Origin of the sequence: Xanthobacter sp. YC-JY1 (assembly GCF_021730305.1) — a bacterium.
Lineage (GTDB): Bacteria > Pseudomonadota > Alphaproteobacteria > Rhizobiales > Xanthobacteraceae > Xanthobacter > Xanthobacter flavus.
Map to the genome: position 1 here is coordinate 5,205,826 of NZ_CP032674.1, position 55,858 is coordinate 5,261,683.

53 protein-coding genes (2 of these 53 running past the window's edge) are annotated in these 55,858 nt (G+C 68.2%); 25 read left to right on the forward strand and 28 right to left on the reverse strand.

The features are described 5' to 3' along the window. Nucleotides 1-146 carry the 5' end (the start) of a protein-export chaperone SecB gene (gene secB, locus D7006_RS24450; RefSeq protein WP_168458696.1) on the reverse strand. The gene continues 334 nt to the left of window position 1, outside the view, so 146 of the gene's 480 nt are visible here — the first part of the coding sequence; the start codon lies at nt 144-146; its stop codon lies beyond the left edge, outside the window. A 160-nt stretch (nt 147-306) separates the two neighbouring features. On the opposite strand from secB, the gene D7006_RS24455 reads away from it, so the two are divergent. Next, nucleotides 307-501, forward strand: coding sequence for a DUF1674 domain-containing protein (locus D7006_RS24455; protein WP_169123480.1), 195 nt, complete (start codon nt 307-309; stop codon nt 499-501). Nucleotides 502-508: 7 nt separating this feature from the next. Here the strand turns inward: D7006_RS24455 and D7006_RS24460 are convergent, their stop codons facing one another. Further along, nucleotides 509-1,315, reverse strand: a complete 807-nt coding sequence (locus D7006_RS24460; protein WP_237354890.1) for an undecaprenyl-diphosphate phosphatase — start codon at nt 1,313-1,315, stop codon at nt 509-511. 352 nt (nt 1,316-1,667) lie between these two features. On the opposite strand from D7006_RS24460, the gene D7006_RS24465 reads away from it, so the two are divergent. From D7006_RS24465 to D7006_RS24510, 10 genes are all read left to right on the forward strand, one after another. After that, nucleotides 1,668-2,357, forward strand: coding sequence for a glutathione S-transferase family protein (locus D7006_RS24465; RefSeq protein ID WP_237354892.1), 690 nt, complete (start codon nt 1,668-1,670; stop codon nt 2,355-2,357). After that, nucleotides 2,354-3,502, forward strand: a complete 1,149-nt coding sequence (queG, locus tag D7006_RS24470) for a tRNA epoxyqueuosine(34) reductase QueG (RefSeq protein ID WP_237356996.1) — start codon at nt 2,354-2,356, stop codon at nt 3,500-3,502. The genes D7006_RS24465 and queG overlap by 4 nt, the downstream gene beginning before the upstream one ends. A 136-nt stretch (nt 3,503-3,638) precedes the next feature. Further along, nucleotides 3,639-5,027, forward strand: coding sequence for a tRNA (N6-isopentenyl adenosine(37)-C2)-methylthiotransferase MiaB (gene miaB, locus D7006_RS24475; protein ID WP_237354894.1), 1,389 nt, complete (start codon nt 3,639-3,641; stop codon nt 5,025-5,027). 86 nt (nt 5,028-5,113) lie between these two features. Beyond that, on the forward strand, nt 5,114-6,157 hold the full coding sequence (locus tag D7006_RS24480; RefSeq protein ID WP_169123558.1) for a PhoH family protein: 1,044 nt from the start codon (nt 5,114-5,116) through the stop codon (nt 6,155-6,157). Between the two features lie 3 nt (nt 6,158-6,160). After that, complete coding sequence (gene ybeY, locus D7006_RS24485; RefSeq protein ID WP_229645941.1) at nt 6,161-6,682, forward strand: rRNA maturation RNase YbeY; 522 nt, start codon at nt 6,161-6,163, stop codon at nt 6,680-6,682. A 24-nt stretch (nt 6,683-6,706) separates the two neighbouring features. After that, a complete protein-coding gene (locus D7006_RS24490; protein ID WP_237354896.1) occupies nt 6,707-7,675 on the forward strand; it encodes a hemolysin family protein in 969 nt (322 codons plus the stop codon). A gap of 83 nt (nt 7,676-7,758) precedes the next feature. Next, nucleotides 7,759-9,333 (forward strand): apolipoprotein N-acyltransferase, encoded by a 1,575-nt coding sequence (lnt, locus tag D7006_RS24495; RefSeq protein WP_237354898.1) that lies wholly within the window; start codon nt 7,759-7,761, stop codon nt 9,331-9,333. A gap of 99 nt (nt 9,334-9,432) precedes the next feature. After that, nucleotides 9,433-9,840, forward strand: a complete 408-nt coding sequence (locus tag D7006_RS24500; RefSeq protein ID WP_169123473.1) for a helix-turn-helix domain-containing protein — start codon at nt 9,433-9,435, stop codon at nt 9,838-9,840. A gap of 107 nt (nt 9,841-9,947) precedes the next feature. Continuing rightward, on the forward strand, nt 9,948-11,141 hold the full coding sequence (gene metK, locus D7006_RS24505) for a methionine adenosyltransferase (protein ID WP_237354907.1): 1,194 nt from the start codon (nt 9,948-9,950) through the stop codon (nt 11,139-11,141). A gap of 100 nt (nt 11,142-11,241) precedes the next feature. Next, nucleotides 11,242-11,979, forward strand: coding sequence for a tRNA (guanosine(46)-N(7))-methyltransferase TrmB (locus tag D7006_RS24510; protein ID WP_169123471.1), 738 nt, complete (start codon nt 11,242-11,244; stop codon nt 11,977-11,979). A gap of 9 nt (nt 11,980-11,988) precedes the next feature. On the opposite strand, the gene D7006_RS24515 is transcribed toward D7006_RS24510, so the two are convergent. The 9 genes from D7006_RS24515 to hemE form a co-directional block, all read right to left on the reverse strand. Beyond that, complete coding sequence (locus tag D7006_RS24515) at nt 11,989-12,855, reverse strand: NAD-dependent epimerase/dehydratase family protein (RefSeq protein WP_237354908.1); 867 nt, start codon at nt 12,853-12,855, stop codon at nt 11,989-11,991. Then, nucleotides 12,852-13,739: a 1-acyl-sn-glycerol-3-phosphate acyltransferase gene (locus D7006_RS24520; RefSeq protein ID WP_237354909.1), complete on the reverse strand. Its 888-nt coding sequence runs from the start codon at nt 13,737-13,739 to the stop codon at nt 12,852-12,854. The genes D7006_RS24515 and D7006_RS24520 overlap by 4 nt, the downstream gene beginning before the upstream one ends. A 47-nt stretch (nt 13,740-13,786) precedes the next feature. After that, nucleotides 13,787-14,170, reverse strand: a complete 384-nt coding sequence (locus tag D7006_RS24525) for a transcriptional repressor (RefSeq protein WP_229646849.1) — start codon at nt 14,168-14,170, stop codon at nt 13,787-13,789. 140 nt (nt 14,171-14,310) lie between these two features. Next, on the reverse strand, nt 14,311-14,787 hold the full coding sequence (locus D7006_RS24530; protein WP_229645947.1) for a GNAT family N-acetyltransferase: 477 nt from the start codon (nt 14,785-14,787) through the stop codon (nt 14,311-14,313). Next, nucleotides 14,784-15,467, reverse strand: coding sequence for a tRNA (adenosine(37)-N6)-threonylcarbamoyltransferase complex dimerization subunit type 1 TsaB (gene tsaB, locus D7006_RS24535; protein WP_169123556.1), 684 nt, complete (start codon nt 15,465-15,467; stop codon nt 14,784-14,786). The genes D7006_RS24530 and tsaB overlap by 4 nt, the downstream gene beginning before the upstream one ends. Nucleotides 15,468-15,595: 128 nt before the next feature. Further along, on the reverse strand, nt 15,596-16,156 hold the full coding sequence (locus D7006_RS24540; protein WP_169123467.1) for a NifU family protein: 561 nt from the start codon (nt 16,154-16,156) through the stop codon (nt 15,596-15,598). Between the two features lie 254 nt (nt 16,157-16,410). Further along, complete coding sequence (gene rho, locus D7006_RS24545; protein WP_024281427.1) at nt 16,411-17,682, reverse strand: transcription termination factor Rho; 1,272 nt, start codon at nt 17,680-17,682, stop codon at nt 16,411-16,413. A 292-nt stretch (nt 17,683-17,974) separates the two neighbouring features. Continuing rightward, on the reverse strand, nt 17,975-18,400 hold the full coding sequence (gene hemJ, locus D7006_RS24550) for a protoporphyrinogen oxidase HemJ (protein WP_237354911.1): 426 nt from the start codon (nt 18,398-18,400) through the stop codon (nt 17,975-17,977). Nucleotides 18,401-18,426: 26 nt separating this feature from the next. Beyond that, nucleotides 18,427-19,473 (reverse strand): uroporphyrinogen decarboxylase, encoded by a 1,047-nt coding sequence (hemE, locus tag D7006_RS24555; RefSeq protein WP_237354913.1) that lies wholly within the window; start codon nt 19,471-19,473, stop codon nt 18,427-18,429. Between the two features lie 336 nt (nt 19,474-19,809). On the opposite strand from hemE, the gene D7006_RS24560 reads away from it, so the two are divergent. The 5 genes from D7006_RS24560 (at nt 19,810) to dnaQ (ending at nt 23,570) form a co-directional block, all read left to right on the forward strand. Beyond that, nucleotides 19,810-20,664 carry a pyruvate, water dikinase regulatory protein gene (locus D7006_RS24560; protein WP_169123464.1) on the forward strand — a complete coding sequence of 285 codons (855 nt, stop codon included), beginning with the start codon at nt 19,810-19,812 and terminating at the stop codon, nt 20,662-20,664. Between the two features lie 123 nt (nt 20,665-20,787). Next, complete coding sequence (locus D7006_RS24565; protein ID WP_169123463.1) at nt 20,788-21,387, forward strand: Maf family protein; 600 nt, start codon at nt 20,788-20,790, stop codon at nt 21,385-21,387. Continuing rightward, nucleotides 21,384-22,232, forward strand: coding sequence for a shikimate dehydrogenase (locus D7006_RS24570; protein ID WP_237354915.1), 849 nt, complete (start codon nt 21,384-21,386; stop codon nt 22,230-22,232). Before D7006_RS24565 ends, D7006_RS24570 begins: the two co-directional genes overlap by 4 nt. 3 nt (nt 22,233-22,235) lie before the next feature. Next, complete coding sequence (gene coaE / locus D7006_RS24575) at nt 22,236-22,838, forward strand: dephospho-CoA kinase (RefSeq protein WP_237354917.1); 603 nt, start codon at nt 22,236-22,238, stop codon at nt 22,836-22,838. 9 nt (nt 22,839-22,847) lie between these two features. Beyond that, on the forward strand, nt 22,848-23,570 hold the full coding sequence (gene dnaQ / locus D7006_RS24580; protein WP_237354918.1) for a DNA polymerase III subunit epsilon: 723 nt from the start codon (nt 22,848-22,850) through the stop codon (nt 23,568-23,570). 201 nt (nt 23,571-23,771) lie between these two features. On the opposite strand, the gene D7006_RS24585 is transcribed toward dnaQ, so the two are convergent. Continuing rightward, complete coding sequence (locus D7006_RS24585; protein ID WP_237354920.1) at nt 23,772-25,784, reverse strand: thioredoxin domain-containing protein; 2,013 nt, start codon at nt 25,782-25,784, stop codon at nt 23,772-23,774. A gap of 137 nt (nt 25,785-25,921) precedes the next feature. Between D7006_RS24585 and mnmE the strand changes: the two genes are divergently transcribed. The 5 genes from mnmE (at nt 25,922) to D7006_RS24610 (ending at nt 31,793) form a co-directional block, all read left to right on the forward strand. Beyond that, nucleotides 25,922-27,232 (forward strand): tRNA uridine-5-carboxymethylaminomethyl(34) synthesis GTPase MnmE, encoded by a 1,311-nt coding sequence (gene mnmE, locus D7006_RS24590; RefSeq protein WP_237354922.1) that lies wholly within the window; start codon nt 25,922-25,924, stop codon nt 27,230-27,232. Between the two features lie 102 nt (nt 27,233-27,334). Then, nucleotides 27,335-29,212 carry a tRNA uridine-5-carboxymethylaminomethyl(34) synthesis enzyme MnmG gene (gene mnmG, locus D7006_RS24595; RefSeq protein ID WP_237354924.1) on the forward strand — a complete coding sequence of 626 codons (1,878 nt, stop codon included), beginning with the start codon at nt 27,335-27,337 and terminating at the stop codon, nt 29,210-29,212. Nucleotides 29,213-29,255: 43 nt separating this feature from the next. Continuing rightward, on the forward strand, nt 29,256-29,912 hold the full coding sequence (rsmG, locus tag D7006_RS24600; RefSeq protein WP_237354926.1) for a 16S rRNA (guanine(527)-N(7))-methyltransferase RsmG: 657 nt from the start codon (nt 29,256-29,258) through the stop codon (nt 29,910-29,912). Between the two features lie 106 nt (nt 29,913-30,018). Beyond that, a complete protein-coding gene (locus tag D7006_RS24605; protein WP_237354927.1) occupies nt 30,019-30,873 on the forward strand; it encodes a ParA family protein in 855 nt (284 codons plus the stop codon). 26 nt (nt 30,874-30,899) lie between these two features. Continuing rightward, entirely contained in the window at nt 30,900-31,793 is an 894-nt protein-coding gene (locus D7006_RS24610; RefSeq protein WP_229645958.1) for a ParB/RepB/Spo0J family partition protein, read from the forward strand. A 105-nt stretch (nt 31,794-31,898) separates the two neighbouring features. Here D7006_RS24610 and D7006_RS24615 read toward each other — a convergent pair whose 3' ends face one another. Further along, nucleotides 31,899-32,363, reverse strand: coding sequence for a MucR family transcriptional regulator (locus D7006_RS24615; protein WP_169123454.1), 465 nt, complete (start codon nt 32,361-32,363; stop codon nt 31,899-31,901). A gap of 695 nt (nt 32,364-33,058) precedes the next feature. Between D7006_RS24615 and recR the strand changes: the two genes are divergently transcribed. Continuing rightward, nucleotides 33,059-33,664 carry a recombination mediator RecR gene (gene recR, locus D7006_RS24620; protein ID WP_237354929.1) on the forward strand — a complete coding sequence of 202 codons (606 nt, stop codon included), beginning with the start codon at nt 33,059-33,061 and terminating at the stop codon, nt 33,662-33,664. A gap of 28 nt (nt 33,665-33,692) precedes the next feature. Here the strand turns inward: recR and D7006_RS24625 are convergent, their stop codons facing one another. From D7006_RS24625 to murD, 6 genes are all read right to left on the reverse strand, one after another. Beyond that, complete coding sequence (locus D7006_RS24625) at nt 33,693-34,505, reverse strand: outer-membrane lipoprotein carrier protein LolA (RefSeq protein WP_237354931.1); 813 nt, start codon at nt 34,503-34,505, stop codon at nt 33,693-33,695. Between the two features lie 196 nt (nt 34,506-34,701). After that, the gene (locus D7006_RS24630) at nt 34,702-37,179 is read right to left on the reverse strand and encodes a DNA translocase FtsK (RefSeq protein WP_371745140.1); all 2,478 of its coding nucleotides are present in this window, start codon (nt 37,177-37,179) and stop codon (nt 34,702-34,704) included. Nucleotides 37,180-37,199: 20 nt separating this feature from the next. Next, a complete protein-coding gene (locus tag D7006_RS24635; RefSeq protein ID WP_371745005.1) occupies nt 37,200-38,450 on the reverse strand; it encodes an aminotransferase class I/II-fold pyridoxal phosphate-dependent enzyme in 1,251 nt (416 codons plus the stop codon). 56 nt (nt 38,451-38,506) lie between these two features. Next, on the reverse strand, nt 38,507-39,460 hold the full coding sequence (locus D7006_RS24640) for a bifunctional riboflavin kinase/FAD synthetase (protein WP_237354934.1): 954 nt from the start codon (nt 39,458-39,460) through the stop codon (nt 38,507-38,509). Nucleotides 39,461-39,593: 133 nt separating this feature from the next. Further along, nucleotides 39,594-40,487, reverse strand: a complete 894-nt coding sequence (locus D7006_RS24645; protein WP_237354936.1) for a TIGR01459 family HAD-type hydrolase — start codon at nt 40,485-40,487, stop codon at nt 39,594-39,596. A gap of 108 nt (nt 40,488-40,595) precedes the next feature. Further along, on the reverse strand, nt 40,596-42,140 hold the full coding sequence (murD, locus tag D7006_RS24650) for a UDP-N-acetylmuramoyl-L-alanine--D-glutamate ligase (RefSeq protein ID WP_237354938.1): 1,545 nt from the start codon (nt 42,138-42,140) through the stop codon (nt 40,596-40,598). 243 nt (nt 42,141-42,383) lie between these two features. On the opposite strand from murD, the gene D7006_RS24655 reads away from it, so the two are divergent. Further along, the gene (locus D7006_RS24655; protein WP_229645965.1) at nt 42,384-42,602 is read left to right on the forward strand and encodes a DUF2892 domain-containing protein; all 219 of its coding nucleotides are present in this window, start codon (nt 42,384-42,386) and stop codon (nt 42,600-42,602) included. 77 nt (nt 42,603-42,679) lie between these two features. Here the strand turns inward: D7006_RS24655 and mraY are convergent, their stop codons facing one another. The 7 genes from mraY to D7006_RS24690 all read right to left on the reverse strand — a co-directional run bounded on the left by mraY (nt 42,680) and on the right by D7006_RS24690 (nt 50,878). Continuing rightward, nucleotides 42,680-43,765, reverse strand: coding sequence for a phospho-N-acetylmuramoyl-pentapeptide-transferase (mraY, locus tag D7006_RS24660; RefSeq protein ID WP_237354940.1), 1,086 nt, complete (start codon nt 43,763-43,765; stop codon nt 42,680-42,682). Between the two features lie 7 nt (nt 43,766-43,772). Further along, nucleotides 43,773-45,233, reverse strand: coding sequence for a UDP-N-acetylmuramoylalanyl-D-glutamyl-2,6-diaminopimelate--D-alanyl-D-alanine ligase (locus tag D7006_RS24665; protein WP_371745006.1), 1,461 nt, complete (start codon nt 45,231-45,233; stop codon nt 43,773-43,775). Then, on the reverse strand, nt 45,230-46,708 hold the full coding sequence (locus D7006_RS24670) for a UDP-N-acetylmuramoyl-L-alanyl-D-glutamate--2,6-diaminopimelate ligase (RefSeq protein WP_237354942.1): 1,479 nt from the start codon (nt 46,706-46,708) through the stop codon (nt 45,230-45,232). Before D7006_RS24670 ends, D7006_RS24665 begins: the two co-directional genes overlap by 4 nt. Nucleotides 46,709-46,798: 90 nt before the next feature. Further along, nucleotides 46,799-48,745 carry a penicillin-binding protein 2 gene (locus tag D7006_RS24675; protein ID WP_237354943.1) on the reverse strand — a complete coding sequence of 649 codons (1,947 nt, stop codon included), beginning with the start codon at nt 48,743-48,745 and terminating at the stop codon, nt 46,799-46,801. 11 nt (nt 48,746-48,756) lie between these two features. Then, nucleotides 48,757-49,365, reverse strand: coding sequence for a hypothetical protein (locus D7006_RS24680; protein ID WP_169123445.1), 609 nt, complete (start codon nt 49,363-49,365; stop codon nt 48,757-48,759). Between the two features lie 5 nt (nt 49,366-49,370). Further along, entirely contained in the window at nt 49,371-50,408 is a 1,038-nt protein-coding gene (rsmH, locus tag D7006_RS24685) for a 16S rRNA (cytosine(1402)-N(4))-methyltransferase RsmH (RefSeq protein ID WP_169123444.1), read from the reverse strand. After that, nucleotides 50,405-50,878, reverse strand: coding sequence for a division/cell wall cluster transcriptional repressor MraZ (locus D7006_RS24690; protein ID WP_169123443.1), 474 nt, complete (start codon nt 50,876-50,878; stop codon nt 50,405-50,407). The genes rsmH and D7006_RS24690 overlap by 4 nt, the downstream gene beginning before the upstream one ends. 324 nt (nt 50,879-51,202) lie before the next feature. Between D7006_RS24690 and D7006_RS24695 the strand changes: the two genes are divergently transcribed. Together D7006_RS24695 and D7006_RS24700 are read left to right on the forward strand one after the other, a co-directional pair. Then, entirely contained in the window at nt 51,203-52,195 is a 993-nt protein-coding gene (locus D7006_RS24695) for an SPFH domain-containing protein (protein WP_029876507.1), read from the forward strand. A 4-nt stretch (nt 52,196-52,199) separates the two neighbouring features. After that, complete coding sequence (locus D7006_RS24700; RefSeq protein WP_237354945.1) at nt 52,200-52,646, forward strand: NfeD family protein; 447 nt, start codon at nt 52,200-52,202, stop codon at nt 52,644-52,646. A 16-nt stretch (nt 52,647-52,662) separates the two neighbouring features. Here D7006_RS24700 and D7006_RS24705 read toward each other — a convergent pair whose 3' ends face one another. Both D7006_RS24705 and D7006_RS24710 read right to left on the reverse strand, forming a co-directional pair. Then, on the reverse strand, nt 52,663-55,314 hold the full coding sequence (locus tag D7006_RS24705) for a TIGR02302 family protein (RefSeq protein WP_237354946.1): 2,652 nt from the start codon (nt 55,312-55,314) through the stop codon (nt 52,663-52,665). Nucleotides 55,315-55,405: 91 nt separating this feature from the next. Further along, nucleotides 55,406-55,858: the 3' portion of an RluA family pseudouridine synthase gene (locus tag D7006_RS24710; RefSeq protein ID WP_229645974.1), read on the reverse strand. Its footprint extends 342 nt past the window's final position; the window shows 453 of its 795 coding nt (coding positions 343-795); its start codon lies off the right edge, out of view; its stop codon occupies nt 55,406-55,408.

Below are 55,858 nucleotides of genomic sequence, written 5' to 3' on the forward strand. Positions count from 1 at the left end.
TGGATGCTGACGTCGGGCTGGGCCGGGGGAGCGGCGAGGGAGCGCGGCGCGTTCGGATTCTCGAAGGAGAAATCCTTGATATACTGCGCGAGCACGTTCAGCGACGGCGCCGCATTCGGGTTGGGGCCGCCATTCTGCGAGGCCATGCGCATCTCCATCCATGGGGTGTTGGGCCGGCCCCGCGGGCACGACCGGAAAGCGCGGCGCTGCTAGCACGCTTTCCGCCGCGGGTGCAAGGATGCGGGCGGGTGAGGTAGGCCGGTCTTCAACCGGAGGATGCCTCCCGACGAGTTTGGAGACGGGACCATGGACGAGGACAAGACAGAGCCGCGCAAGCCCCTGAGCGAGGCGGCGAAGCGTGCGCTGGCCGAAGCCGAGGCCCGGCGAGCGGCCATGGACGCCGCGCTGAAGGACCGGCCGAAGGAGATCAACGGCCGGGACGGTCCGGAGCCGGTGCGTTACGGCGATTGGGAAGTCGGGGGCATAGCCACCGACTTCTGAAGGGGCCTCAGCCGACCAGTGCGAGGCCGATGAGGCCGGCGATGCCCACCGCGATGCGCCACCAGCCGAACGGCGCATAGCCGTGCTTCGACACGAAATCGAGCAGCGACTTCACCACCACCACCGCCGCGCAGAACGCCGCCACGAAGCCGATGACGATGAGCAGGCCATCGTCCATCGAGAGGTTGTTGCGGTTCTTGTAGAGGTCGTAGGCGAACGCGCCGAACATGGTGGGCAAGGCGAGGAAGAAGGAAAATTCCGCCGCCGCCCGCTTGTCCACACCCATCAGCATGGCGCCCACGATGGTCGAGCCGGAGCGCGACATGCCCGGGATCATGGCGAGGCACTGGAAGAAGCCGATGATGAGCGCGACGTGCCAGGGCAGGCCCATGGCGTTGTTGTAGCGCGGCTGCGGCACCACCTTGTCGATGAACAGCAGGATGATGCCGCCGAAGATGAGTGTGCCGCAGATGAGCGCGGGTGTCTCGAACAGCACGCTCTTGATGAAGCCGTGCGCCGCGGCGCCGATCACCGCCGCCGGCAGGAAGGCGATGAGCACGCCGATGACGAAGCGCCGCGCGCCCGGATTTGTGGGCAGTTGCTGGGCAACGCGCAGGAAGCGCTGGAAATAGACGGTGAGGATGGCGAGCACGGCGCCGAGCTGGATCAGCACCTCGAAGGTGTGGCCGTTGCTCTCGAAGCCGAGGAAGTGCCCGGCAAGCAGGATATGGGCAGTGGACGAGACGGGGATGAATTCCGTCAGCCCTTCCAGCAGGCCGAGGACGAGCGCTTCGAGCATATCGCCGAGAGTCATGGGTGAGAAAATCCGGGAGGCGGGAGCAAGACAGGCGCCATCCTCTCCGCTTGCCTTCGCGGGTGCAACGTGGCGCGCCGCTGCGGCAGGGCCGCCTCTGTGGCCGCCGCGCGTTTCCGGCCACGCTGTGGCCACATCGCAACAACCCGGAAAATACCTCAAGGGCAGGCGGCAAAAGCCCTCGCGGCATCGTTAACCCTTCGATCACCATGATCGAACTGCGAAATGCCAGCGCAAACAATGCCCGGCCCGCGGTGCAGCAGCGAGGAACCAATCGGAAAGGTTCGGCCCCTAATCATATGGGACGCCGGGTGCCTCGCCCCCTCCCTTCGACCCCCGGCGAAATCGGCCCATGTATCTGCATCATCATCCCTTTTGCCCCCATTCCCGATTCGTCCGCCTGCTGCTCGCCGAGTACGGCCTGGAGCCGGAGCTGGTGGAGGAGCGCGTGTGGGAGCGACGGCCGGGCTTCCTGGCGCTCAATCCGTCGGGGGAGACGCCGGTGATCGTGGAGGAGATGGCGGCCTCGGTGCCGGGCGCCTTCATCATTGCCGAATATCTCGATGAGACCCGGGGTCTCGCCCTCGGCACCCACCGGCTTCTTCCGGAGGACCCGGCCGGCCGCGTGGAGGTGCGCCGGCTGACCCAGTGGTTCAACGAGAAGATGTATGTCGAATCGACCGAGCCGCTGGTGCGCGAGCGCATCCACAAGCGCTACATGTCGCGCGAGCAGGGCGGCGGTTCGCCGGATGCCACCTCGCTGCGCATGGCGCGCGCCAATCTGCGCTATCATCTAAAATACATCGGCTGGCTGGCCAAGGCGCGCAAATGGCTCGCCGGCGAGAGGCTGAGCCAGGCCGACCTTGCCGCCGCCGCGCATCTCTCGGTGGTCGATTATCTGGGCGATGTACCGTGGGACGAGGACGAGCACGCGAGGGACTGGTACGCGCGGATCAAGTCGCGCCCGACCTTCCGCGCCCTGCTCACCGAGAGCATCCCGGGAATGCCCCCCTCCAAGACCTACGCGGACCTCGATTTCTGACCGACGCGGGCGGGCTGGAGGAGATCGTCCGCCGCCTCGCCCGTGAGGAAGGGTTCGATGCCGTCGGCATCGCCCGGCCCGAGGCTAGTGTGCCCGCCGGGGAACGGCTCCGCACCTGGGTCGCCGATGGCGCCTATGGCGACATGGGCTGGATGGCCGAGACGCTGGACCGCCGCGCCGATCCACGAACGCTGTGGCCGGACATGCGCAGCGTCGTCCTGCTCGGCCTCAATTACGGACCTTCGGAAGATCCCCGCGCGGTGCTGGCGCAGAAAAGCGCAGGCGCCATCTCGGTCTATGCGCGGGCCGAGGACTATCACGACATCATCAAGCCTAAGCTCAAGCGCGTCGCCCGCGCGCTGCTGGCGGAGGCCGGCCGGCGCGGCGTCACTGCGGATGTGAAGGTGTTCGTGGATACCGCGCCGCTCATGGAGAAGCCGCTCGCCGCCGCGGCGGGGCTGGGCTGGCAAGGGCGGCACACCAATCTCGTCTCGCGGGAGTTCGGCTCCTGGCTGTTCCTCGGCGCCATCGCGACGACATTGGAGCTTAGGCCGGACGCGCCGGAGAAAGACCATTGCGGCTCCTGCCGCGCCTGTCTCGACGCCTGCCCGACCGCGGCGTTTCCCGCGCCCTATGTCATCGATGCGCGGCGCTGCATCTCCTACCTCACCATCGAGCACAAGGGGCCGATCCCGGCCGAGCTGCGCCTGCTCATGGGCAACCGCATCTATGGCTGCGACGACTGCCTCGCCGCCTGCCCCTGGAACAAGTTCGCGCAGATGGGGCAGGAAGCGAAACTCGCCGCGCGGGCGGAGAACGATGCCCCGCCGCTGGCGGAACTGGTGGCATTGGACGACGCCGCCTTCCGCGCCCGATTCCCGAAAAGCCCGATTAAGCGGGTGGGGCGTGACCGGTTCGTGCGCAACGTGCTGATCGCCATTGGCAATTCCGGGGATGCCGCGCTGCTGCCGCTGGTGGAGGCGCGTCTGGCGGATGAATCCGCTGTGGTAAGAGGTGCCGCGGTGTGGGCGCTGGGGCGGCTCGCGGACCCTTCGATGGTCGCTCGTCTGGCGGCCGAGCGGGGCTCGGCGGAGACGGATACCGGGGTATCAAACGAGTGGATCGCAGTTACTTCCGGGGCGTGAGACCCGCCGCTGTTTCCATCGGCCAGGTTTGCCGGTAGGATCAAAGGCTCACGGAACCATGAAGGGGGCGACAAGAGCTGGCGTCACGATCGCGTCGCGCCCACACGCGAAGATCGACGGCGACAGAACAGGCGACATGCACGAGCCCCGCAAGCTTTATGTGAAGTCCTTCGGCTGCCAGATGAACGTCTACGATTCCCATCGTATGGCGGACACGCTGGCACGCGAGGGCTTCGTGGAGACGCAGGACCCGGCCGAGGCCGACCTTGTGATCCTGAACACCTGCCATATCCGCGAGAAGGCCGCCGAGAAGGTCTATTCCGAGCTCGGGCGCCTGAGGAAGCAGAAGCAGGAAGCCGGCTCCGACACCATGATCGCCGTCGCCGGCTGCGTCGCCCAGGCCGAAGGCGCGGAAATCATGCGCCGCGCGCCGGTGGTGGACGTGGTTGTCGGCCCCCAGAGCTACCATCGCCTGCCCGAGCTTCTGGCCGAGGCGAAGGCCGGCAAGCGGGTGGTGGACACCGAGTTTCCCGCCGAGGACAAGTTCGACCACCTGCCCGCACCCACCCGCGCCGCCACCCGTTCGCGCGGGCCGGCAGCCTTCGTGACGGTGCAGGAGGGCTGCGACAAGTTCTGCACCTTCTGTGTGGTGCCCTACACCCGCGGCGCCGAGGTCTCCCGTCCGGTCACGAAGATCCTCGACGAGGCCGCCCGTCTTCTCGACCAGGGCGTGCGCGAGATCACCCTCATCGGCCAGAACGTCAACGCCTTCCATGGCGAGGGACCGGACGGCAAGGTCTGGAGCCTCGCCCGGCTCATGGAGCGCCTCGCCGAGATGAAGGGGCTGGCGCGGCTGCGCTACACCACCTCCCATCCGCGCGACATGGGCGAGGACCTCATCGCCGCCCACCGCGACCTGCCGCAGCTGATGCCCTATCTGCACCTGCCCGTGCAGTCCGGCTCCGACCGCATCCTCGCCGCCATGAACCGCAAGCACGGCCGCGACCTGTTCCTCTCGCTCATCGAGAAGATGCGCGACGCACGGCCGGACCTCGCCCTCTCCTCCGACTTCATCGTCGGCTTCCCGGGCGAGACGGACCGCGACTTCGAGGACACGCTGGATCTGGTGCGCGAAGTGGGCTTCGCCAGCGCCTATTCCTTCAAGTACAGCTCCCGCCCCGGCACGCCCGCAGCCGAGCATGACGCGCAGGTGGCGGAAGAGGTGAAGACCGAACGCCTCGCCGAGCTGCAGAAGCTGCTGGAAGCCTCCAAGTCGGCCTTCGACGCCGCCTGCCGTGGCCGCACCTTCGATATCCTGCTGGAAAAGCCCGGCCGCCAGCCGGGCCAGCTCATCGGCCGCTCGCCTTACCTTCAGAGCGTGGTGGTGAACGATCCGCCCGCCGGCATCGGCGAGCTTCTCACCGTCACCATCACCGATGTCGGCCCGAACAGCCTCGCCGGCGTTCCCGCCGAGACACCCCTTTCCCCCGCTTTGTCCCGGCCGCTTGCGGCCATGGAGGCCTGAGCTTGCGCAGATCCGGCAGCGACAACCGTGATCGTCCCCTGGCGGCCTCCGCGCCGCAGGCTTCCCCCGGTCCCGCCCGTGCGGCGGTGACGGCCCCCTGGGCCGATCCGGACGAGCCTCCGGCCGCCCATGTGGTGCTGGCCTTCGACGACAACCGGCTCGCGACCCAGCTGTTCGGCCATTACGGCCGCAACCTCGCCCTCATCGAGCGCAAGCTGGGGGTGAAGGCGGATTCGCGCGGCAACCACGTGACGCTGGAAGGCGCGCGCGATGCCTGCGAGCAGGCCCGCGCCGTGCTGGAGCACCTGTACGAGGCGCTGCGCAAGGGCCGCGACATCAGCCAGGGCGACGTGGACGGTGCCATCCGCGAGGTCACCTCGCAGGGCTCGCTGTTCGACTTCGATCCGGCCGAGCAGCGCCAGTCCTTCGACGAGATCCACTTGCGCCGCCGCCCGGTGCGCGCCCGCACTGCCGCGCAGGATGCCTATATCCGCGCGCTGAAGCGGCACACCTTGGTGTTCGGCAACGGACCCGCCGGCACCGGCAAGACCTGGCTCGCGGTGGCCTACGCCGTCCATCTGCTGGAGCGGCGGATGGTGGACAAGATCATCCTCTCCCGCCCGGCCGTCGAGGCCGGCGAGCGCCTCGGCTTCCTGCCCGGCGACATGAAGGAGAAGGTGGACCCCTATCTGCGCCCCATCTACGACGCGCTCTATGACCTGATGGACCGCCCCTTCGTGGAGCGGGCGCTGCAGTCCGGCGAGATCGAGATCGCGCCGCTCGCCTTCATGCGCGGCCGCACCCTCTCCAACGCTGCCGTGATCCTGGACGAGGCGCAGAACGCCACCTCCATGCAGATGAAGATGTTCCTCACCCGCCTGGGCGAGAACTCCCACATGATTGTCACCGGCGACCCGAGCCAGACCGACCTGCCCGGCGGGCAGGTGTCCGGCCTTGCGGAAGCCGTGCGGCTGCTGGAGGGCGTCGAGGGCGTCGGCATCTGCCATTTCAAGGCCGAGGACGTGGTGCGCCACGAGTTGGTGCAGCGCATCGTCTCCGCCTACGAGAGGCTCGACGCGGCCAAGATCGAGGCGGCCTCGGCCCGCCTCGCCGGCAAGGCCGGGAGCTGAGCCATGGCCGCGCCCGCCCCTGTTGCGCAGCTTGCCGAGATCGACGCGGACATTGACGTCGCGGTGGAGGCCGAAGGCTGGTCCGTCATCGCGGATGCCGAAGCCGTCGCCATCCGGGCCTGCCGGGCGGCGCTGGCCGCCTGCGCCGAGGATGTGCCGGAGCCGTGCGAGGTAGCCATCACCCTCACCGACGACGCGCGCATCCGCGTGCTCAACCGCGACTGGCGGGACATGGACAAGGCGACCAACGTCCTGTCCTTCCCCCAGCCGGACCTACCCGACGACATCGACGCCCCCCAGCCGCTCGGCGACATCATCGTCGCGCTGGAGACGCTCAGCCGCGAAGCCGAGACTGAGGGCAAGGCGCCGGCCGATCATCTCGCCCATCTGGTGGTGCACGGAACGTTGCACCTCATGGGCTACGACCATCTCGAAGATAACGAAGCAGAGGAAATGGAGGCGCTCGAGCGCGACATCCTCGCGGGCCTGGGGATCGCTGATCCCTATGGCCTGCCCCAGGACTGACGTGCAGGCGGCTTGATAACGAACATGTCCAACATTGACCAACCGACCGAGACCAGCTCTTCGGAGCCCCAAAGTTTTCTCGATCGATTGCGTGCCCTCCTCGGCACGTTCCGCCCGCACGGCTCCCTGCGCACCGACCTCGTGGAGGTGCTCGCCGCGGCGGAGACACCCGAGGAGGAGGGGGAGTTCACCCCATCCGAGCGCAAGATGCTGCGCAACATCCTGCACCTGCGGGAAGTGGGCATCGGCGACATCATGGTGCCCCGCGCCGAGATCGTCGCCGTTCGCAAGGACGCGCCGCTGGGCGAACTGCTGAAGCTGTTCGTCACCGTCGGCCATTCCCGGCTCGTCGTCTATGACGACACGCTGGATGACCCCGTGGGCATGGTCCACATCCGGGATCTCATCGCCTTCCTCGCCGGCGACCTCGCCTCCGCGTCCGGCAAAATCGACCTCGGCAAGGTCAATCTCGACGCGACGCTGGAGACCGCCGGCCTCATCCGCCGCATCCTCTACGTGCCGCCGTCCATGCCGGCGGTGGACCTGCTCGTCTCCATGCAGGCGGCACGGACCCATCTCGCCCTCGTCATCGACGAATATGGCGGCACGGACGGCCTCGTCTCCATCGAGGACGTGGTGGAGGAGATCGTCGGCGAGATCGAGGACGAGCACGACGAGGCGGCCGAGACGCTGCTCACCCGCCAGCCCGACGGCAGCTATCTCGCCGACGCGCGCACGCCGCTTGAAGCGGCGGTCGAGGTGCTCGGCACCGGATTCGCTTCGGAAGAAGCTATGGAGGAAGTCGACAGCGTCGGCGGCCTCGTGGTGCGTATCGCCTCGCGGGTGCCCAAGTCCGGCGAGGTGATTTCCCTGCCGGGCGGCTTCGATGTGGACGTGGTGGAGGCCGATCCGCGCCGGCTGAAGAAGCTGCGCATCATCCCGCCCCGGGATCTCGACGGCAACGCCGCCGGTCACACCCTTCCAGACGCCTGACCTTCCGCGTGGCTTTCCCCTCCAAGGTCGCCCCCCGGCGCGGCGCACCCGTGTCAGGCCTGTCGTGGCGCGGGCGCATCCTGATGCTGCGCTTCCTCACCGGCTGGCGCCGGCGCTTCGTCGCCTGGACGGCGGGGGCGGTCGGCGCCCTCGCCATGCCGCCGTTCGATCTCTGGCCGGTGCTGGCGCTGAGTTTCCCGGTCCTCGTGCTGCTGCTCGACGGCTGCCGGGGCGATCTCAAGACCCGTCTCCTTGGGGCCGCGGGAGTCGGCTGGTGGTTCGGCTTCGGCTATTTCCTCGCGTCCCTCTGGTGGATCGGCGCCGCCTTCCTGGTGGAGGCGGACGTGTTCGGCTGGCTGCTGCCCGTCGCGGTGGTCGCCATGCCCGCCGGGCTGGCCCTGTTCACAGCGTTCGGAACGGCGGTCGCGCGGCTCCTGTGGTCCAAGGGGGGCCTCAGGCTGTTCGCGTTCACCTTCGGCCTGACGCTGGCGGAGTGGCTGCGCGGCCATGTGCTCACCGGCTTTCCCTGGAACACCTACGGTTATGCGGTCTCCGACGATCTGCTGCTGATGCAGGCCGCATCTGTGATCGGCGTGTGGGGCCTCACCTTCTTCTGCGTGCTCCTGCTGTCCACGCCGGTGCTGCTGCTCAACCCCAATCGCCGCAGTTTCGCGGCCGTGGGCGCCGCGGCCGTGGTCATCGCGGGGACGGCGCTATGGGGCGGCTACCGGCTCTCGGTGACGCCGCTCGAGACGGTGCCCGGCGTCGCGCTCCGGGTGATGCAGCCGAACCTCTCGCAGGACAAGAAGTTCGCTTACGACCGGCGCGAGCAGATCCTCAAAGACTATCTCGCGCTGAGTGCGAAGAAGAGCGAGACCTATCCTGGCGGGCTCGCCGACGTCACCGTTCTGATCTGGCCGGAATCGTCCTTTCCTTTCATCTATGAGCGCGAACCTTGGGCGGCCGAGGCCATTGCCGCTGTTCTGCCGCCCAATGTCACGCTGGTGACGGGCGCGGTGCGCTACGACTTCCCCCCGTCCGGCCAAAGATCGCCTTTCTTCAATTCCATCAGGGTGATGGATCATCGCGGACGGGTCCTTGAGAACACCGACAAGGTGCATCTCGTCCCGTTCGGCGAGTACCTGCCGTTCCAGGCGGAGCTGGAGGCGCTGGGCATCGAACAACTTACGCGTGTGCGGGGTGGTTTCTCCTCCGGTGCGGCATTCCGCGCGCTCCAGATCCCCGGACTGCCGCTCGCCTCTCCGCTTGTATGTTACGAAATTATCTTTCCTGGAAAGGTAGTTCCCCAGGGTCCACGCCCGGCCTGGTTGCTCAATCTCACGAACGACGCGTGGTTTGGCCTGACCCCCGGTCCCTACCAGCATTTCGCGCAGGCCCGTATGCGCGCTGTGGAAGAAGGACTTCCGCTGGTGCGCGCAGCGAACACAGGGATCTCTGCCATCGTTGATCCCTTGGGACGTATTGTCGCATCACACGGCCTCGGACTCGAGGGTCTGGTGGACGGCCCCCTTCCAAAGCCGCTGCAAACGGTTTCCGTTGCAGCCAAGCTTGGCGGTACCGTCATCTTCGCGCTTCTGGCGACGGCCCTTGCCCTTGCTTCCGTACCGCTTTGCGGTTGCATTACACGCAAAGGTTGATCGACGCATTCCGATTGTATGCCTATGTTCGCCGGCAATCAGGGCAGCCTTCGCGATGCGAAGTATCGAGTAATCTTTTCCGACATAGCCGGAGAGACCATGGTCAAGAAGGCGCCGAACCCTATTGATAAGCACGTTGGCTCACGTGTCCGCATGCGGCGGATGATGGTGGGAATGAGCCAGGAGAAGCTGGGCGAGCATCTCGGTATCACCTTCCAGCAGATCCAGAAGTACGAAAAGGGCACGAATCGCATCGGAGCGAGCCGGCTCCAGCAGATCTCGACGGTGCTGGGTGTTCCCGTCGCCTTCTTCTTCGAAGGCGCTCCCACCGTTGGCCCCGAAGGCGAAGGCTTCTCCGAGGAACAGTCCCCGGCCTACGTCTCCGACTTCCTCGCCACCTCCGACGGACTGACGCTCACCCGGAACTTCATGCGCATTACCGACGCCCGCGTGCGCCGGCGCATCGTCGATCTGGTGATCGCCATCGCCGGCGAGACCGAGGCGTGAAGCGTTCGTTTTGGCGAACGTTTTCGCACTGACGACCTTGACCGCCCGCCGCTGCGTTGCCACAAAGGGCGGCCGCACCGCGGCGCGGGCGTAACAGGGGCCGTCATATGGCGCGTCAATCGTATCTTTTCACGAGCGAGTCTGTTTCCGAAGGTCATCCGGACAAGGTCTGTGACCGGATTTCTGACGAGGTGGTCGACACCTTCTTCCGCACCTCGGAAGCCGAAGGCTGGGACCCGAGCCAGGTTCGCGTCGCGTGCGAGACGCTCGCCACGACCAACAAGGTGGTGATCGCCGGCGAGACCCGTGGTCCGTCGTCCATCACCAAGGACCTCCTCTCTCACGCTGCGCGTCTCGCCATCCGGGACATCGGCTACGAGCAGGCCGGCTTCCACTGGGAAAACGCCGACATCGACGTGCTGCTGCACGCGCAGTCGGCGGACATCGCCCAGGGCGTGGACATCGCCGGCAACAAGGATGAGGGCGCCGGCGACCAGGGCATCATGTTCGGCTATGCCGTGCGCGAGACCCCGGAGCTGATGCCCGCTCCCATCTATTACGCCCACAAGATTCTGAAGGTGCTGGCGGAAGCCCGTCACTCCGGTGATACCCGCGCGCTCGGCCCCGACGCCAAGAGCCAGGTCACCGTCCAGTACGAGAACGGCAAGCCGGTGGGCGTCACCCAGATCGTGCTGTCCACCCAGCACCTGGACGAGAACCTCACGTCCCACGACGTGAAGTCCATCGTCGAGCCCTATATCAAGAAGACCTTGCCGGACGGCTGGGTGACGGACGCCACGGTGTGGCACGTCAACCCCACCGGCAAGTTCGTCATCGGCGGCCCCGATGGTGACTGCGGCCTCACCGGCCGCAAGATAATCGTGGACACCTACGGCGGTGCCGCGCCCCATGGCGGCGGCGCCTTTTCCGGCAAGGATCCGACCAAGGTGGACCGTTCGGCCGCCTATGCCGCGCGCTACCTCGCGAAGAACGTGGTCGCCGCCGATCTCGCCGACCGTGCCACCATCCAGCTTGCCTACGCCATCGGCGTGTCCGATCCGCTGGCGGTCTATGTGGACCTGCACGGCACCGGCAAGGTGGACGAGGCGAAGCTTGAAAAGGTGCTGCGCGAGGTGATGAACCTGCGTCCCCGCGGCATCCGCGAGCATCTCGGCCTCACCAAGCCCATCTATGCCCGCACCGCCGCCTACGGCCATTTCGGACGCGCGCCGGAAGCGGACGGCGGCTTCTCTTGGGAGAAGACCGACCTCGTGGGCGCGCTCAAGGCTGCGGTGGCCTGAGCCCTCAGGGGCTGCCACCTTCGTACCTTGACCCATCTGTGTTGACCCGCCGGCCGGATTGCCCTGCAGTCCGGCCGGTGCCTTTTTCAGCATGACCCCCATGAGCCAGCAGCCGAGCGAACACCAAAGCCAGTCCGCGAGCCTCCCCTCCGCCGCCACGGAGTTCGAGGCGCGGGGCGCCTTCTATGGCCGGCGCATCGGCAAAACGCTGCGGGGGCTGCAGCAAGACGCCCTCACGCATCTGCTGCCGCGCTACAAGCTCGATCTGGACGCGGCCTCCGTCCCGGCGAACCTGTTTCCCGAACCGAGAGCGGGATATTGGCTGGAGATCGGCTGCGGCTGCGGCGAGCACCTGATTGACCACGCAGCCCGACGTCCCGACATGGGCTTCATCGGTGCGGAGCCCTTTCTCAACGGCCTCGCCCGGATGCTGGTGGATCTCGACGCCCGCAGCCTCGCCAATGTGCGCGTGTTCGATCTGGACGCGGCACTGCTGCTGGACCGGCTGCCCACCGCAAGTTTTGAGGGCGTGGATCTTTTTTATCCCGATCCCTGGCCCAAGAAGCGGCATTGGAAGCGGCGCTTCGTGCGTCCCGACAATCTAGATCGGCTGGCCCGCGTCATCCGCCCCGGCGGCGTGTTCCGCTTCGCCTCCGACGTCCCGCATTATGTGGGCTGGACCCTTGCCCACGTGCGCGCGCACGGCGCTTTCACGTGGACGGCGCAGCGGGCCGACGACTGGCGCAAGCCCTATCCGTTCTGGCCGGGGACGCGATACGAGGCCAAGGCGATCGCGCAGGGTCGCGTGCCGACCTACCTCACCTTCGTGCGGCGCTAAAACCGGCGTTCATTCGCCCGCCGCGTAGAGCGCAGACAGCCCCTCGCGATAGGTGGGGTGGCGCAGCGTCACCCCGAGCTCTTCCTTGAGCCGGGCATTGCCGACGCGCTTGTTGCCGGACCAGAAGGAGAGCGCCATGGGGCTCATCTCCCGCGCAGCCTCATCGAAGGGAATCGCCGGCGGCGGCTCCATCCCCAGCAATTCTGCGGCGTAGGCGATGGGATCGCCGGGCGGGGCGGGCAGGTCGTCGGTGACGTTGATGATGCCGTCATAACGGTGCGCGATCGCCGCCCGGATGGTGCAGACGATATCGTCCACATGGATGCGGTTGAACACCTGCCCCGGCTTGTCGATGCGCCGGGCCTCGCCCGCGCGCAGCTGAACCAGGGCGTTGCGCCCGGGACCGTAGATACCGGCAAGGCGCAAGACCGCCACGCGGACGCCGTGCGCGCGGCCGAACGCCTGCCAGTCCGCTTCCGCCTTCAGCCGCCGTTCAAGGCGCGCGCTGCCCGCGCGCGGCGGGGTCGCCTCGTCCACCCAACCACCGTCATGGTTGCCATAAACCCCAAGCGTGGTGAGATAGATCACCTGCCGGAGGCGGCCGCCAGCCAGCGTTTCCGCAGCGCAGCACAGGATGGGCTCGCCCCGATCGTCCGGTGGAGCGGACGCGAGCAGGATCTGGACCTCGCCCAGAGCCGCGGCGAGACCATCCCCCAGCGTCCTGCCATCGAAGGCGAACGCCTCCACGTCGGGCGGAAAGGTGGAGAGGCGCGCCGGTTCCCGCGACGTACCGATGACGCGGCCGAACGCGGCGCGGTCCTCGGCCAAGAGGTGCCGGGCGCAATAGCCGAAGCCGATGGCGGCAAGCGAGATCATGACCGTTTGATGCCGGAGGTGCCGGCGTCCGGCAAGGGCTTCGGTCGGTCCTCATCCTGCGATCGGCCGGCGAGGGCGCAGGCGCAGAGCCGACGCACCGTCGCTTCGCTTTCGCGCGTCACGCTCTTGCGGTCGTGGGCGGCATCGAGCCGCACCGGCGCGCCGAAGGTGACTTCCACATCGATGGCGCCATGGCGCAGCACGTCCATCAGGTGCGGCGCCAGCTCCATGTCGCCGAACCACGCCGCCACGGGCCGGTGGCTGCGGCCCATGGGCAGGCCCTGCAAGCGCACATAGGACACGGCGAGGGGCTGGACCACCACCTCCGCCCCGGCGGCAAAGGCCTCGCGCGCGGCGCCCACCAGGGCTGTGCGGAACGGCAGCACGCGGTTGCCGTCGCTCGACGTGCCCTCGGCGAACAGCACCACGGGGTCGCCGTCGGCGAGGCGATCGGCGATCTCCCGGTTCACCGCGCCGGTGGCATGGCGGCGCTGGCGATCGACGAAGACGGTGCGCTGGAATTTGGCGAGAAGGCCGATGAGGGGCCAGCCGGACACCTCGCTCTTCGCCACGAAAAATAGAGGCGTGAGCGAGCCGACCACCGGGATGTCGAGCCAGGAGGCGTGATTGGCGAGGATCAGCAGGGGGCGGTCCGCAGCCGGCGCGCCGCGCACATGGACCCGCACGCCGATGAGCCGCAGCAGGATACGGTGATAGAGCCGGGGGATGTGGCGACGGGCATCAAGGCCGAGCTTGAGCGAGATCCACTGAAGGGGAATGCCAACCAGCGTCACCGCGCCGACCATGCTGAGCACGCCGGCGAGCCGCAGGCGGTCCATCAGGCGCGACAAAGCCGGCTGCTCCGGCCCGAGGGGCGGCAACAACTGACCGTCGCTGGAAGCAGGCGCCGACGGTCGCCCGCCGGGAGGCGTCACTGCTTCTCGTCCTCGTCGAGCGGCACAGCATAGAGCTCGAGGCGGTGGCCACGGAGCTTGAAGCCGAGCTGGCGGGCGATCTGCTCCTGCAGCGCCTCGATCTCCTCGGAACGGAATTCGATGACCTGGCCGGACCTGAGATCGATCAGGTGGTCGTGGTGCTCGTCGGGCATCTGCTCATAGCGGGCCCGGCCATCGCCGAAATCATGGCGCTCGATGATGCCGGCATCTTCCAGCATCTTCACGGTGCGATAGACCGTGGAGATGGATATGTTGTCGTCGATGGCCACGGCCCGGCGGTGCAGCTCTTCCACGTCGGGATGATCCTGCGCGCCGGACAGCACGCGGGCGATGACCCGGCGCTGCTCGGTCATCCGCATGCCCTTGGCGAGGCAGGCTTCCTCAATGAGGCTGATCTTTCCGCTCAAGCGGGACCTCCGCGACGACCCAGGGACATTCCCCTGCCTTATCGCGCCGCCGCTTCCGCGCCGCAAGGGGGCGGACAAAGGCTTGCCGAAGCTCAAAAGTCGCGGCGCAGCAGCAGCGCGTCGGCGCCGCCCGCATAATAGCCCCGGCGACGACCCACCTCGCCATAGCCCAGGCGCGCATAAAGCGTGCGGGCGGCGGCGTTGCCTTCCTCCACCTCCAGGAAAGAGGTGGAGACGCCTTCCGCCGCGAGGCGGGCCAGGTGGAAAGCCACCAGCGCCCGGCCGATGCCCCTGCGGCGACGGTCGGTGACGACAGCGACAGTCAGGATTTCCGATTCGGGAGTCACGCAGTGGGACAGGACGAAGCCCACCGGCGGCTTGCGCGGCCCGTGCGTGGCCACATGGGCACGGACGGCACGGTCGGCGAGGAGCCGCTCGAACTCGTCGGCCCCCCAGCCCCGGGCAAATGCGCGGGCGTGGATGGCGGCGAGATGGGGGATGTCCGCCGCCGTGGCAGCCCGCAGCAACGGCGGGCGGGGCGGAAACAGGCGATCGAGCAGGCGCTTCATCGGCGGGCGATGCGGGCCTTGTCCTGCGGCTTGGCATCGGGGGGCCGCAGGTAGAGCGGGCGCGGCTCGGCCGCTTCGGGATCGGCGACCGAACCGAGCCGGGCGACCCAGGCGACATCGGGGGCCGGCGTATCATCGATCAGCTCCGGCAGTTTTTCCGCCGGCGGCCACGCATCGGCCACGAGATTGGCCCCGGAGCCGACGATCCGCACCGCACCGATGGCCACCGAGCGCGCCGCCTCCCGCACGCTGGTGATGCGCGGGGCGATCAAGGTGCGCCCGCCAACGCCAAACATCTGGAGGAACACGTGACCATGGCGGGCATCGATGGCCGACACCACCGGAACCGCGTCGTCATGGGCGAGATAGGGCGCCGCAAGGGCAGCCAGCGTTGTCACGCCCACCACCGGCCGATTGGCTGTCAGCCCGAAGCCGCGGGCGGCGGAAAGACCCACCCGAAGCCCGGTGAAACTGCCCGGTCCGACCGTGACGGCAATGCGGGCGAGGTGCTCGAAATCGATCCCCGCGGAGCTCATCACCTGCTCCACCAAGGGGATCAGCGTCTCCGCATGTCCCCGCTCCATGAGCAGCGAATCGCCCGAGACGATGCTGTCCGTCTCGGTGTCGAGCACCGCGGCGGAGCAGGCGGCAAGCGCCGTGTCTATGGCGAGGACATACATGAACGCGGGCACCCCGATCGCCGCCACGATCAACCGAAACCGTGGCGGGGGGAAGCGGCCCGGCACGCTCACTTTCGGGAAAGGTTAATGGGACCGTTCCCGAATACCGCCAAACCGGACCCGCGTCGTCAGACGGCCCGGACTTCCGCCACTTCCGGCACGAAATGCTTCAACAGATTCTCGATGCCGTTCTTGAGCGTGGCGGTCGAAGAGGGGCAGCCCGAGCAGGAGCCCTTCATGTTGAGGAACACCACGCCATCCTCGAAGCCGCGGAAGGTGATGTCGCCGCCGTCATTGGCGACCGCCGGGCGCACGCGGGTCTCCAGCAGCTCCTTGATGGTGGCGACGATCTCGCCGTCCTTGGCATCGAAGAACTCGTCGCCGTCGCTGACATCGGGCTTCACGCCCTCGGACAGCACCGGGGCGCCGGACATGAAATGCTCCATGATGGCGCCGAGGATGGCCGGCTTGATCTGCGGCCACTCGCTGTCGGCCTTGGTCACGGTCACGAAGTCCGAGCCGAGCATCACCGCCGACACGCCGCGCACGTCGAACAGGCGCTGGGCAAGTGGGGAGAGATCGGCGTCCTCGGCCGAGCGCAGGTCGAGCGTGCCCTCGCCCAGCACCGAACGGCCGGGCAGGAACTTCAGGGTCGCCGGGTTCGGCGTGGTTTCCGTCTGGATGAACATGGCCAATCCTCAAAAGAAACGGCGCGGGGAAAACCCGCCGGTTTCTCTCAAGATAGGGAGGACGCCGCGAAACGGGAAGGGAGCTATCCGGGATCGTCCCGAATTGACACGCCCCGCTCCAGCTTCACCGAACGGGAACGGAACGAAAGGCGCGCGAATCACGAGCCGGGCGCTGTTGGCCATTCGTTCCCGGGAGAACCCGGCCGGGGCACGCCCGGCCAGGCTAAGGGGTATGCACGCTCGCGGGCGAGCGCTCAGGTGTTCATGGAATCGAAGAAGTCCTGGTTGGTCTTCGTCTGACGCAGCTTGTCGAGCAGGAACTCGATGGCGTCGACCGTGCCCATCGGATTCAGGATGCGGCGCAGGACGTACATCTTCTTGAGCGTGTCGGCGGGAACCAGCAGCTCTTCCTTGCGGGTGCCGGACCGGGTGATGTCGATGGCCGGGAACACGCGCTTGTCGGAGACCTTGCGGTCGAGGATGACCTCCGAATTGCCGGTGCCCTTGAACTCCTCGAAGATCACCTCGTCCATGCGCGAGCCGGTCTCGATGAGGGCGGTCGCGATGATGGTGAGGGAGCCACCTTCCTCGATGTTGCGCGCCGCGCCGAAGAAGCGCTTGGGCCGCTGGAGGGCGTTGGCGTCCACACCGCCGGTCAGCACCTTGCCGGAGGACGGCACCACGGTGTTGTAGGCGCGGCCGAGGCGGGTGATGGAATCCAGCAGGATCACCACGTCACGGCCATGTTCGACCAGGCGCTTGGCCTTCTCGATGACCATCTCGGCCACCTGGACGTGGCGCACGGCTGGCTCGTCGAAGGTGGAGGAGACCACCTCGCCCTTCACCGAGCGCTGCATGTCGGTCACTTCCTCGGGCCGCTCGTCGATGAGCAGCACGATCAGGAAGCACTCCGGATGGTTGGCGGTGATGGACTTGGCGATGTTCTGCAACAGCACCGTCTTGCCGGTGCGGGGCGGCGCCACGATCAGGCCACGCTGGCCTTTGCCGATGGGCGCCACGATGTCGATGATGCGCGGCGAGAAGTCTTTCTTGCTGCCGGTCGGCTCATCGTGCTCGAGCTTCAGCCGCTCGTCGGGATAGAGCGGCGTCAGATTGTCGAAATTGATCTTGTGCCGCGACTTCTCGGGGTCCTCGAAATTGATCGTGTTGACCTTGAGCAGCGCGAAATACCGTTCGCCCTCCTTGGGAGAACGGATCTGTCCCTCGACCGTGTCGCCGGTGCGCAGGCCGAAGCGGCGGATCTGGGAGGGGGAGACGTAAATGTCGTCCGGACCGGGGAGATAATTGGCCTCAGGAGAGCGCAGGAAGGCAAATCCATCCTGCAGGACCTCGACGACACCCTCGCCAATGATCTCCGTCTCGGTGGCGGCCAGCTGCTTGAGGATCGCGAACATCAGCTCCTGCTTGCGGAGCGTGCTTGCGTTTTCCACCTCATTCTCCTCGGCGAAGGCGAGGAGCTCGACGGGGGTCTTGGACTTGAGGTCTTGAAGTTTCACTTCCCGCATAAGGGAAAGCCTCGATGGGTATTGGGGGGCCGGGTGCCGATCGGTCAGGATCGGGATCGGCTGGTGGAGGGAAGGACGGGATCGCAGGTCTTCAGGGGAAGCCGGGGGCACGCAGCTCGCCGCCTGACGCGCCGGCCGGACCAAGACGGCTCCACCAGGACAGCGTCTTCAAGACGACGCCATGAGCGGACGCCGGACCGAAAGGAAGCGCGTTCGCCTGCGTTTGGGAAAGCACCGGCAAGATAGGCGTGCCTTCAGGGGTGCGCAAGTCCCCCTAAAGGCGTGGGTCGGATCAAAACGGTTTGACCACCACCAGAATGACGATGCCGATCATCAGCAGCGTCGGGACCTCGTTGGCGATGCGGTAGAAGCGTGCCGGCCGTTTGTTGCGGTCCTCGGCGAATTCGCGCACCCAGCGCACGAGGAATCCGTGCATCGCGGACATGGCCAGAACCAGCGCGAACTTGGCGTGAAACCAGCCGGCCTTGTACCAGCCGCCCTCATAGACCAGCCACAGGCCGGCGAGCCAGGTGACGATCATCGCCGGGTTGATGATGGCCTTGAGCAGCCGCCGTTCCATGACCTTGAAGGTCTCCGACTGCACCGAACCCACCTCGGCCGCGCAGTGATAGACCATCAGGCGCGGCAGGTAGAGCATCCCCGCCATCCACGCGATGACGGCGATGATGTGCAGCGCCTTGATCCACTCATAGAGCATTGAAACAAAAGCCTCATCTGTCCTGGTCAGCGGGCGCGGCGCACCGCCTCGACGAACTTTTCCACATGCTCCAGCGGCGTTTCCGGCCGGATGCCGTGGCCGAGGTTGAAGATGTGGCGCACGCCGTCGAAATCGGCGCGGATGCGGTCCACCTCCTCCTCCAGCGCCGCCCCGCCGGCGATCAGCCGCAGCGGGTCGAGATTGCCCTGAAGCGCCACGGTGTCGGAGAGCCGCTGCCGCGCCGCGCGGCGGTCGGCGGACCAGTCCAGGCCAATGGCGTCGATGCCGGCGTCCGAGATCGCTTCCAGCGCCTCGAGGGTCGCACCCTTCGGGAAGGCGATGATCCGGACATAGGGATGCTTCGCCTTGAGCCCCGCGACGATGCGGCGCAGGGGTTCGGCGCACCAGCGCTCGAACGAGGCCGGGTCCAGAACCCCCGCCCAGGTGTCGAAGATCTGCACCGCGTCGGCGCCGGCTTCCACCTGCCCCGACAGATGGGTGATGGAAGCTTCCACCAGCCGGTCGATCAGCTCCTGGAACAGCTCCGGCTCGCGCAAGGCGAGGAGGCGCGCCGGCGCCTGATCGTCCGTTCCCTGCCCCGCCACCATGTAGGTCGCCACCGTCCACGGCGCGCCGCAGAAACCGATCAGCGCCGTCTCGGCGGGGAGCTGCGCCCGCACGTCGGCGATCGCCTCGTAGACCGGACCGACCTTGGCGGGATCGAGCGTGTGCGACAGGGCAGACAACGCAGCGCGATCCGCCACCGGGGTCAGGCGCGGACCTTCGCCGGCCTCGAACCTCAGGCCCGTGCCGAGCGCATGGGGAATGACGAGGATGTCCGAGAAGATGATGGCCGCGTCAAAACCGTAGCGGCGGATGGGCTGGAGTGTCACCTCGGCGGCAAGGCTTGGCGTGTAGCACAGGGTCAGGAAGTCGCCGGCCTGCGCCCGGACGGCGCGGTACTCCGGCAGATAGCGTCCGGCCTGACGCATCATCCAGAGCGGAGGTGGGTCCTGGACCGTGCCGTCGAGAACCGAGAGGAAGCGCGATCGCGTGGCTGGAGAGCGGTCCATCCCGTCCCTTCAATCAAAGAGAGATATTTTTAAATGAGAGAGTCTTTGTTGTCTTAACGGTTGATTAACCAGTTGCCGGCTCGTCGACAACCGATCCACAGCCGAACCCATAGCCGACATGCGACTTGCCGCGAATGCGAAGCCGGCGAAAGGCCGGTTAACAAAGGATTAACGCACCCCCTGCGGAAACCCGTCCACATCGACGCACAGGGCGGGACTGGAATCTCTCCCGTAGGGTGATCGTGTGGATGGATTTTGGACTTATCCAGAGGCCGCCCTTGCAAGGGGCCAAAGCGCGTGCCTTCCTCAACAGCCTTCCACAGGAGCGGTGGACAAGTGACTCAGTCGAAGCCGAGCGAGGCCTATTTCCACCTCCACCTCGTGTCGGACGCCACGGGCGAAACCCTGATCAACGTTGGCCGGGCGGCCAGTGCGCAATATGCGAACGTGCTGCCCATCGAACACGTCTATCCGCTGGTTCGTTCCATGAAGCAGCTGGAGCGGGTGCTGATCGAGGTGGAGGCCAATCCCGGCATCGTCCTGTTCACCCTGGTGGACAAGGACATCCGCGGCCGCTTGCGCTCGCGTTGCGAAGAGCTGGGTCTGCCGCATCTCTCGGTGATGGCGCCGGTGGTGCGGCTGTTCCAGTCCTATCTCGGTGGGGAGCCGACGCCGCGCGTGGGTGGCCAGCACGCGCTGGATGCGAGCTATTTCAAGCGCATCGACGCCCTCAACTTCACTGTCATGCATGACGACGGGCATCTCACCGAAGACCTCGAGCATGCCGACGTGGTGCTGCTCGGCGTGTCGCGCACGTCCAAGACGCCGACCTCCATCTATCTCGCAAATCGCGGGATCAAGGCGGCGAACATTCCCCTCGTGCCCAACGTCCCGCTGCCGCCGAACATCGAGAAACTGAAGAAGCCGCTGGTGGTGGGCCTTGTCGCCAGCCCGGAGCGCATCGTCGAGATCCGCCAGAACCGGCTGCTGGGGCTCAATGCCGTGGAGACGGGATCATCCACCTATACGGACCGTGAGGCGGTTTCCGAGGAGCTGGCCTTCTCCCGCCGGCTGTGCGCGCGCAACGGATGGCCGCTCATCGATGTCACGCGCCGCTCCATTGAGGAAACAGCGGCCAACATCCTCAGCCTCTACAGCGACCACCGCCGCCGCTCCATCGCTGAAACCTGAGACCGCCTGAACCTGAGGCGTGGCGCCTGATTGGGCTGCGCTTCGGTTTGCATCGCGGGCGAAGGCATGAGATCAGCGCAGTGCGTCATTTTCTGACGGCAGCGCAACAGAGGAGAGACGATCGTGTGGCGTGGCGAACAGCCGCTCGTGCTCGCGTCCAAGAGCGCGACCCGATTGACCCTTCTCGTGCATGCGGGCGTGCCCGTGGAAACCGTGGCCGCCGATGTGGACGAGCGCGCCCTTCAGGAGGCCGCCGGTGACACGGACCCGGCCGGCATTGCCCTCATGCTCGCGCGGGCCAAGGCGCTGTCGGGATCGAAGGCCGCCCCGGGACGCCTGGTGCTGGGGGCCGACCAGACCTTGGCGCTGGGGCCGAAGATCTACCACAAGCCCGCCTCGGTGGAGGCTGCCCGCAACCAGCTGTTCGAGCTTGCGGGCCAGACGCACGCGCTCCATTCCGCCGTTGCGGTGGCGAGCGATGGCGTGGTGCTGTTCGACACGGTGGTGAGCGCCTTCCTCACCATGCGCCCGCTCACCGAGGAGACGCTGGCGTCCTATCTCGCCGCTGCCGGTCCCCGTGTGCTGACCTCGGTTGGCGCCTATCAGCTGGAATCGGTGGGGGTGCATCTCTTCACCCGCGTGGATGGAGACCACTTCACCATTCTCGGCCTGCCGCTGCTGCAGCTTCTGCCCTTCTTCCGCGAACAGGGGCTGCTGCCATGACGGTTCGGGCCTGTGTCACCGGCCAGCCCGTCACCTATTCCCGCTCGCCGCTGCTGCACGGCTATTGGCTGAAGGCCTATGGCATCGACGGCGCCTATGAACGCGAGGAGGTGCCGCCCGAGATGGCGGCGGATTTCTACCGGAGCCTTGCCGCGCGGGGCTATGCCGGTTGCAATGTCACCCTGCCCAACAAGGAGATCGCCTTCTCCGTCCTCGACGAGGCGGACGAAAGCGCCGCCGCCTTGGGCGCGGCCAACACCCTCTGGCTGGACGGCGGCAAGCTCCATGGGGCGAGCACCGACGGCTATGGCTTCATCGCCAATCTTGATGCCTCCGCTCCCGGCTGGGACGGCGCGCGCAATTGCGCTCTGGTGGTGGGCGCCGGCGGTGCCTCGCGCGCCGTGGTTCATGCGCTGGTGGGGCGAGGCTTCGACCGGGTGGTGCTGGCCAATCGCACGCTGGAGCGGGCCGAGACGGTGGCATCGCTCTTCGGGCCGCGCGTGCGCCCCCTCGCCTTCGACCGCATCGCCGAGGTGATGGGCGAGGCGGATATCCTCGTGAACTGCACCTCGCTGGGCATGAAGGGATCGGACCCGCTGACCCTCGATCTCACGCGGCTGCGCCAGGAGGCGGTGGTGAGCGACATCGTCTATGTGCCGCTGATGACCCCGCTCCTGAAGGCGGCCTCCGCGGCCGGCTTCCGCATTGTGGATGGGCTTGGCATGCTGCTGCACCAGGGCGTGCCCGGTTTCCGCCGCTGGTTCGGCGTGACGCCCGAAGTGACGCCGGAGCTGCGGGCGGTTCTGGTGGAAGACCTTCGCGCCAAGGGGCAGCTGGAGGCCTGAGAGATGTGGGTGCTCGGCCTCACCGGATCCATCGGCATGGGCAAGTCAGCCACGGCTCGGATGTTCCGGGCGCTGGGCGTGCCGGTGCATGATGCCGATGCATCGGTCCACGCGCTCTACCGTGGCACGGCCGTGGCACCGGTGGAGGCGGCCTTTCCGGGCGTGACCCGTGACGGCGTCATTGATCGTTCGGCGCTGGGCGCCCGCGTGCTCGGCGATGCGGAGGCGATGAAGCGGCTGGAAGCCATCGTTCATCCCCTCGTCCGCGAGGCTGAAACTGCCTTCCTCGCGAAGGCGCGCGAGAGCGGAGCACGGCTGGCGGTTCTGGACATTCCGCTTCTGTTCGAGACGGGCGGCGACAGGCGCGTCCATGCGGTGGCTGTGGTCAGCGCGTCGAAACCTGTGCAGCGCGAACGCGTGCTCGGCCGCGAGGGCATGACGGAAGAGAAATTCGAGACCATTCTCGCCAAGCAGATGCCGGACGCCGAGAAGCGCCGCCGCGCTCACTTCGTCATCGATACCGGGCGCGGCTTTGCCGCCGCCGAACATCAGGTGGCCGGGATCGTGCGCGCATTGGCGGGGCCGGGCCGCGGCCGGAAGGGTTGAGGGGACACCATGCGCGAGATCGTGCTCGACACCGAGACCACGGGCCTCGAGGCCTATGGCGGCGACCGGCTGGTGGAAATCGGCTGCGTCGAGATGGTCAACCGCATCCTCACCGGCAACGTCTTCCACGTCTATATCAACCCCCAGCGGGACATGCCGCAGGAGGCGTTCAACGTGCACGGTCTGTCGGCGGAATTTCTGTCCGACAAGCCGATTTTTTCTCAAGTTGCTGACGAATTCCTGGAATTCATTCAGGAAGATACTTTGGTCATCCACAATGCGGCCTTCGACATCGGCTTCCTGAATGCCGAGCTGGAGCGCCTCGGCCGCCCGACCATCGCGCGCGACCGGGTGGTGGACACGCTGGCGCTCGCGCGCCGCAAACATCCCGGCGGCGGAAATCGTCTCGACGACCTGATGAACCGCTACGGCATCGATTCGTCGCGCCGGGTGAAGCATGGGGCGTTGCTCGACGCCGAACTTCTGGCCGAGGTCTATAGCGAGCTGCTCGGCGGGCGACAGGCGAGCCTCATCGGTCTCGTGGAGGAGACCACCGAGGCGCCCCGCCTCGTGGTCGAGGCGCGCGCGGCGCATCCGCGTCCCGTTCCCCTGCCCCCGCGAATCAGCGCCGCCGAATCAGAGGCCCATGCCGCCTTCGTCGCGGCTCTCGGTGAGAAGGCGATCTGGCTGAAATATGCCGAAGCGCCCGCGGCGGAGAAGACGGCGAGCTGACCGCCAGCCCGCATCCTCTTGCACCCAGAGATTCGCATTACAATCGAAATTCAATCAAAAGTTGATCGATTGGGAAGGCCTCTGGCGGCGAAACGCCCGCTCCCCCGGTTCATCGGTCATCCGTTTTCTGTCGGCCTCTGGCGACTCTCTGAAGCGATTTCAGAGGGGGTCATTTCCCGCCGCCGGGTCATAAAGCCGATTTCAGGCCAAAATCGCCTCTACTGCCGCCTTGATCCCTTCGGGCTCGGTCACCGGCAGCGAACAGCGCTCACCGACGCACACGAAGGCCGCTCCCCCTTCCGGGGCGGACGAGATCCTGGCTGCGGTGACGCTCCCGGCCGGCGCCGCCACCCCTTCGGCGCGCACCACGACCCGGAGCGGGAACGGGACCTTGAGCGCAGCTTGGGCCAACGCTTCCTCTTTCACACCGGTGGTGACGATCTCGGCGAGGCCGAGGCGCGTGGCGATGGTGTTCAGCGTGGCGCCATGGGCGAGCACATTGCGCGCCGCCGCTCCCGACAGGCCGGCGAGGATGCGGTCGGCGCGCGTACGCAGGCTGTCGTCGCCGGTGAGGGCGGCGAGCCGGATGAGGGCGTCAGCGGCGACCGCATTGTAGTTCGGCACGGCTTCATCATGAGTCGCGGAGGGCCGCACGATGAGGCTGTCCCCGTCATCAGCGGTGAGGAAATAGGTCCCCGTGGCGGGGTCCAGATGGTGCTTTTCCAGCGCATCGAGGAAGGTTGCCGCCAGCCGGAAGGGCGCCTTGTCCCCCGTCGCCTCGGCCAGCGCAATGCCCGCGCGGGCCATGGCTGCGAGGTCGGAGGCAAGGCCCGGCCTTACCATCTTGTCCCCGCACCAGGAATGGGCGAGGCGGCCGTCCTTCACCATGTGCGCCGTCACCGCGCCGAAGGCCGTGCGCGCGAGGCCGACCCATTCTTCTTCGCCTAGGAAGGCGCCGGCGCGGGCGAGCGCGGCGATCATCAGGCCATTCCAGTCGGCCAGCACCTTGTCGTCCCGCCCCGGCCGCACCCGCCCCGCCCGTCGCGCGAGCAGCTTTTCGCGCAGGGGCACGAGCCGCGCCTCGTCCTCGGCCGAAACCACCCCGGCATCGGTGCGGTTGAGGATGCTTCCTTCCTCCCAGTTGCCGGCTTTCGTCACGTCGTAGATGCGGGCGAAGAACGCTGCATCCTCAGCCCCCAGCACCTCTTCGATCTCCGCCAGTGACCAGACGTAGAAGCGCCCCTCATGGCCTTCCGAATCGGCATCGAGGCTCGCCGTGAAGGCGCCGGAGCGGGCCAGCATCTCCCGCTTCAGCCATCCCACGGTCTCGCGGGCCCGTTGCAGGAAGAGCGGGTCGCCCGTGTCGGCATAGGCCAGCGCGAGCAGCTCCAGCAGCAAGGCGTTGTCGTAGAGCATCTTCTCGAAGTGCGGGACGAACCAGATCTCGTCCACCGAATAGCGGGCGAAGCCGCCGCCGAGATGATCGTAGATGCCGCCCTCGCACATGCGGTTGAGGGTGAGCGCGACGAGCGCCGTCATGGCATCGTCGCGATTGCGGGTGCCGGCGCGCCAGAGCAGTTCGAGCAGGCCCGATTGCGGGAATTTCGGTGCCCCCTTCAGACCGCCATGCACCGGATCGATCAGCGGCACGAGGCGCCGGGCGGCATCGTCGAGATCGTCGATGCCGATGGCCACGCCCTCCGTCGGCTGGGCCGCCTTCTTGAGCCGGGCGAGGATCGCCTGCGTGTTCTTCTCCACCTTCTCCGGGCTTTCGGAGAACACGGATGAGACCTGCTGCAGCACCTCGCTGAAGCCGGGCCGGCCATAGCTCGCCTTGGGGGGAAAATAGGTGCCGCCCCAGAACGGCCGGCCTTCGGGATCGAGGAACATGGTGAGCGGCCAACCGCCGCTCTGCCCGAGCTGCTGGAGCGCGGACATGTAGATCTGGTCCACGTCCGGCCGCTCCTCCCGGTCCACCTTGATGTTCACGAACAGCGCGTTCATCAGCGCCGCGATCTCGGGATCCTCGAAGCTCTCGTGCGCCATCACGTGGCACCAGTGGCAGGCCGCATAGCCGACCGAGAGGAGGATGGGCTTGCCGGTCGTCCGCGCCTCCGCGAGCGCCTCTTCCCCCCAGGGCCACCAATGCACCGGATTGTCCTTGTGCTGGAGCAGATAGGGGCTCGTCTCGCGGGACAGGCGATTGAGGCTCATGTCGGAAATCCTTCGGCTTTGGCCGGCTTTGAAGGCAACGTGATCGCAGGATAAAGGTTCAGGCGAAGAAACGGGGTGCGGGCGTCTGGTCCGGGGCGCCGTGCAAATCCGCAGCCACTCGCCTGGAGGATCAGCGCATGTCCGGTGAAACCGCCAGCGACACCATCTTCGCCCTGTCGTCCGGGCGTCTGCCGGCCGGCGTCGCCGTGGTCCGCCTCTCCGGGCCGGAGGCAGGCGTTGCGGCGCTGGCGCTCTCGGGCACCCTGCCCCCGCCGCGCATGGCCCGCTATGCGGCCCTTCATCATCCCGCAACGGGCGAGGAGCTGGATCGCGGACTGCTGCTCTTCTTCCCCGGTCCGGCCAGCGCCACGGGGGAGGATGTGGTGGAGCTGCATCTCCACGGCGGGCGCGCGGTGGTGGCGGCGGTGCTGCGTGCGCTCGGCTCGCTCCCGGGTCTCCGTCCGGCAGGCGCCGGAGAATTCACCCGGCGTGCTCACGCCAACGGCAAGCTGGACCTCGCCGAGGTGGAGGGCCTCGCCGATCTCATCGCCGCCGAGACCGAGGCGCAGCGGCGGCAGGCCATGGCGCTCGCCTCGGGCACCCTGTCCCGCCGCGTGACGGGCTGGCGGGAGGGGCTGGTCTCCGCCCTTGCCCTTCTGGAAGCGGGCATCGACTTTTCCGACGAAGCGGACGTGGCGGAGGATGTGGCTCGGCAGGCGCTGGACATCATTGGCGGCCTCCATCGGGAATTGTTTGCGGCACTGGCGGATGCGGAGCGAGGTGAGCGGGTGCGGGATGGACTTGTGGTGGCCATCGCCGGCCCGCCCAATGCGGGTAAATCCTCCCTGCTGAATCGCCTCGCCGGGCGTGATGCCGCCATCGTTTCCCCCATCGCCGGCACCACTCGCGACGTGCTGGAGGTGCACCTGGAACTTGCCGGACAGGCGGTCACGCTGCTCGACACGGCCGGCCTGCGAGAGACGGTGGACGTCGTAGAAGCCGAAGGCGTGCGCCGCGCGCTCGCGCGGGCCGAGGCTGCGGACGCGGTGCTCTGGCTCAGTGACCTGGGCATGTCGCCGCCCGCCGCCTTCGCCGCTGCCATCTGCGTGCGGACGAAGATCGACCAGGGAGGGGCTGTGCCGGAGGGCTTCATCGGCCTCTCCACCGTGACTGGGGACGGCATCGAGGATGTGGTCGCCGCCATCGCGGCGCGGGCCGAGGCGCTCTGCGGGCGTGAGCCGGCGCTGGTGACGCGGGAGCGTCAGCGGCTCGCCCTTGAGGATGCGGCCCGCCATCTGGAGCGGGCCATGGGCGATCATGGCGGACACGAGGAGCTGCGGGCCGAGGATATCCGCCTCGCCGTGCGGGCCCTCGACCAGACCATTGGCCGGGTGGATGTGGAGGACGTACTCGATCGTCTCTTCAGCACCTTCTGCATCGGCAAATGAGCGCCGGACCGGCGTGTTTCACGTGAAACATTCTGCCCAGCCTTGACGGCGCCCAAGAAGGGGCGTTTCCAGAGGGGCAATATCCCTCTGTCCCGGACCACCATGAACGCAACGCCCCACCCGCTCGCCTTCGATGTCATCGTCGTGGGCGGCGGACATGCCGGATGCGAAGCCGCCGCCGCCGCGGCGCGGATCGGCGCGCGCACGGCGCTCGTCACCCACGCGCAGGCCACCATCGGCGCCATGTCCTGCAATCCCGCCATCGGCGGTCTGGGCAAGGGCCATCTGGTGCGCGAGATCGATGCGCTGGACGGATTGATGGGCCGGGTTGCGGACAAGGGCGGCATCCAGTTTCGTGTGCTCAACCGACGCAAGGGACCTGCCGTGCGAGGGCCGCGCGCGCAGGCTGACCGCAAGCTCTATGCCCGCGCCATGCAGCAGGCTCTCGCCGAGCAGCCGGGGCTGGAAGTCGTCGAGGCGGAGGCCGACGATCTCCTCGTGAAGGACGGCCGCGTGGTGGGGCTGCGCCTCGCCGACGGGCGGGAGCTCGCCTGCGGCGCGGTGGTGCTCACCACCGGCACTTTCCTGAACGGGCTGATCCATCTCGGTGAGGAGAGCTATCCCGCCGGGCGCATGGGGGAGAAGCCGGCGCTGGGCCTCTCCCCTGCCCTGTCGCGCCTCGGCTTCGCGCTGGGCCGCCTCAAGACCGGCACGCCGGCCCGGCTCGATGGCCGGACGATTGACTGGGCCAGCCTTGAGATGCAGGCCGGCGACGATCCGCCCGAGCCCTTCTCCGCGCTCACCACGCGCCTCCCCAATCCGCAGGTGGAATGCGGCATCACCCGCACCACCGACGCGACCCATGAGCTGATCCGGCAGAACCTCTCCCGCTCAGCCATGTATTCCGGGCGCATCGGCAGCACCGGGCCGCGCTATTGCCCCTCCATCGAGGACAAGATCGTCCGCTTCGGCGATCGCGACGGCCACCAGATCTTCCTGGAGCCGGAGGGGCTGGACGATCCCACGGTCTATCCCAATGGCCTATCCACCTCCCTGCCGGCCGACGTGCAGCTCGCCTTCCTGCGCACCATTCCCGGTCTGGAGCAGGTGGCCGTGCTGCGGCCGGGCTACGCCATCGAGTATGACCATGTGGACCCGCGCGAGCTTGCTCCGACCCTGGAGACCAAGCGTGTGGCGGGTCTCTTCCTCGCGGGACAGATCAACGGCACCACGGGCTATGAGGAAGCCGCCGCGCAGGGACTGCTCGCCGGCCTCAATGCCGCCCGGCGCGCGGGCGGGTCGGACGGGATCGTGCTCGATCGGGCCGAGGCCTATCTGGGCGTGATGGTGGACGACCTCGTGACGCGCGGCGTCAGCGAGCCCTATCGCATGTTCACCTCCCGCGCCGAATATCGTCTGACCCTGCGGGCCGACAATGCCGACCAGCGGCTGACGGCACGTGGTGATGCACTTGGTCTGGTCGGCGCCGAGCGGCTGGCGCATTTCCACACGCGTACGCAGGCACTGGAGAGGGCGCGCGCCCTCACCCGCGGCCTGTCCCTCACGCCGACGGAGGGGGCGCGTCACGGCCTTGCCTTGAACCGCGACGGCCAGCGCCGCAGCGCCTTCGACCTTCTCGCCTACCCCGAGATTGACATGGCGCGGCTCGCGATGATTTGGCCGGAACTCTCCGCGCTGCCGACCGCCATTGCCGAGCAGGTCGAGATCGACGCGAAGTATGCGGTCTATCTGGAGCGGCAGGCGGCGGACATTCACACGCTCAGGAAGGACGAGGCGCTCTCCCTGCCGGAAGAGCTGTCCTATGCCGATCTGCCGGGGCTCTCGAATGAGCTGAAGCAGAAGCTGGAGCGGGTGCGCCCGCGCACCGTGGGACAGGCAGGGCGGATGGAGGGCATGACCCCCGCCGCGCTCGCGCTCATTGCCACCCATGCGCGTCGGGCGGGTGGGCGCCCGGCATGATCGGTTCGTTCAAGCTGTGGATCACGGGGATGGAGGCGCGCCGATGAAGGGGACTGGCGCGGGAGGCGACGACGCGACGCGTGCAACGGTCGAGGGGCTGGTTTCACGTGAAACATTCCGCCGCCTCGACCTCATCGCCGAGCTGCTGCGCAAATGGCAGAAGACCATCAATCTCGTTGCGCCCGCGACGCTGCCGGACGTTTGGAGCCGGCACATCGCTGATTCGCTGCAATTGATTAACCATGTTCCGGCGGACGTCGCGCGGTGGGTGGATCTGGGGTCCGGCGGCGGATTCCCCGGTCTGGTGATTGCCGCCGTTCTGGCGGAGCGGCCGGGCGCGGATGTCCATCTTGTGGAGAGCGACACCCGCAAGTCCGCCTTCCTGCGCGAAGTGGCGCGGGTTGCGGAGCTGCCGGTGCGGGTCCACGCCCAGCGAATCGAGCTGGTTGCGCAGACACTTGCGCCGGGAATGCAGGTGGTGTCCGCGCGTGCGCTGGCGCCTCTCCCCAAACTTCTGGAGCTGGCCGAGCCGTTCCTCTCGGCCGGTGCGCTCGGGGTGTTTCCCAAGGGCCGCGACGCCGAACGCGAATTGACCGAAGCCCGTAAAGGCTGGACACTCGATTGCGATCTTCGCGCCAGCGTCAGCGACCGAGAGGCGCGGGTTCTTCTCGTGAGGAGCGCAAGGCGCAGCAGCAAATAGCCACCCCGCCCGGAAGGCGCGCCCCATCGGGCCGACGCCGCCGGGTGGACGTTCTCATCCGTGGGGGTCACGCCCCGCGGAACCAGATCCAAGGGGACCACGGGCCATGAGCCAGGCTGATTATTCCTCGGGAGCCGATCTTTCCCTGTCGGCCGGCGCGCCGCGCGTGCTGGCGCTCGCCAACCAGAAGGGCGGCGTGGGCAAGACCACGACAGCGATCAATCTCGGCACCGCGCTGGCGGCCATCGGCGAGACCGTGTTGGTGGTGGACCTCGACCCCCAGGGCAACGCCTCCACGGGCCTCGGCATCGATCGCCGCTCCCGCAACGTTTCCACCTACGACGTGCTGGTGGGTGAAGCCACCATGCGTGAGACGGTGATGCCGACCGGGGTTCCGCAGCTCTATGTGGCGCCCTCCACCCTCGATCTGTCCGGGCTGGAGCTGGAGATCGCCGCCGAGCGCGATCGCGCCTATCGCCTGCGCGACGCCCTCCGGGCACTCGCGGCCGATCCCGAGGCGCCGCGCTTTTCCTATGTGCTGGTGGACTGCCCCCCGTCCCTGTCGCTCCTCACCGTCAACGCCATGGCGGCGGCGGACGCGATCGTGGTGCCGCTGCAGTGCGAGTTCTTCGCGCTGGAAGGCCTCTCTCAGCTGATGAAGACCGTGGAGCAGGTGCGGGTGGGTCTGAACCCTAGCCTCACCATCCACGGCATCGTGCTGACCATGTATGACGGGCGCAACAACCTGTCTGAGCAGGTGGTGCAGGACGTGCGGCAGTTCATGGGGGACAAGGTCTATGAGACCATCATTCCCCGGAACGTGCGCGTCTCGGAAGCACCCTCCTATGGCAAGCCGGTTCTGCTATACGATCTCAAGTGCTTGGGGTCACAGGCTTATTTGCGGCTCGCGTCGGAGGTGATCCAGCGCGAGCGTGCGGCACGGGCGGCGGCAGCGGCCTGAGGGACGACCAGAGGGACCGGACGAAGATGGCGGATGAACAGCGCTCCCGGCTGGGGCGGGGGCTTGCCGCGCTGATCGGCGAGATGGGCGAGCCGCAGGCGGCGCCGACGCGCAGCTCGGGCACCCGCGGCGGCCCGCGACGCGTGCCCATCGAGCAGGTGAAGGCGAACCCGCGCAACCCGCGCCGCGCCTTCCTGGAGGAGGGGTTGGAGGATCTCACTGCCTCCATCCGCGAGAAGGGCATCATCCAGCCCATCGTGGTGCGGCCGCTGAAGGGGTCCGATAGCTTCGAGATCGTCGCCGGCGAACGCCGCTGGCGGGCCGCCCAGCGGGCGAGCCTGCACGAGGTGCCGGTGGTGGTGCTGGATCTCAGCGATCGCGAGGCGCTCGAAATCGCGATCATCGAGAACGTCCAGCGCGCCGACCTCAATCCGGTGGAAGAGGCGCAGGGCTACGAAGCCCTGATGGACGAGTTCGAATACAACCAGAACGAGCTTTCCAAGGTCATCGGCAAGAGCCGCAGCCACATCGCCAACACGCTGCGGCTGCTGAAGCTGCCGGAAGCCGTGAAGGGGCATCTGGCGGAGGGGCGGCTCAGTGCCGGCCACGCGCGGGCCCTTCTCGCCGTCTCCGATCCCGAGAAGGTGGCCCGTGAGGTCATCGCCAAGGGCCTGACGGTGCGCGATGTGGAAGCCCTCTCCAAGGCAAAGACGCCCCCTGCCCCGGTCACGGGACGCGGTGCGCCCGCCCCTGCCCCTGAGCGCAAGAGCGCCGACACCCGTGCACTGGAGAAGCGGCTGGCTGATGCGCTGGGCCTGGCCGTGAGCCTCGAAGGCAAGGGCGAGGCGGGTGAGCTGCGCATCCGCTATGCGAGCCTCGACCAGCTCGACGAGATCTGCCGGAAGCTCGGCCTGGACTGACGTTTACAGCATCAGGCAAAGAAAAAGGCCGGGCAGATGCCCGGCCTTGCTTCGTTGAGATCCTGGCCGCGTCTTCTTGGGAGGACGCGGCCAAATCTCGAATAATCAGGCAGCGGCCTTGCGACGGGTGGTCTTCTTCGCAGGGGCGGCGGGCGCCTTCTTGCGGGTCTGGCCGAGGCCCATGTTCTTGGCGAGCTCGGAGCGGGCCGCAGCATAGGCCGGGGCGACCATGGGATAATCCTTCGGAAGACCCCACTTTTCGCGGTAAGCCTCGGGGGTCATGCCGTAGCTGGTGCGCAGGTGCCGCTTCAGAGACTTGAACTTCTTCCCGTCTTCCAGGCAGACGATGTATTCGGGCGTCACCGACTTCTTGAGCGGGACGGCCGGCTTCTGCTCTTCCACCTGCGGCGCGGCCGGGGTGCCGAGCTGGCCGAGGGCGCGGTAGACGGACTCGATGAGACCGGGAAGCTCGGTGGCCGCGACGCTGTTGTTGCTCACATACGCGGCAACGATGTCCGCAGTGAAGTCGATGAAGCTCGGCGACGGAGTATTGGACGCGGAGTCGCTCACGGGAGTCCCTTTCTGTTCTTCGCTATGGCGAGCGGGCAATGCGGGGAGCGGTTGGTCTGCGACCGGGTCACGATGAGCCTCGGACACATGCTCCGCCGGGGCTGACGCCGCATCGGCTGACTAAGTTTCACGGTTAATCTATATCACCTCGTCTTATAAATACAATCGGGTCTGAAAAGTTCTTCGAAAACCAGCAGTAGAGCGGGTTTGCGGCGGTCTCGGAGGTGCCGTAGCGGGTTCATCCTTGTGAGATGATCCTTGGCAGATCAGCGAATCGATGGGCCGACAGATGAAAACATCGGACCCTGGAAGTGTTCCCGGTTCGCCGGCCATCAAGGCAGTGCGTCCGTAGCCGGGGAGATACTAGGTGGAGGCCGCCGCGCTGTGTTCTTCTACGGCGGCAGCAACAAGTACATGCTCCGATTTGTACAACTTTCGAGTGCGGCGGCGGCAGAGGTTTCCCTCACGTCGCGCCCCCTGCCTCGAGCTGCTTTGGCGAAACGAACAGCGGTCTTGAGCCTGTCGGTAGCGTGGGCCCGAGGCCCTGCCGTTTACGCTGGCGCGCCGGGCCGAACCGCGTTAGGTGGGGCTGATCCGCCACCCGCCCGGGGGCGGCTTCAGGTCTATGGTTCGGCACGTTTCTCCCGAGCGGCGCCGGACGCCCAGCGCTCCCGCCATGCGGGGACGAGGATGCCATGCCACGCGCCGTCGCCGGCCCCGAAATCGAGCGTCTGATCCAGCTTCTGGCCCGGCTGCCCGGCCTCGGCCCGCGTTCGGCGCGCCGGGTGGCGCTGCATCTCATCAAGAAGCGCGAGGCACTGATGGCGCCGCTGGCGGCGGCGCTGGGCGACGCGATCGGCAAGATCGTCACCTGCCGCACGTGCGGTAATGTGGACGTCACCGACCCCTGCACGGTCTGCACCGACCCGACGCGGGATGCGCGTACGCTGGTGGTTGTGGCGGACGTGGGCGATCTCTGGGCGCTCGAACGCGCCGGCGTCCTCAATGCCCGCTATCACGTTCTGGGAGGCGTTCTGTCGCCGCTGGACGGGGTCGGGCCCGATGATCTGAACATCGCGAGCCTCGTCACGCGGGTGCACGACCAGGAGGTCTCGGAAGTGATCCTGGCGCTCGGCGCCACGGTGGACGGGCAGACGACGGCCCATTACCTCACCGATGTCCTGCGCGACACCGGCGTCCGCGTCACCCGCCTCGCCCAGGGTGTACCCGTGGGCGGTGAACTCGATTATCTCGACGAGGGCACCCTTTCCGCCGCCATCCGCGCACGCACGCAGATGTGATCGGCGGACGGGCAGTCGTCCCCAGATTTTACTGCAGCATCCGCTCGAAATTGATGACGAACAGCTTGGGGTCGGGGCGCTTGTTCACCTGGACGTTCGACAGCGACACCTGCGTGTCATAGCCCTGCGGGTCGGTAACGACCCACTGCTTCAGGGCCGAGGTCTTGGCATCGAACAGGATGAGCAGCCGGTAGGTGCCGAACATGGGCACGGTCTCCTGCATCACCACCGTCACGAAACGGTCGTCCTGGAAGATGCCCGTCACATGCGGCTCCGCCCCAAGGTCGATGCGCTCCGCGAGCAGGAAGCGCAGCGGCGTCTGCGACAAAGGCGTGATGTCCTGCGTATTCAGATTCCGATCACGGACCGCCACCGACTGGCCGTTGGAAATCAGCTCCACCGGGCTCGGCGCATCGTATTCGAAGCGCACGCGGCCGGGCTTCTGCATGTAGAAATCGCCCGTGCGCTTGGAGCCGTCCGGGTCGATTTGGGTAAAGGTGCCGGTCATCGACTGCACCGAATTGAAGTAGTTGGTGATGCGGTCCACCGTCGCCTTCGGCGCGCGGCCGTCCGCCGGCTGGGCCACGGCCGGGGCGGCCTGGCCGGGCTTCTGGCCTTGTATGCGCAGGAGGTCGGCGGGGGGCTGCACCGTTTGCGCGACGGCCGGGCCGGCCGCAGCCAATCCCAGCGCCAGCAGCAGACCGGCGGCGCCCACGCGGCGCACCTTCGCCGACGGGACGAGGGTCTCGCGCTGGGCGCTGCGGGCAAGGCGGGTGGCGGCGGAGCGGATGAGCATCATGAGCATCTCTGGCGCGGGGCGTGTCGCTGGCAGGAAGGTCATTCCCGACGCTCCGATCCCACCCCGCGCGGGCTGATCGGATGGACAGGGGTCTAATACGCAACTTGCGGCCGGGCTATGGCGAACCTGTGGCCTTGCCGATGCCCGGGAAAACCGCCCAGCGCCGCTTCTGTTCCGGTTTGGCCGAAGCTTCAACCGGAACCGGCAACCGTTCAGGCGGGACAATGACGCAGCACGCTCATTCGGCTGCCTGCTCGGGCAGCAGGATCTCGCGCTTGCCGGCGTGGTTGGGCGAGCCGACAAGGCCCTCCTTCTCCATGCGCTCGACCAGCGAAGCAGCGCGATTATAGCCGATCTGGAGCCGGCGCTGGATATAGGAGGTGGAGCATTTGCGGTCGCGCATCACCACCGCCACCGCCTGCGAATAGAGGTCCATTCCCTCATCGCCCATGCCGCTCTTGTCGAACACCGCGCCGTCGCCGTCCTCGTCCTCCGCATCCTCGGCGGTCACCGCCTCCACATAAGCGGGGGCGCCCTGGGCCTTGAGGTGCTTGACCACGCTCTCCACCTCCTCGTCGGAGACGAAGGGGCCGTGGACGCGGCTGATGCGGCCGCCGCCGGCCATGTAGAGCATGTCGCCCTGGCCCAGCAGCTGTTCGGCGCCCATCTCGCCGAGGATGGTGCGGCTGTCGATCTTCGAGGTCACCTGGAAGGAGATGCGGGTGGGGAAGTTCGCCTTGATGGTGCCGGTGATGACGTCCACGGACGGGCGCTGCGTCGCCATCACCAGATGGATGCCGGCGGCGCGGGCCATCTGGGCGAGGCGCTGGATGGCCCCCTCGATGTCCTTGCCGGCGACCAGCATCAGGTCGGCCATCTCGTCGACGATGACGACGATGTAGGGCAGGGGCTCGAGGTTCATCTCCTCGCGCTCGTAGATGGCTTCGCCGGTCTCGTGGTCGAAGCCGGTCTGCACCGTGCGGGCGATGGATTCGCCCTTCTCGCTGGCGTCCTTCACCCGGGCGTTGAAGCCGTCGATGTTGCGCACGCCGAGCTTGGACATCTTCTTGTAGCGGTCTTCCATCTCCTTCACCGCCCACTTCAGCGCCACCACCGCCTTCTTCGGATCGGTGACGACCGGGGCAAGAAGATGGGGGATGCCGTCATAGACGGAGAGCTCCAGCATCTTGGGATCGACCATGATGAGCCGGCACTGTTCCGGCTTCAGCCGGTAAAGCAGGCTCAGGATCATGGTATTGATGGCCACCGACTTGCCGGAGCCGGTGGTGCCGGCCACCAGCAAATGCGGCATGCGGGCGAGATCGACGATCACCGGATCACCGCCGATGGTCTTGCCCAGCGCGATGGCGAGCTTGTGCCCGGTGTCGCCGAAATCCTTGGTGGCGATCAGCTCGCGCAGCAGCACCTTGTCACGCTTCTGGTTGGGCAGCTCGATGCCGATGGCGTTGCGGCCCGGCACCACGGCGACGCGGGCGGAGATGGCGCTCATGGAGCGGGCGATGTCGTCGGCGAGGCCGATGACGCGGGACGACTTGATGCCCGGCGCCGGCTCCAGCTCGTAGAGCGTCACCACCGGGCCGGGGCGCACCTGGCCGATCTCGCCGCGCACGCCGAAGTCCTGAAGGGTCGCCTCCAGCTCGCGGGCGGTCTCGGACAAGGCCTCCGGGCTCATGGCCGGGGCCCTGGCGGGGGGCGCGGGTGTCAGCAATTCGAGGGAGGGATGCTGGTAGCCGGCGCGTCGGCCACCGCGCCGGGCCGCGCGGCGGCGGGCAGCGGGGCTCTCAGAGGCAGCATCCAGCGGGGCATCGGGGACGTCGTGGGGCGCGGGCGCGCTGGCACCCTCGAGACGCGGTTCCTGGCGTTGGCCTGCGCCTTCCGCTGGGCCGGCCGAAGCGGCGGGGGCGGGCATGGCGCGGCGGGCGAGCCCGGCACCGGAGAGGCGGGCCTTCCACGACAGGAAGGTGTGGGTGAGGGCACCGAGGGAAACGGCGGTGCCGTCGTCCTCCTCGTCCTCGTCACCCACCTCGCCCGGCAGCTCGGAGGCGGGGGCAAGCTTCAGGGGCGTGCGCCGGCCGCCGCTCAGGGCGAAGAACAGGCCGGCGGCGCCGATGGCGAGCCCGGCCGCGCCGATCAGCATCGAATCGAGGGCGGCGAGGGCGCCGCCGCGCATCACGCCGAAGGCGCGGGGAAACAGATCGCCCAAAGCGCCGCCGAGGCCGGTGAGGCCCGGCCAGTGGTCCGGCTGCGGGATGGCGCCGAGGAATGCGGTGGCGCCCAGCACCCCGATGAGCCAGCAGGTGATGCGCAGGCGTTCGCGTGCAAAGGGGCGATGGGTGACGAGCCGCCAGCCGGCATAGAGCGGCGGCAGCAGCACGGCGAGCGCGGCAAGTCCGAACAACTGGACCAGCAGATCGGCGATGATCGCGCCGGGCCGTCCCAGCAGGTTGGTGACCGGCGCATGGGTGGCGTTCGACAGGCTGGGGTCGGCCGCGGACCAGGTGCCGAGCGCGACGAAGGAGATCAGCGTCGCGAGGATCAGTCCTGTGCCGACAATCTCACGCCCGCGCCGGCGCACCACGAGGCGGATGCTCTCGGGGATCAGTTCGATGCGCGGCATGTGGTGGTGAGGCGCATCCATCCGGCTGTTGATGACGGCATCGGCGGTGGCGGCAGCCTTCGGGCGTCGGCGGGCCATGGGCATGGGCGCGGCTCCCTTCAGAGGGCCGCGACGAGGCGCTTCAGCACCTCCTCGCAGGTGGGCAGATCCTGGACCAGCGCGACGCGCAGGAATCCGGCGGAGGGGTTGGCCCCGGTGAGGTCGCGGCGGGCCAGATAGCCCCCCGGCACCGTGCGCAGGCCCTGCTCGCGCCACAGCTTCACCGCCGCCGCCTCGCCTCCGGTGAGGTGGTCGTCGGCAAGGTGGGATACGTCGAGCCAGAGGAAGAAGCCGCCGCCGGGGCGCTCATAGCCGAAGCGGCCGGCGAGCATCCGGTCAGCGAGGTCAAACTTCGCGGCATAGAGGTCACGGGAGCGGGTGACGTGGGCCTCGTCCTCCAGCGCCGCCACGGCCACCGCCTGCAAGGGCTCCGGTACCTGCGGCGCGGCCACCCAGCGGAAGGCGAGGAAGTCCTTCAGAAAAGTGGGATCGCCGGCGCAGAAGCCGCAGCGCAGCCCCGGCAGGGACGAGCGCTTGGACAGGGAGTTGAACGCCACGACGCGGGTGAGGTCGGTGCCGGCCACCTCAAGGATGCCAGCCGGCTTTTCCGCGCCCAGATAGATTTCCGAATAGCACTCATCCGAGAACAGGAAGGCGCCGTTGCGCCGCGCCAGCTCCAGCGCCTTGCCGAGATAGTCGGCGGAGGCGATGGCGCCCTGCGGGTTGGCGGGGGAGGCGATGTAGATGGCCACCGTCCGCTTCAACAGGTCCGGATCTAGCGCGTCGAGGTCCGGCAGCCAGCCGCTTTCCTTCGTGGTCGGCATCACCACGGCCTCGCAGCCGGCGGCTTCCGCGCCCGCGGCGTAGGCGGCATAGAAGGGGTTGGGCAGCAGCATGGCTGGCTTGCCATTGGCGCCCTTGGCCGGGTCGGCAAGGCGCTGCGCCACGATGGCGGCGGAGAACAGGCCCTCGCGGGAGCCGTTCAGCGCCAACACTTCGCGGTCCGCATCGAGCGGCTTCGCCAGCTTGTAGCGCTGCGCCAGCCAGCGGGCGGCAGCGGCGCGGAAGGTGGGCGTGCCCTCGGCGCGCGGGTAGCGGCCGAAACCGGCGAGATTATTGGTGAGAACCGGGCCGACGAAATCCGGCATGGCGTGCTGCGGCTCGCCTACGGCGGCGCTCAGCGGCTGGCGACCCGGCTCGATCCCCGCGAGGAGGTCGGCAAGCCGGATGAAGGGCGAGCGGCGGTCTTCCGGGGGGGCGGCAGGAGCGGATGGCACGGCTTTGCGGTCTTTTCTGGCGGCTTTCGTCATCCGCTCCAGAATGGGACCAGCCGGTTAAGGTGTGGCTAACTTAACCCAGCGATCCGTCAGACCTCGCGTGCCAGAACCTCTCGCGCCTGCTGCGCGTCGGCCCTGATCTGCGCGACCAGCGCGTCGATGCCCTCGAACTTCAGTTCCGGCCGAATATAAGCGTGGAATTCCACCTCGATGGACTGGCCATAGAGATCGCCGGAAAAATCGAACAGGTGGACTTCAAGAAGCGCCCGGCCATTGTCGAAGGTGGGGCGCCGGCCATAGTTCGCCACGCCATCGAACCGGCCAGCGGGCGTCACGGCACGCACCGCATAGATGCCGAAGGCCAGCTCCAGATCCTGCGGCAAGGCGAGATTGGCGGTGGGAAAGCCGATGGTGCGGCCCCGCTTGTCACCGTGGATCACCTCCGCCGTCACCGCGAAGGGGCGCCCCAGCATGTGGGCGGCATGGCCCACCTGCCCCGAAGCCAGCGCCCGGCGCACGGCGGTGGAGGAAATCGCGTCGTTCTCATCGCGCATGGGCTCGACCACGGTCACCGCGAAGCCGTGCCGCTCGCCCGCCTCCTTGAGGAAGGCGGGAGACCCGGCGCGCTGACGTCCGAAATGGAAATCGAAGCCCACCGCCACGCCGGCGACTCCGTATCGATCCACCAGGACCTCGCGCACGAAGTCCTCGGCCTCCATGGCGGCGAGGGCGGCATCGAAATCGAGCACGATGGCGCCCTGAAGGCCGCTTTCGGCGATATGGCGCAGCTTTTCCATCGCCGGGGTCAGGCGGAAGGGGGCCGTGGCGGGGTTGAAGAAGGTGCGCGGGTGTGGCTCGAAGGTGAGCGCCAGCGCCGGCCCTCCCGCCTCGGCCGCCATGGCGTGGGCCGCGGCGAACACCGCCTGATGGCCGCGATGCACGCCGTCGAAATTGCCGATGGCGATGACGGGCCGCGTCAGCGTCGGCGGCAGGGGCTCGGGGCCGCGGACCAGCACGAAATCAGGGGGAAGGGACACGGTCATCGGCGGGCGCAAGCCTTGCCTTGGTGTTCGGCGGGATGCCCGGAACCTCGATGGCACCGGGACAGGATATTCGGCCTTCGAGATCGGTCAAACCGCGGGCAAATTCAAGGAACCGAATGTCGCCCGGTCGCCGCTACCAGGCGAGACGGGGCATGACGCCGCGCGGATGGGCGTGGCCGGTGAAGAGGTCGGCGAGGGATTCGGTGTCGGGAACGGCGCCGTCGATGGACTTCAGCTCCTGCGCATGGATGCCGCCGGAGATGAACAGGCTGTCGAAGCCAGCATCGTTGGCGCCGGCGATGTCGGTGCGCAGCGCATCGCCGATGCCGAGCACGCGGGCGCGCTCCACCGCCTCGCCGCGGATCACCTCGGCGCGGGCGAAGGCGGTGTCGTAGATGGGCCGGTAGGGCTTGCCGCACCAAAACGCCTTGCCGCCGATCTGCTCGTAGGCCTGGGCGATGGCGCCGGCGCAGAAGATCAGCTTGTCGCCGCGCTCCACCACGAGGTCGGGATTGGCGCAGATAAACGGCAGCTCCCGCGCCTTCATGGCCGCGAGGGCGTCGGCATAATCCTCCGGGGTCTCCACGTCATCGTCGAGGAGGCCGGTGCAGACCACGAGGTCCGCCTCGTCAAGGCCGGTGAGGGTGAGGTCCAGCCCGTCGAACGTGCCCACGTCCCGCGCGGGGCCGAGGTGGTAGAAGCGGGCACCCGGCCGCGCCTCCAGCATGTCGCGCGTCACGTCGCCGGAGGTGACGATGGCGTCATAGGCGGTGCGCGGCACGCCGAGGCCGTCCAGCATGCCCATGATGAAGCGGTTGGGACGCGGCGCGTTGGAGACCAGCACCACCGTGGCACCGCCCGCCCGCACCTTCGTCAGCGCCTCGCAGGCGGCGGGAAAGGCGGCGACGCCGTTGTGCAGCACGCCCCAGACGTCGCAGAGGATCAGGTCGTAGTCCCCCGCGAAGGCGGAGAGGCCTTCCACCAGCGGCGGGGCGTGCAGGGGCGTACGGGTGCCGGTCTCGGCCATCGATCTCTCCATTGTGCGGCGCACAAATGCCACGGAAGACCTTGAATCACAAGGCCGGCCGCCGGCTCCGGGCGGATTGCGGGGCGGCGGACGAAGCCGGGACGAGGGTCAGGGATGCCCCTTGCCGGGGTGGCCTCCGGGATGTCCGCCCATGCCATGGGGGTGTCCGCCGCCGTGGGGGTTGCCATGGGGGTTGCCATGCGGATGGCCGCCGCCCTTGGGCGGCTCCTTCTGCGCCACCGGCGTGGTGGACCGGGTGCGGGCCTCGATGCCCGGCAGCGCCTGCACCAGCGCGCGGAAGGCGTCGCCGCGCACCTCGAAATTGGGATACTGGTCGAAGCTGGCGCAGGCCGGCGAGAGCAGCACCACCGCGTCCGGACGCCCCGCGGCTTCGGCGTCCCGCGCGGCGGCTTCCACCGCCTTGTCGAGGGTGCCGACGATCTCGTGCGGCACCTTGTCCGCCAGCGTCGCGGCGAATTCCTGCGCCGCCTCGCCGATGAGATAGGCCTTGGCGATATGATCGAAGAAGGGGGCGAGCGGCGCGATGCCGCCGGCCTTCGGCTTGCCGCCGGCAATCCAGAAGATGTCGGTGAAGCTCGTCAGCGCCCGCTCGGCGGCATCCGCATTGGTCGCCTTGGAATCGTTGACGAACAGCACCTTGCCCTTGTTGCCCACCTCTTCCATGCGGTGGGCAAGGCCGGGGAAGCGCTTCATGGCCACCGCGATGACCTCCGGCGCGACGCCGAGCGCGCGGCAGGCGGCATAGGCGGCGGCGGCATTCTGCGCATTGTGCGCCCCGCGCAGCGAGCCGATGCCGCCCAGCGGCAGGCGGAACACCTCGGCGCCGCCTTCGGACACCACGAGCGTCTCACCCTCGCGCCAGATGCCGTCGGGCAGGGGACGCCTGACCGAGATGCGCACCACATGCTTGCCGGCGCGCTCCGCCCGGTCGGCCATGGCGGCGGAGAAATCGTCGTCCACGCCGACCACGGCGGTGCCGGTCTGCTCGACGCCGGTGACGAGGCGTTCCTTCACGGCGGCGTAGTTCTCGATGGTGCCGTGCCGGTCGAGATGGTCCGGAGTGATGTTGAGCATCACGCCCACGGAGGGGTCGAGGCCGGGGGCAAGGTCGATCTGGTAGGAGGAGCACTCCACCACATGCACCCGGCCGGGCTTCGGCGGGGCGAGGGAGAGGATGGCGGTGCCGATATTGCCGCCCATCTGCACGTCGCGGCCGGCGACGCGCAGGATGTGGGTGATGAGCGCCGTGGTGGTGGACTTGCCGTTGGTGCCGGTGATGGCCACGAACGGAGAGCGGCGCGCAATCGCCTGCCGCTCGCGGCAGAACAGCTCGATGTCGCCGATGATCTCGACGCCCGCCGCCCGCGCCAGCTTCACCGACCAGTGCGGCTCGGGATGGGTCAGTGGCACGCCGGGGGCGAGCACCAGCGCCTGGACGATGGTCCAGTCGATATCGTGGAGATCCTGCACGAGGATGCCGGCCTCTCCGGCCTTGCGGCGCGAGGCCTCCGAATCGTCATAGGCGACGACGGTGGCGCCGCCGGCCTTGAGCGCCTCTGCGGTGGCAAGGCCCGAGCCACCCAGCCCGAAAAGGGCGACGGTTGCATCCTTGAAGACGGTGACGGGGATCATGGCGGTAAAATCGTCCGTTGCGGCAATGCAGTCCGGGTTTCCGTCTAGAGCATGATGCGAAAAAGTGCGAACCCCTTTCGCAGGCAGATTTCCCGATGAGGTCGCCTTAAGGGAAATCCCCTGCTTGCCTGATCCGACATTCATATTATTGAATGTAGGAGACGGGGGCGCCGGGGCCTGCCGCGCCGGATTTGCCCCGCCGATGTCTCCGCTGCACTTGCAGGCTGGAATTGGGAGAACGAGATGGTTGCGAACGTGGGTGGATTTGATCGCGTGCTGCGTTTCGTCGCCGGGATCGTGCTGATCCTGGTGCCGTTCGTGGCCCCCTCCGTGCCGGCGCTGGGCGGACTCGGCAACTGGGCCTGGCTGATCGGCGCCGTGGGCGTGGTGATGCTGCTCACCGCCGCCTTCCGCTTCTGCCCGGCCTATCCGCTGCTGGGCATCAATACGTGCGGGCGGTGACGTCTTTCGGCGTCATGTCGTGAAAAAGGCCCGCGGATCGCTCCAGCGGGCCTTCTTTTAGTGTGAGATGGAAGCCCTCACCGCAGCTTGAGCGTCGCGAGGCCCGCCAGCGCCAGCACGACCGCGACGATCCAGAAGCGGATCACCACCTGCGGCTCGGTCCAGCCGAGCTGCTCGAAATGGTGGTGGATGGGCGCCATCTTGAACACCCGCTTGCCGGTGAGCTTGAACGAGGCCACCTGCACGATCACCGACACCGCCTCCAGCACGAACAGGCCGCCGACTACCGCGAGCACGATCTCGTGCTTGGTGGCCACCGCGACCGTGCCGAGCAGGCCGCCCAGCGCCAGCGAGCCGGTGTCGCCCATGAAGACCTGGGCGGGCGGGGCGTTGAACCACAGGAAGCCGAGGCCGGCCCCCATCACCGCGCCGCAGACCACCGCCAGCTCGCCGACGCCGGCGACGTAGTGGATCTGCAGGTAATCGGCGAAGCGCACGTTGCCGGAGAGATATGCGATGAGGCCGAAGGTGCCGGCCGCGATCATCACCGGCACGATGGCGAGGCCGTCAAGACCATCGGTGAGGTTCACCGCATTGCCGGCCGCGACGATGACGAACATGCCGAAGATGGCGAAGAAGACGCCGAGATTGAGCAGCAGGTCCTTGAAGAAGGGGAAAGCCACGGAGGTGGAGAGGCCCGACTTGCCCATGGTCATGATGACCACCACGGCGACGCCGGAGATCATCGCCTCGATGGCGAGGCGCGCCTTGCCGGACAGGCCATTGTGGGTCTGCTTGGTGACTTTGAGATAATCGTCATAGAAGCCGATCATGCCGAAGCCGAGCATCACCAGCAGCACCACCCAGACGTAGAAATTGAAGAGATTCGCCCACAGCAGCGTCGCCACTGTGATGCCGGCGAGGATCATCAGCCCGCCCATGGTGGGCGTGCCCTTCTTCGTGAGCAGGTGCGATTGCGGCCCGTCGGTGCGGATGGGCTGGCCCTTGCCCTGCTTCAGCCGCAGCATGGAGATCATGGCCGGGCCGAACAGGAACACGAACAGCAGCGCCGTGATCACGGCGCCGCCGGTGCGGAAGGTGATGTAGCGGAAGACGTTAAAGGCTGTGAAGGACTGGTGGAGTTCGGTAAGCCACTGGAGCATCTGAATTCTATCCTTCGAGCAGCGCATCCTCGGCGGCGCGGAAGCGCTCGGAGAGGCTCTTGACCAGCGGTCCCATGCGGCTGCCGTTGGAACCCTTGACCATCAACGTGTCACCGCCCCGGATGGCGGAAGCCACCATGGGCTCGAGGTGGGAGGCGTGGATCGCATAGCCGCCCCGCCGCTCGGAGGGCAGGGCCTGCCAGAGCGCGTGCATCTGCGGCCCGCAGCAATAGACCTGATCGATCTTGGCCGTGCGGATCGCCTCGGCGAGCTCGGCGTGATGGGCCTCGCCGTCGGGGCCGAGCTCCAGCATGTCGCCGAGCACCGCGATGCGGCGGCCGCGCGGACCCACCGGGGTGCGGCTGAGCACGTCGAGGGCAGCGCGCATGGAGGCGGGATTGGCGTTGTAGCTCTCGTCCAGCAGCGTCGCCTGTCCGCCCTTCACCTGCAGGCGCAGGGCGACGCCGCGGCCGGGAGGCGCCTTCATGCGGGAGAGGGCGAGGCCGACGAGCGCGAGATCGGCGCCGACGAGCTTCGCCGCGGCCAGCACCGCCAGCATGTTCTGCACGATGTGGCGGCCGGGCATGCCGACCTTGAAGGTCACCGGCGTGCCCATCACGTCCGCCACCCCCACCGAGCAGTAGGATTGCAGCGCCGCCTCCTTCAGCCGCACGTCGGCCCCGGCGGTCTCGCCGAAGGTGACGATGCGGTCGATGCCCAGCGCCTCGGCGGCGGCCTTGAGCCGGGGGAAGAGGGGATTGTCGAGGTTCAGCACCACGGCGCCGCCCGGCTCCAGCCCCTGGAAGATCTCCGCCTTGGCGTCGGCGATCTCCTCGATCCCCGAGAACTGGGCGATGTGGACCGGCTCCACGGTGGTGATGATGGCGACCTGTGGGCGCACCAGCTTCACCAGCGGCGTGATCTCGCCGGGATGGTTCATCCCGATCTCGAAAACGCCGTAGCGCGCCTCGCGCGGCAGCCGGGCGAGGGAGAGGGGCACGCCCCAGTGATTGTTGTAGGAGGCGGCCGAGGCGTGGGTCTCGCCATCGGCGCCGAGCGCGATGCGCAGCGCCTCCTTGGTGGTGGTCTTGCCCACCGATCCCGTCACCGCGACGATACCGCCCCGGGAGCGCGCACGGCTGGCGCGGGCGAGGTCGGTGAGGGCGGCGAGGACGTCGTCCACCACGAGAAGGGGGGCGTCGGCGGGGAATTGGTGCAGCTTGTCGCGCGCCACCACGCAGGCCGAGGCGCCGGCCTCCAGCGCCTTGCTTACATAAGCGTGGCCGTCGCTGTTCTCGCCGGCGATGGCGAAGAAGGTATCGCCGGGCGCGAGCGAGCGGCTGTCGATGGAGATGCCGGTGGCATCGCGCGGCGTGCCGCGGACCTCCGCCCCCATGGCCGCCGCCATTTCCGCGACGGTGTGGAGGACCCGGCCTTCCGTTTCGCCCATACCCGTGCCCGAATTCATGCCGCCACCTCCTTGAGGGCGGCGAGGACTTCCGCCGCATCCGAGAATGGATATGTCCGGTCGCCGATGATTTGGCCGGTTTCGTGACCCTTGCCGGCAACGAGCAGCGCATCCCCGCTTTCGATGAGGCCGACGCCGGTACGGATGGCTTCCGCACGGTCGCCGATCTCGCGCACATTGCCAAAGCCGGCGCCGCTGGCACCTTCCAGTACCTCTGCGCGAATCGCCGCCGGATCCTCGCTGCGCGGGTTGTCGTCGGTAACGATCACCGTGTCCGCCTTCATCGCGGCGATGGCGCCCATGATGGGCCGCTTGCCCCGGTCGCGGTCGCCGCCGCAGCCGACCACCACCACGAGCCGGCCGGGGATGGCCGCGCGCAGGGTATCGAGCACGGTGGCCAGAGCCTCGGGCTTGTGGGCGTAGTCCACGAACACTGGCCGCCGCGGGTCGTCGCCGATGCGCTCCAGCCGGCCCGGAACACCCTTGAGGTGGGCGAGGGCGGCGAACGCCTCGGCGCGGTCGGCACCGCAGGCGATGGCGAGGCCGGCGGCCAGCAAGGCATTGTCCAGCTGGAAGCGCCCGACCAGCGGTACCACCGCGCTGGAGCCGTCCGCGAACATCACCTTCTGCCCCGCTGGTGAACCCGTCGCGGCGGCGATGTCGATGCCATCCGCCCGGCCCTCGCCGATGGGCAGGAGCCTGAGGCCGCGCGTGTGCGCCCAGGCCAGCGCGGTCGCGGCGAAGGGAGCGGAGGTGACGGCCACGGCGGCGGCGTCCAGCGGCATCACCTCTGTGAAGAGGCGGAGCTTGGCGCGGAAATAGGCGTCCATCGTCGGGTGATAGTCGAGATGGTCGCGGCCGAGATTGGTGAAGCCACCAGCGGAGAGGCGCACGCCGTCGAGCCGCTTCTGGTCGAGGCCGTGGGAGGAGGCTTCGAGCGCCATGTGGGTGACGCCCTCTCCCGCGAGCGCATCGAGGGTGGCGTGCAGTTCCACCGGGTCGGGCGTGGTGAGGCTGCCATAGGTGGCGCCGTCCGGCTTCACCAGCCCGATGGTGCCCAGATACGCGGCGCGATGGCCGAGCCGCTCCCAGATCTGCCGCAGGAAGAAGGCGACGGAGGTCTTGCCCGCGGTGCCCGTTATGGCGGCGATGGTCTTCGGCTGGCGCGGATAGACGCGCGCGGCGGCGAGCGACAGGGAGCGCCGGGCATCCAGCGTGAAGGCGAGGGCGACCTGCGGCGGCAGGATGGGGGCCGGCGCGGTCGGCTCCATCAGCACGGCGGCGGCGCCGCGCGCGATGGCGTCGGCGATGAAGCGCGTTCCGTCCGCATGGGTGCCGGGAATGGCGACGAACAGGTCGCCGGGCGTGATGCGGCGGCTGTCGGAGGATAGGCCGGTGATCGGCTCCCCGGCACCGTCGGGCGTCAGGATGCGGGCGTGGCCGTCGAGGAGCTGTCCGAGGGAATGCATGGTCATCGGACCCCTTTTTGGCATTCGCCCGCCCCGGTTGTCACCCCGCGCGGGCTGTCGCTGCGGTGGCGGTAACGTGCTCCCGCAGCGGTGACATCAATTGCGGTCGGCGACCTTGAGCGGCATGCGCAGCAGCTGCTCCGCATTGGGCAGGTTCTGGCGCGGCGCGATGTTGAGCATCGGGGCGATGCGCTCGACGATCTTGCCGGCGGTGGGCGCAGCGTTCCAGCCCGAGGTGGCGAAGCCGTACGTCTCGGAAGTCGCCTTTGGCTCGTCGAGCATCACCAGAACGAGGTAGCGCGGCTTGTCCATGGGGAAGACGGCGGTGAACGAGGTGAGCAGCTTGTTCTTGGCGTAGCGCCCGTTCACCACCTTCTCGGCGGTGCCCGTCTTGCCGCCGACCAGGAAGCCGGGAACCTCGGCCTTGGTGGCGGTGCCCTTCTCGGCGTTGAGGCGCATGATGTAGCGCATCTTGTCCGAGGTCTCGGGCTTCAGCACGCGCACCGCGACCTTCTGCGCTTCTTCCGGCGTCCGCTTGATGAAGGTGGGCGGGATGAGGAAGCCGCCATTGACCATGGAATTCACCGCCATCACCGCCTGCAGCGGGGCGACGGAGAGGCCGTGGCCGAAGGCAATGGTGGCCGAGTTCAATTCGCCCCAGCGCTTCGGCACGATGGGCTCGGAGCTTTCCGGAAGCTCGGTCTTGAGCCGGTCGAGCTGGCCCATCTTCTTCAGGAACGCCTTGTGCGCCTCCACCCCGAGGGAGAGCACCATCTTCGCCGTGCCCACGTTGGACGAGACGAGGAAGATCTCCGGCACGGTGAGAACGCGATTCTCGGCGTGGTAGTCGTGGATGGCGAACTTGCCGAAATGCAGCGCGCCGCGGGCATCGAAGGTCGAGTTCAGGCCGATCTTGCCCGAATCGAGCGCCATGGCGAAGGACAGCGCCTTGAAGGTGGAGCCCATCTCGTAGACGCCGGTGGTGAGTCGGTTGAGATAGGCGTCGTCCTTGGGGTTGCCGGATGTGTTGGGGTCGAAGTCGGGGATCGATACCAGCGAGATGATCTCGCCGGTGTTCACCTCGGTGACGACGGCCATGGCGTGCAGCGCCTGGAACTTGTTCTTCGCCTTCACCAGCTCGTCGCGCACGGCGTGCTGCACGCGCACGTCCATGGAGAGCTGCACCGGCTCCTGCTGCCGGTCGGTGGCGAAGCCCGCGAGATGCAGCTCGGCGAGGCCGCGGCTGTCGATCCACTTCTCGATGCCGGAAATGCCCTGATTGTCCACGTTCACCCCGCCCATCACGTGGGAGATGATCGGGCCGTCGGGATAGATGCGGCGGTTTTCCTTCAGGAAGCCGATGCCGGGAAAGCCGAGGCGGTGGATGGCGCGCATCTGCGCCGGCGTGATCTCGCGCTTCAGCCAGGCGAAGCCCTTGCCGGAATTCAGGCGCTTGCGGGCTTCCTCGACATCGAGATCGGGCAGCACCTTGAGCAGGCCTTCCAGCGCCTCGTCGGGATCGATAAGGCGGCGCGGCTCGGCGAACAGGGAAGGGGACTTCACGTCGATGGCGACGATGTCGCCGTTGCGGTCGATGATGTCCGGCCGCGCGGAGGCCACGGCATCCGAGCCGCGCCCGCGCCCGCCGCCGCCGTCCGCGGTCATGGCGAGGTGGGAGAGCTGCACCGCGATGGCGACGAACAGGCAGCAGAAGGCCAGCATCACCAGCCGGATGCGGCCGCGCGCCACGGTATCGGGATCTCCACGGTCGAGGCCGAACAGGCCGCGCACCACGTGGCGGACGCCGCGCCAGGCGAGATATCCGAGCCGCACCGTGAACGGCCACAGCACGTTCCAGCTTGCGAGGGCAGCCCGCGCGGAGCCGCGTGCGGTGGCACGGCCGGCGGCCTTGCTGCCGGCGCCAAGACGATCGAGCAGCACCGCGCAGGCGGCGTCGGCATCCCGGAGCACGGGGCCGACGGTGGCGACGATGCCGGCCCACAGGCGGGCGAGGCGGGCGGAGATGGAAGACAGATCAGCCATTTCGGACCTCGTCAGCGGAAACCGGCCAGGAATCCGGAGAGCTTTTCGAGGGGATTGGTGGGCTCCGGGGGCGGGGCGGGCGCCGGAGCGGCGGCGGCCGGTGCCGGCTGCATGGGGGGCAGGGGGCGTGCCGCCGGGGGACGGGGCGCGGCGGACGCGCTCGCGGCCGGCTTCGACACCGGCGCATTGGCCGGGCGCAGCGCCGAGGTCGCAGGCACCGTGGCGCCGCCCGAGCTGGTGGGAGCGGTGGTCGAGGCCGAGGGCTTGGAGCCGGCCGAGGAGGTGACGAGGGGGGCGTCCACCAGCGCCTCGATCATGCCGCCGATGCCGTCGCCGCCAGAGGCGGGCTTGGCGGGCAGGTCGTCGAGGCTGGAAATCGAATCGACATCGAGCCGCTTCATGTCGAGATGCCGCTCGGCAAGGCCCTGGATGTAGATGGGCGAGGTGCGGCGCGCCCATTCCGCGCGCATCAGCGCGATCGAATCGCGCTCCTTGCGAATCTGGGTGCGCAGGGTGGCGAGCCGCTCGGCCTCGGCGGTGGACGAGACCTTGAGCTGGTAGACCACCGCGGCGGTCACCAGAAGCGCGACGATCATCACGGCATTGGCGACCCGAAACATCTCGACTAGCGTCTCCGCCCGTGGCGTTGCGGTGATGGGGGCGGAAGCAGCCCCATCAAGTCACCGCCCGGATGTGCCGGGGCGTCCGTGCGCTCGGCCGCGCGAAGTTTCGCGGACCTTGAGCGCGGGTTGCCTGCCACTTCGTCGGGACCGGGCTCTACGGCTCCTTTCGCCACGAGGCGGAAGGAGGGCTCCGGCCCTTCCGCTTGCGGCTGGTGGCGCGAGGCGGACGGTGCCTTTGCCCGGTGTGACAGAAAAGTCTTAACGATCCTGTCCTCGAGGGAATGGAAGGTGACGACCACGAGGCGCCCCCCCGGCCGGAGCGCCCGCTCCGCGGCGGCAAGCGCCTCCACCAGCTCCGACAATTCCTCGTTCACGGCGATGCGCAGCGCCTGGAAGGTGCGGGTGGCGGGATGCATCTCGCCGGGCTTCGCCCACACCACGCGCGACACGATCTCGGCCAGCTGCGCCGTGCGTGTGATGGGCGCCTCCTCCCGCGCCTTCACGATGGCCTTGGCGATGGCGCGTGAATGCCGCTCCTCGCCGAAGGTCCAGATGATGTGGGCGAGGCGGACGTCGTCCAGCGTGGCGCAGAGGTCGGCCGCGGAGAGACCGTCGCCGCCCATGCGCATGTCGAGCGGCCCGTCGCGGCGGAAGGAGAAGCCGCGATCCGCCTCGTCCAGCTGCATGGAGGAGACGCCGATGTCGAGCACCACCCCGTCGAGGGGCATGAAATCCTGCTCGGCCGCGATCTCGTCGAGCCGCGAGAAGCGGTCATGCACGAGGAGGAGGCGCTGGCCGCTGGCTTCGACCAGCGTCTGTCCGGCGGCGATGGCCGTGGGGTCGCGGTCGATGGCGAGCACCCGGCAGTCCGCCGCGCCGAGAATGGCGGAGGTGTAACCTCCCGCGCCGAAGGTGCCGTCCACATAATGGCCGGCGTCCTTCGGCGCGAGGTGCGCGAGAACCTCGCGAAGCATCACCGGCAGATGACGGGCCGGTCCGCCAGCGGCGTCGGCGGGGCCGACCCCGTGGCCCGTCGTCATGTCCGTTCGCTCCGCGTGTTCTCCGCTCGGGAGCCGATGGCCTGGCGCAACTCGCGCACCCGTCGGGTGGCCTCCGCGAGATGTGCCTTCAGCCGCTCCGGTTCCCAGATCCGGAACTTGTGTCCTAGCCCGACGAACGCCACCTGGTCGGTGATCGCCGCATGGGCCTTCAACGTCTCCGTCAGCACCACCCGGCCCTCCGGGTCGATGCGCAGCGTCTCGCTGGTGCCATAGAGGGCGGCGGCCAGCTCCTCGCGCGCCTCGGAATAGGGCGGGTAGCTGTCGATCAGCGTGTCGATCTCGCCGACCAGACGGTTGCCGCCGGCATCCAGCGCCGGTTCCGCAAGGCTCGGATGGCAATAGAGGCCGTCCGCGCCGTCCTTGGTCAGCACCATGCGGTAGGGCGCGGGGATGGAGACCCGGCCCTTGGCGTCGAGGCGCATCGTGTAGGTGGACACGAAGCGGTCCATGGCGCCCGGGTGCCCTCGTGTTGCAACGGGCGCCGTTCAAGGCGGCCCGCGTGACGGAAGAAGCCGTCCATCCTGTTCATGGGTATTTATGGGTTATCATGGGCTGACATGGGCCGTCAACGAAACGGCATGGGCGGAACTGTCCCGAAACGGGACGTCGACCCGGGGCGAACCGGAACATCACGCGAACGAATCGCGTGCGAATCGGATCGGGCCCGGTCTTCCCCTTCCGTTCCGTCTGCTTGCTGCCGTCGCCTTGCCGCCGCCCCCTTCCCCGTGGCCATATGCGCCACCGGCCGCAGGGGGCCGGCTGAGGGGCGTCCCATGATCGAGATTGGTCCCAACCTGTTCGTGCTGGTGCTGCTGGTGCTGGCCGTGGCGGTGGTCTTCTCCGGCGTGAAGACGGTGCCGCAGGGCTACCAGTACACGGTGGAGCGCTTCCGCCGGTACACCAAGACGCTGATGCCCGGCCTCAACCTCATCGTCCCGTTCATCGATCGCATCGGCAACCGCGTGAACGTGATGGAGCAGGTGATCGACGTCCCGAGCCAGGAGGTCATCACCAAGGACAATGCCACCGTGACGGTGGACGGCGTGGTGTTCTTCCAGGTCTTCGACGCCGCCCGCGCCTCCTACGAGGTCGCGCGGCTCGACGCCGCCATCCTCGCGCTGACCATGACCAACATCCGCACCGTCATGGGCTCCATGGACCTCGACCAGCTCTTGTCCCACCGCGACGAGATCAACGTGCGCCTGCTGACGGTGGTGGATGCGGCCTGCTCGCCCTGGGGCATCAAGATGACCCGCATCGAGATCAAGGACATCGTGCCGCCCGCCGACCTTGTGAACGCCATGGGCCGCCAGATGAAGGCCGAACGCGAGAAGCGCGCCGTGATCCTCGAGGCCGAGGGCCTGCGCCAGTCGGAAATCCTCAAGGCGGAGGGCCAGAAGCAGGGCCAGATCCTGCAGGCCGAGGGCCGCCGCGAGGCCGCCTTCCGCGACGCCGAGGCGCGCGAGCGGCTCGCTCAGGCGGATGCCAAGGCCACCGAGATGCTGTCCGTCGCGGTGGCGAACGGCGATCCGGCCGCGCTCAACTATTACATCGCCGAGAAGTACGTGAAGGCGTTCGAGACCATGGGCGCCGCGCCGAACCAGAAGGTGGTGCTGATGCCCTATGAGGGCACGGCGCTGCTCTCGTCCCTGGCCGGCATCGGCGAGATCGCCAAGGGCGCATTCGGCACGGAGGGCGCGCCCGCGCCCCGTTCACCCGGCCGGCGTCCCACCGGCCCCGCGACCATGCCGCCGCGGGAGGGCTGAGCCCATGCCCCTTCTCTCCCATCTCGGTCCCTGGGCGTGGTTCGTCCTCGGCGGCGTGCTGCTGGTGGCGGAGATCGCGGCGCCGGGGGCCTTCCTGCTGTGGCTCGGGCTCGCGGCGCTGGTCACCGGCGCCGTCGCCTACACGGTAGCGCTCGCGTGGCAGGTGGAAGTGCTGGTGTTCGCGGCGCTGGCGGTGGTGGCGGTGCTGGTTGGCCGCCGCGTCACCCCGGCCCCGGGCAAGGCCTCCGACCGGCCGTTCCTGAACCGCCGCCCGGAAGGCTTCGTGGGCCGGGTCTTCACGCTCGATGCGCCGATCCTCGGCGGGGTCGGGCGGGTGCGCATCGACGACACGGTGTGGCGCGTGGAAGGCCCGGATGTCGCCGCCGGCCGCGACGTGCGCGTCACCGGCGCCGACGGCGCGACACTGAAGGTGGAACCGGTCGAGGGCTGACGCCTCCGACCCTGCCTCAGTTCAGCCCGCGCAGCAGCCGCTCCAGATAATCGAGCTCGATCTGCGGGCGCTCCGGCTGCTCCAGCCGGCGCCGCAGCTCCTCCAGCACGCGACGGGCGCGCTGGGCGTCCACCTCGTCCGGCACCTTGACGGTGAAATCGTCGCCATAATCCTGGCTGCGCAGGGGGCGGCCGAGGGGATCGGTGCGCTGGGCGCTTTCCTCGCCCGGACCGCCGGGGCCCTGACCTTCCTGCTGGCCGCGCTGCGCCTCGGCCATGGCCTGGGCTCCCTGCCGGAGCGACTGGAGGGCGCGGCCCTCTGCGTCGAGCGCGCCCTGGCCCTCGCCGCGGCCGAGGGCTTCCTCCGCCTCGCGCATGGCCTGCTCCGCCCGGCCCATGGCCTCGCCGGCCCGGCCCATGGCATCGCCTTCCCCGCCTTCGCCGTTCTGGCCCTGCTGACCTTGGCCCTGTCCCTGCTGGCCTTCCTGCATGCGGCGCATCTGGTCGAGCATCCGGCCGAGGCGCTTGCGCAGCTCCTGCTGGCCTTGCTGCAAGTCCGAGAAGCCGTTCTCGCCGGGCTGCTGCCCCTGCCCCTGCTGTCCTTGCTGACCCTGGCCCTGCTGCCCCTGCTGGCCGCGTTGTCCTTGCTGACCCTGTTGGCCCTGTTGGCCTTCCCGGTTCTGGCGCCAGGTGCGGTCGCGCAGGCGCTGCTGCTCCTGGATCATCTTGCCGATTTCGCTCTGCTGCTGCTGGCCCTGCTGCTGGCGGCCGGCCTGACGGCTACCGGGGCGCATGTTCTCCATCATGGCCTGGAGCTGGTCGAGCAGCTCGCGGGCCGCGTCCTTGTTGCCGGAGCGGGCGAGATTCTCGATGCGGTCTAGCATCTTCTGCAGGTCCTGCGGGCGGACGATGCGGGTGTTGGGATCGAGCGGGCGGGCGTCGGTGCCACCGTCGCGGCGCGCTTGCTCCGCCAGCTGGCGCATCATCTTTTCCATGGCCGCGCGCAGATCCTGCGTGAGGCGCTTGATCTCCTCGTCGCTGGCGCCGCGCTCCAGCGCCTCGCGCAGCGCCTCCTGGGCGGCGCGCAGCTCGCGCTCGGCATCGGAGAGGGTGCCGTCCTCGATCAGCACCGCCACTTCCCAGAGATAATCCACCAGCGCCCTGAGATCGTCGTCGTTGCGGGCATTCTTGGCGCGCGCCAAGGCGGTGCGCAGGCCGAGATATTCGCTCGCGCTCGGGGCGAACTGGGCGGGGGCGATGGTGAGGCCTTCCAGCACCGTGACCAGCCGGCGGCGGTTGCTGGCGTCGAAGGTGAGGCGGCGACGCTCGTCGATGAGCGCCTTGGCGAGGGGCTTCGAGAAGGCGCGCGCGGGCAGCCGCACCACCTTGGTGTCGCTGACGCCTTCGTTGCCGGCCTCGTCGCGGGCCTTGAGCTGGACCTCCACGCGGGCGCCGGCCCAAGGATGGGCGACGAGATCCTTGGTGGTCTGCGCCGCCCCGGTGCGCCCGCCGGCGGGTAGGGTCAGCTTGAAGTCGGGCGGCGGGATCAGCGGCTGCGCCATCTTGCGCGGCGATGCGCCGGGGCGGGGGAAGAGCGGCTGCTCGGGCGGCAGGGGCGTGAACAGCGCATCGGCTTCCTTCACCCCGTAATCGTCCTCCATCCGGTAGGACAGCACCAGCGCGTTGCGCTGGCCGGTCTGCGGATCCTTGGCGAAGCTGATGGTGGGCTTCTGGTCCGCCAGCACCTTGAAATGCCATGCAAGGCGGCGCTGGTCGGGGCCGAGGAAGGTGACGTCGGAATCCTCGCGGATCACGTAGCGCTTTTCGCCGGCCGTCGTCGGCGCATCGGCCTCCGGCTTCGCCTCGGCGATGCCGCCGTCGAGCTTGATGGCGGCGGTGTCGATGCCGGAGCCGCGGACCACGAGCGTGCTGCCCACCGGAACCTGCAAAGCGGCGGCGTTGAGGGAGGTGGGATCGTCCGAGCGCAGGCCCGGCAGCACCACGGGCGGCCGGCCGGTATAAGCGGGCGGATCGATCCAGGCATCGAGCCGGTAGGGCGGGGGCGGGACGATGGTCTTCCAGTCGAAGGCCGCGCCGATGCGGGAGAGATGCTGCCCGGGCGCCATGAAGATGGTGGCCGCCAGCGCCAGCACCGCCAGCGCACGAACGGCGCGGGGATCGAGACGGGCGAGACCCGGCGAAGGCGTTCCGGCCTTCAGCGAACGGGCGGCCGCGAGTGCGCGGGCGAGGTGCGCGCGCCACAAGGCGGCGCCGACCGGATCATCCGGGCGGGTGGCGAGGCTGTCGGAAATGGCGGTGGCGGGGCGGTGGGCGAGGGCGCTCCGGGCGTCGAGGCGCGCCACCGCCTCCTCCCGGCTCGGCCAGCGCAAGGCGAGCAGCGGGCGGGCGGCGAACAGGATGGCGAGTGCGAACAGCACGACGCCGACGATCCGCGCCCACACCGGCGCAGATACCCAAACACCAGCAAACGAGACGGCGAGGAACAGCGCCACCGCAACGCCGACGCGGGCGAAGGCAGGCCACGCCCGTTCCCAGAACACGGCGTAGCGGGCGCGGCCGATGGCGCGCTCGAGCAGGTCACGCGCGGTCTCTTCCGGCGTGCGGTCCTGGGGCCTGCGCGGGAGCTTTCCGTCGCGAGATGCGCTCACACCCTCTCCCTTTCCTGCCCTTCATCAGCCAGCTTAACACGCAGCAAGTTCCGGGCCAGATTGCCCTAGCGGAACCCGCTTCACAAATGGGTCAGGCCTTGCTCTCAGGCGTCCCGAGCTTGGCGAAGGCGACCTGATCGGCGGCGGCGCCCACGGCAACCGGATCGAGGCCGAGGAGGGAAAGCGTCTCGCACATATGCGGCGGCAAAGGGGCGCTCACATCCACCGGCGGCGCGCCCGCCTTGAGGGGCACCACGACACGGCGGGAGTGCAGATGCAGCTTCGGCCCGCCCGGCAGTCGCGAGGCGCCGCCATAGATAGCATCGCCGAGGATGGGCGTGCCGAGATGGGAGAGGTGCGCGCGCAACTGGTGGGTGCGGCCCGTGACCGGGGAGAGGGCGATCACGGCGAGGTCGCCCGCCCGGTGCAGCACCTGGAAATCGGTGATCGCCTCCTGTGCGCCCGGCGATCCCTTGGGCACCGCCTGCATCCACCAGCCCCGGTGCGGCGAGCGCTTGGCCAGCGGCTGGTCGATCCGCCCCGC

Bases quoted from the DNA above. Each gene is read 5' to 3' on its own strand.
- D7006_RS24455 (WP_169123480.1), top strand. From the start codon at position 307: ATGGACGAGGACAAGACAGAGCCGCGCAAGCCCCTGAGCGAGGCGGCG.
- D7006_RS24460 (WP_237354890.1), bottom strand. From the start codon at position 1,315: ATGACTCTCGGCGATATGCTCGAAGCGCTCGTCCTCGGCCTGCTGGAA.
- D7006_RS24465 (WP_237354892.1), top strand. From the start codon at position 1,668: ATGTATCTGCATCATCATCCCTTTTGCCCCCATTCCCGATTCGTCCGC.
- miaB (WP_237354894.1), top strand. From the start codon at position 3,639: ATGCACGAGCCCCGCAAGCTTTATGTGAAGTCCTTCGGCTGCCAGATG.
- ybeY (WP_229645941.1), top strand. From the start codon at position 6,161: ATGGCCGCGCCCGCCCCTGTTGCGCAGCTTGCCGAGATCGACGCGGAC.
- D7006_RS24490 (WP_237354896.1), top strand. From the start codon at position 6,707: ATGTCCAACATTGACCAACCGACCGAGACCAGCTCTTCGGAGCCCCAA.
- lnt (WP_237354898.1), top strand. From the start codon at position 7,759: ATGCTGCGCTTCCTCACCGGCTGGCGCCGGCGCTTCGTCGCCTGGACG.
- D7006_RS24500 (WP_169123473.1), top strand. From the start codon at position 9,433: ATGGTCAAGAAGGCGCCGAACCCTATTGATAAGCACGTTGGCTCACGT.
- metK (WP_237354907.1), top strand. From the start codon at position 9,948: ATGGCGCGTCAATCGTATCTTTTCACGAGCGAGTCTGTTTCCGAAGGT.
- D7006_RS24510 (WP_169123471.1), top strand. From the start codon at position 11,242: ATGAGCCAGCAGCCGAGCGAACACCAAAGCCAGTCCGCGAGCCTCCCC.
- D7006_RS24515 (WP_237354908.1), bottom strand. From the start codon at position 12,855: ATGATCTCGCTTGCCGCCATCGGCTTCGGCTATTGCGCCCGGCACCTC.
- D7006_RS24525 (WP_229646849.1), bottom strand. From the start codon at position 14,170: ATGCGGATGACCGAGCAGCGCCGGGTCATCGCCCGCGTGCTGTCCGGC.
- D7006_RS24530 (WP_229645947.1), bottom strand. From the start codon at position 14,787: ATGAAGCGCCTGCTCGATCGCCTGTTTCCGCCCCGCCCGCCGTTGCTG.
- tsaB (WP_169123556.1), bottom strand. From the start codon at position 15,467: ATGTATGTCCTCGCCATAGACACGGCGCTTGCCGCCTGCTCCGCCGCG.
- D7006_RS24540 (WP_169123467.1), bottom strand. From the start codon at position 16,156: ATGTTCATCCAGACGGAAACCACGCCGAACCCGGCGACCCTGAAGTTC.
- rho (WP_024281427.1), bottom strand. From the start codon at position 17,682: ATGCGGGAAGTGAAACTTCAAGACCTCAAGTCCAAGACCCCCGTCGAG.
- hemJ (WP_237354911.1), bottom strand. From the start codon at position 18,400: ATGCTCTATGAGTGGATCAAGGCGCTGCACATCATCGCCGTCATCGCG.
- hemE (WP_237354913.1), bottom strand. From the start codon at position 19,473: ATGGACCGCTCTCCAGCCACGCGATCGCGCTTCCTCTCGGTTCTCGAC.
- D7006_RS24570 (WP_237354915.1), top strand. From the start codon at position 21,384: ATGACGGTTCGGGCCTGTGTCACCGGCCAGCCCGTCACCTATTCCCGC.
- coaE (WP_237354917.1), top strand. From the start codon at position 22,236: ATGTGGGTGCTCGGCCTCACCGGATCCATCGGCATGGGCAAGTCAGCC.
- dnaQ (WP_237354918.1), top strand. From the start codon at position 22,848: ATGCGCGAGATCGTGCTCGACACCGAGACCACGGGCCTCGAGGCCTAT.
- D7006_RS24585 (WP_237354920.1), bottom strand. From the start codon at position 25,784: ATGAGCCTCAATCGCCTGTCCCGCGAGACGAGCCCCTATCTGCTCCAG.
- mnmE (WP_237354922.1), top strand. From the start codon at position 25,922: ATGTCCGGTGAAACCGCCAGCGACACCATCTTCGCCCTGTCGTCCGGG.
- mnmG (WP_237354924.1), top strand. From the start codon at position 27,335: ATGAACGCAACGCCCCACCCGCTCGCCTTCGATGTCATCGTCGTGGGC.
- rsmG (WP_237354926.1), top strand. From the start codon at position 29,256: ATGAAGGGGACTGGCGCGGGAGGCGACGACGCGACGCGTGCAACGGTC.
- D7006_RS24605 (WP_237354927.1), top strand. From the start codon at position 30,019: ATGAGCCAGGCTGATTATTCCTCGGGAGCCGATCTTTCCCTGTCGGCC.
- D7006_RS24610 (WP_229645958.1), top strand. From the start codon at position 30,900: ATGGCGGATGAACAGCGCTCCCGGCTGGGGCGGGGGCTTGCCGCGCTG.
- recR (WP_237354929.1), top strand. From the start codon at position 33,059: ATGCCACGCGCCGTCGCCGGCCCCGAAATCGAGCGTCTGATCCAGCTT.
- D7006_RS24625 (WP_237354931.1), bottom strand. From the start codon at position 34,505: ATGACCTTCCTGCCAGCGACACGCCCCGCGCCAGAGATGCTCATGATG.
- D7006_RS24630 (WP_371745140.1), bottom strand. From the start codon at position 37,179: ATGGCCCGCCGACGCCCGAAGGCTGCCGCCACCGCCGATGCCGTCATC.
- D7006_RS24635 (WP_371745005.1), bottom strand. From the start codon at position 38,450: ATGACGAAAGCCGCCAGAAAAGACCGCAAAGCCGTGCCATCCGCTCCT.
- D7006_RS24640 (WP_237354934.1), bottom strand. From the start codon at position 39,460: ATGACCGTGTCCCTTCCCCCTGATTTCGTGCTGGTCCGCGGCCCCGAG.
- D7006_RS24645 (WP_237354936.1), bottom strand. From the start codon at position 40,487: ATGGCCGAGACCGGCACCCGTACGCCCCTGCACGCCCCGCCGCTGGTG.
- murD (WP_237354938.1), bottom strand. From the start codon at position 42,140: ATGATCCCCGTCACCGTCTTCAAGGATGCAACCGTCGCCCTTTTCGGG.
- D7006_RS24655 (WP_229645965.1), top strand. From the start codon at position 42,384: ATGGTTGCGAACGTGGGTGGATTTGATCGCGTGCTGCGTTTCGTCGCC.
- mraY (WP_237354940.1), bottom strand. From the start codon at position 43,765: ATGCTCCAGTGGCTTACCGAACTCCACCAGTCCTTCACAGCCTTTAAC.
- D7006_RS24665 (WP_371745006.1), bottom strand. From the start codon at position 45,233: ATGAATTCGGGCACGGGTATGGGCGAAACGGAAGGCCGGGTCCTCCAC.
- D7006_RS24670 (WP_237354942.1), bottom strand. From the start codon at position 46,708: ATGACCATGCATTCCCTCGGACAGCTCCTCGACGGCCACGCCCGCATC.
- D7006_RS24675 (WP_237354943.1), bottom strand. From the start codon at position 48,745: ATGGCTGATCTGTCTTCCATCTCCGCCCGCCTCGCCCGCCTGTGGGCC.
- D7006_RS24680 (WP_169123445.1), bottom strand. From the start codon at position 49,365: ATGTTTCGGGTCGCCAATGCCGTGATGATCGTCGCGCTTCTGGTGACC.
- rsmH (WP_169123444.1), bottom strand. From the start codon at position 50,408: ATGACGACGGGCCACGGGGTCGGCCCCGCCGACGCCGCTGGCGGACCG.
- D7006_RS24690 (WP_169123443.1), bottom strand. From the start codon at position 50,878: ATGGACCGCTTCGTGTCCACCTACACGATGCGCCTCGACGCCAAGGGC.
- D7006_RS24695 (WP_029876507.1), top strand. From the start codon at position 51,203: ATGATCGAGATTGGTCCCAACCTGTTCGTGCTGGTGCTGCTGGTGCTG.
- D7006_RS24700 (WP_237354945.1), top strand. From the start codon at position 52,200: ATGCCCCTTCTCTCCCATCTCGGTCCCTGGGCGTGGTTCGTCCTCGGC.